General features: G+C 42.9%; 45 protein-coding genes (1 of these 45 running past the window's edge). 12 read left to right on the top strand and 33 right to left on the bottom strand.

Features of this window, described 5'->3' with window-relative positions; translation table 11 throughout:
* From aroK to AACX68_RS18165, 5 genes are all read right to left on the bottom strand, one after another.
* A protein-coding gene (gene aroK / locus AACX68_RS18185; RefSeq protein ID WP_038260059.1) for a shikimate kinase AroK crosses the window boundary here: on the bottom strand, positions 1-317 show its 5' portion. 205 nt of this gene lie to the left of the window's left edge; 317 of the gene's 522 nt are visible here — the first part of the coding sequence; it begins with the start codon at positions 315-317; its stop codon lies off the left edge, out of view.
* 402 nt (positions 318-719) lie between these two features.
* The gene (locus AACX68_RS18180; protein WP_228858201.1) at positions 720-1,805 is read right to left on the bottom strand and encodes a secretin N-terminal domain-containing protein; all 1,086 of its coding nucleotides are present in this window, start codon (positions 1,803-1,805) and stop codon (positions 720-722) included.
* On the bottom strand, positions 1,802-2,368 hold the full coding sequence (locus AACX68_RS18175) for a hypothetical protein (protein ID WP_228858200.1): 567 nt from the start codon (positions 2,366-2,368) through the stop codon (positions 1,802-1,804). The genes AACX68_RS18180 and AACX68_RS18175 overlap by 4 nt, the downstream gene beginning before the upstream one ends.
* A complete protein-coding gene (locus AACX68_RS18170) occupies positions 2,358-2,912 on the bottom strand; it encodes a PilN domain-containing protein (protein WP_228858199.1) in 555 nt (184 codons plus the stop codon). The genes AACX68_RS18175 and AACX68_RS18170 overlap by 11 nt, the downstream gene beginning before the upstream one ends.
* On the bottom strand, positions 2,909-3,829 hold the full coding sequence (locus AACX68_RS18165; RefSeq protein WP_228858198.1) for a hypothetical protein: 921 nt from the start codon (positions 3,827-3,829) through the stop codon (positions 2,909-2,911). The genes AACX68_RS18170 and AACX68_RS18165 overlap by 4 nt, the downstream gene beginning before the upstream one ends.
* A 124-nt stretch (positions 3,830-3,953) precedes the next feature.
* On the opposite strand from AACX68_RS18165, the gene mrcA reads away from it, so the two are divergent.
* Positions 3,954-6,485: a peptidoglycan glycosyltransferase/peptidoglycan DD-transpeptidase MrcA gene (gene mrcA, locus AACX68_RS18160; protein ID WP_228858197.1), complete on the top strand. Its 2,532-nt coding sequence runs from the start codon at positions 3,954-3,956 to the stop codon at positions 6,483-6,485.
* Between the two features lie 111 nt (positions 6,486-6,596).
* On the opposite strand, the gene AACX68_RS18155 is transcribed toward mrcA, so the two are convergent.
* The gene (locus AACX68_RS18155; protein ID WP_228858196.1) at positions 6,597-13,751 is read right to left on the bottom strand and encodes a Tc toxin subunit A-related protein; all 7,155 of its coding nucleotides are present in this window, start codon (positions 13,749-13,751) and stop codon (positions 6,597-6,599) included.
* Between the two features lie 453 nt (positions 13,752-14,204).
* Positions 14,205-14,756: an ADP compounds hydrolase NudE gene (nudE, locus tag AACX68_RS18150; protein ID WP_228858195.1), complete on the bottom strand. Its 552-nt coding sequence runs from the start codon at positions 14,754-14,756 to the stop codon at positions 14,205-14,207.
* Positions 14,757-15,029: 273 nt separating this feature from the next.
* Between nudE and AACX68_RS18145 the strand changes: the two genes are divergently transcribed.
* The 4 genes from AACX68_RS18145 to pckA all read left to right on the top strand — a co-directional run bounded on the left by AACX68_RS18145 (position 15,030) and on the right by pckA (position 20,455).
* Positions 15,030-17,138, top strand: a complete 2,109-nt coding sequence (locus AACX68_RS18145) for an IgaA/UmoB family intracellular growth attenuator (protein ID WP_228858194.1) — start codon at positions 15,030-15,032, stop codon at positions 17,136-17,138.
* A gap of 113 nt (positions 17,139-17,251) precedes the next feature.
* Positions 17,252-17,671 carry a ribosome-associated heat shock protein Hsp15 gene (gene hslR, locus AACX68_RS18140; protein ID WP_099111038.1) on the top strand — a complete coding sequence of 140 codons (420 nt, stop codon included), beginning with the start codon at positions 17,252-17,254 and terminating at the stop codon, positions 17,669-17,671.
* Between the two features lie 86 nt (positions 17,672-17,757).
* Complete coding sequence (gene hslO / locus AACX68_RS18135) at positions 17,758-18,615, top strand: Hsp33 family molecular chaperone HslO (protein ID WP_228858193.1); 858 nt, start codon at positions 17,758-17,760, stop codon at positions 18,613-18,615.
* Between the two features lie 220 nt (positions 18,616-18,835).
* The gene (gene pckA / locus AACX68_RS18130; protein ID WP_228858192.1) at positions 18,836-20,455 is read left to right on the top strand and encodes a phosphoenolpyruvate carboxykinase (ATP); all 1,620 of its coding nucleotides are present in this window, start codon (positions 18,836-18,838) and stop codon (positions 20,453-20,455) included.
* A 123-nt stretch (positions 20,456-20,578) separates the two neighbouring features.
* Here the strand turns inward: pckA and AACX68_RS18125 are convergent, their stop codons facing one another.
* Positions 20,579-21,274: a pirin family protein gene (locus AACX68_RS18125; RefSeq protein WP_228858191.1), complete on the bottom strand. Its 696-nt coding sequence runs from the start codon at positions 21,272-21,274 to the stop codon at positions 20,579-20,581.
* 527 nt (positions 21,275-21,801) lie between these two features.
* Between AACX68_RS18125 and AACX68_RS18120 the strand changes: the two genes are divergently transcribed.
* Entirely contained in the window at positions 21,802-22,578 is a 777-nt protein-coding gene (locus tag AACX68_RS18120) for an APH(3') family aminoglycoside O-phosphotransferase (RefSeq protein WP_228858190.1), read from the top strand.
* Here AACX68_RS18120 and AACX68_RS18115 read toward each other — a convergent pair.
* From AACX68_RS18115 to AACX68_RS18070, 10 genes are all read right to left on the bottom strand, one after another.
* A complete protein-coding gene (locus tag AACX68_RS18115; protein WP_228858189.1) occupies positions 22,575-23,567 on the bottom strand; it encodes a GNAT family N-acetyltransferase in 993 nt (330 codons plus the stop codon). The two genes, AACX68_RS18120 and AACX68_RS18115, sit on opposite strands and share 4 nt — an antisense overlap.
* Positions 23,568-23,579: 12 nt before the next feature.
* The gene (locus AACX68_RS18110; RefSeq protein WP_228858188.1) at positions 23,580-24,821 is read right to left on the bottom strand and encodes a phenylacetate--CoA ligase family protein; all 1,242 of its coding nucleotides are present in this window, start codon (positions 24,819-24,821) and stop codon (positions 23,580-23,582) included.
* Between the two features lie 18 nt (positions 24,822-24,839).
* Entirely contained in the window at positions 24,840-27,269 is a 2,430-nt protein-coding gene (locus AACX68_RS18105) for an acyl-CoA reductase (protein WP_228858187.1), read from the bottom strand.
* A gap of 1 nt (position 27,270) precedes the next feature.
* The gene (locus AACX68_RS18100; RefSeq protein ID WP_228858186.1) at positions 27,271-28,401 is read right to left on the bottom strand and encodes a LuxE/PaaK family acyltransferase; all 1,131 of its coding nucleotides are present in this window, start codon (positions 28,399-28,401) and stop codon (positions 27,271-27,273) included.
* A gap of 884 nt (positions 28,402-29,285) precedes the next feature.
* Positions 29,286-29,768 carry an aromatic-ring-hydroxylating dioxygenase subunit beta gene (locus tag AACX68_RS18095; protein ID WP_228858185.1) on the bottom strand — a complete coding sequence of 161 codons (483 nt, stop codon included), beginning with the start codon at positions 29,766-29,768 and terminating at the stop codon, positions 29,286-29,288.
* The gene (locus tag AACX68_RS18090) at positions 29,758-31,053 is read right to left on the bottom strand and encodes an aromatic ring-hydroxylating dioxygenase subunit alpha (RefSeq protein ID WP_228858184.1); all 1,296 of its coding nucleotides are present in this window, start codon (positions 31,051-31,053) and stop codon (positions 29,758-29,760) included. Before AACX68_RS18090 ends, AACX68_RS18095 begins: the two co-directional genes overlap by 11 nt.
* A gap of 8 nt (positions 31,054-31,061) precedes the next feature.
* A complete protein-coding gene (locus AACX68_RS18085) occupies positions 31,062-32,006 on the bottom strand; it encodes a flavin reductase family protein (protein ID WP_228858183.1) in 945 nt (314 codons plus the stop codon).
* A 144-nt stretch (positions 32,007-32,150) separates the two neighbouring features.
* Entirely contained in the window at positions 32,151-33,137 is a 987-nt protein-coding gene (locus AACX68_RS18080) for a methyltransferase (RefSeq protein ID WP_228858182.1), read from the bottom strand.
* 363 nt (positions 33,138-33,500) lie between these two features.
* Positions 33,501-33,902 carry a hypothetical protein gene (locus tag AACX68_RS18075; protein ID WP_228858181.1) on the bottom strand — a complete coding sequence of 134 codons (402 nt, stop codon included), beginning with the start codon at positions 33,900-33,902 and terminating at the stop codon, positions 33,501-33,503.
* Entirely contained in the window at positions 33,881-35,248 is a 1,368-nt protein-coding gene (locus tag AACX68_RS18070) for an MFS transporter (protein ID WP_228858180.1), read from the bottom strand. Before AACX68_RS18070 ends, AACX68_RS18075 begins: the two co-directional genes overlap by 22 nt.
* Before the next feature lie 90 nt (positions 35,249-35,338).
* On the opposite strand from AACX68_RS18070, the gene AACX68_RS18065 reads away from it, so the two are divergent.
* The 3 genes from AACX68_RS18065 (at position 35,339) to AACX68_RS18055 (ending at position 36,866) form a co-directional block, all read left to right on the top strand.
* A complete protein-coding gene (locus AACX68_RS18065) occupies positions 35,339-36,232 on the top strand; it encodes a LysR family transcriptional regulator (protein ID WP_228858179.1) in 894 nt (297 codons plus the stop codon).
* A gap of 102 nt (positions 36,233-36,334) precedes the next feature.
* On the top strand, positions 36,335-36,562 hold the full coding sequence (locus AACX68_RS18060; RefSeq protein WP_228858178.1) for a ParD-like family protein: 228 nt from the start codon (positions 36,335-36,337) through the stop codon (positions 36,560-36,562).
* A complete protein-coding gene (locus tag AACX68_RS18055) occupies positions 36,540-36,866 on the top strand; it encodes a type II toxin-antitoxin system RelE/ParE family toxin (protein WP_228858177.1) in 327 nt (108 codons plus the stop codon). The genes AACX68_RS18060 and AACX68_RS18055 overlap by 23 nt, the downstream gene beginning before the upstream one ends.
* A 145-nt stretch (positions 36,867-37,011) precedes the next feature.
* On the opposite strand, the gene AACX68_RS18050 is transcribed toward AACX68_RS18055, so the two are convergent.
* Positions 37,012-38,238: an NAD(P)/FAD-dependent oxidoreductase gene (locus AACX68_RS18050; RefSeq protein WP_228858176.1), complete on the bottom strand. Its 1,227-nt coding sequence runs from the start codon at positions 38,236-38,238 to the stop codon at positions 37,012-37,014.
* A gap of 321 nt (positions 38,239-38,559) precedes the next feature.
* On the opposite strand from AACX68_RS18050, the gene pitA reads away from it, so the two are divergent.
* Positions 38,560-40,050 carry an inorganic phosphate transporter PitA gene (gene pitA / locus AACX68_RS18045; protein ID WP_099111019.1) on the top strand — a complete coding sequence of 497 codons (1,491 nt, stop codon included), beginning with the start codon at positions 38,560-38,562 and terminating at the stop codon, positions 40,048-40,050.
* A 97-nt stretch (positions 40,051-40,147) separates the two neighbouring features.
* Here the strand turns inward: pitA and uspB are convergent, their stop codons facing one another.
* The gene (uspB, locus tag AACX68_RS18040) at positions 40,148-40,480 is read right to left on the bottom strand and encodes a universal stress protein UspB (RefSeq protein WP_099111018.1); all 333 of its coding nucleotides are present in this window, start codon (positions 40,478-40,480) and stop codon (positions 40,148-40,150) included.
* Positions 40,481-40,817: 337 nt separating this feature from the next.
* On the opposite strand from uspB, the gene uspA reads away from it, so the two are divergent.
* Both uspA and gdhA read left to right on the top strand, forming a co-directional pair.
* On the top strand, positions 40,818-41,249 hold the full coding sequence (uspA, locus tag AACX68_RS18035) for a universal stress protein UspA (RefSeq protein ID WP_099120419.1): 432 nt from the start codon (positions 40,818-40,820) through the stop codon (positions 41,247-41,249).
* A 267-nt stretch (positions 41,250-41,516) separates the two neighbouring features.
* The gene (gene gdhA / locus AACX68_RS18030; RefSeq protein WP_228858175.1) at positions 41,517-42,860 is read left to right on the top strand and encodes an NADP-specific glutamate dehydrogenase; all 1,344 of its coding nucleotides are present in this window, start codon (positions 41,517-41,519) and stop codon (positions 42,858-42,860) included.
* A 71-nt stretch (positions 42,861-42,931) separates the two neighbouring features.
* On the opposite strand, the gene AACX68_RS18025 is transcribed toward gdhA, so the two are convergent.
* The 13 genes from AACX68_RS18025 to AACX68_RS17965 form a co-directional block, all read right to left on the bottom strand.
* The gene (locus AACX68_RS18025) at positions 42,932-43,822 is read right to left on the bottom strand and encodes a lipase family protein (protein ID WP_228858174.1); all 891 of its coding nucleotides are present in this window, start codon (positions 43,820-43,822) and stop codon (positions 42,932-42,934) included.
* A 509-nt stretch (positions 43,823-44,331) separates the two neighbouring features.
* Complete coding sequence (locus tag AACX68_RS18020; protein WP_228858173.1) at positions 44,332-46,497, bottom strand: peptidase domain-containing ABC transporter; 2,166 nt, start codon at positions 46,495-46,497, stop codon at positions 44,332-44,334.
* Entirely contained in the window at positions 46,469-47,734 is a 1,266-nt protein-coding gene (locus tag AACX68_RS18015) for an HlyD family secretion protein (protein ID WP_228858172.1), read from the bottom strand. The genes AACX68_RS18020 and AACX68_RS18015 overlap by 29 nt, the downstream gene beginning before the upstream one ends.
* Entirely contained in the window at positions 47,715-48,629 is a 915-nt protein-coding gene (locus AACX68_RS18010) for a hypothetical protein (RefSeq protein WP_228858171.1), read from the bottom strand. The genes AACX68_RS18015 and AACX68_RS18010 overlap by 20 nt, the downstream gene beginning before the upstream one ends.
* The gene (gene xyeB, locus AACX68_RS18005) at positions 48,626-49,825 is read right to left on the bottom strand and encodes a cyclophane-forming radical SAM/SPASM peptide maturase XyeB (protein WP_228858170.1); all 1,200 of its coding nucleotides are present in this window, start codon (positions 49,823-49,825) and stop codon (positions 48,626-48,628) included. The genes AACX68_RS18010 and xyeB overlap by 4 nt, the downstream gene beginning before the upstream one ends.
* 63 nt (positions 49,826-49,888) lie before the next feature.
* Positions 49,889-50,044 carry a XyeA family cyclophane-containing RiPP triceptide gene (gene xyeA, locus AACX68_RS18000; RefSeq protein WP_099111011.1) on the bottom strand — a complete coding sequence of 52 codons (156 nt, stop codon included), beginning with the start codon at positions 50,042-50,044 and terminating at the stop codon, positions 49,889-49,891.
* A gap of 208 nt (positions 50,045-50,252) precedes the next feature.
* Positions 50,253-50,996: a 16S rRNA (guanine(1516)-N(2))-methyltransferase RsmJ gene (gene rsmJ, locus AACX68_RS17995; RefSeq protein ID WP_228858169.1), complete on the bottom strand. Its 744-nt coding sequence runs from the start codon at positions 50,994-50,996 to the stop codon at positions 50,253-50,255.
* A 17-nt stretch (positions 50,997-51,013) separates the two neighbouring features.
* A complete protein-coding gene (gene prlC, locus AACX68_RS17990; RefSeq protein WP_228858168.1) occupies positions 51,014-53,056 on the bottom strand; it encodes an oligopeptidase A in 2,043 nt (680 codons plus the stop codon).
* A gap of 116 nt (positions 53,057-53,172) precedes the next feature.
* Positions 53,173-53,448, bottom strand: coding sequence for a helix-turn-helix domain-containing protein (locus tag AACX68_RS17985; RefSeq protein ID WP_228858167.1), 276 nt, complete (start codon positions 53,446-53,448; stop codon positions 53,173-53,175).
* A gap of 270 nt (positions 53,449-53,718) precedes the next feature.
* Complete coding sequence (gene prlC / locus AACX68_RS17980) at positions 53,719-55,761, bottom strand: oligopeptidase A (RefSeq protein WP_228858166.1); 2,043 nt, start codon at positions 55,759-55,761, stop codon at positions 53,719-53,721.
* A gap of 273 nt (positions 55,762-56,034) precedes the next feature.
* Positions 56,035-56,361: a lysozyme inhibitor LprI family protein gene (locus AACX68_RS17975; RefSeq protein ID WP_228858165.1), complete on the bottom strand. Its 327-nt coding sequence runs from the start codon at positions 56,359-56,361 to the stop codon at positions 56,035-56,037.
* Positions 56,361-56,840 (bottom strand): hypothetical protein, encoded by a 480-nt coding sequence (locus AACX68_RS17970; protein WP_228858164.1) that lies wholly within the window; start codon positions 56,838-56,840, stop codon positions 56,361-56,363. Before AACX68_RS17970 ends, AACX68_RS17975 begins: the two co-directional genes overlap by 1 nt.
* Positions 56,841-56,991: 151 nt before the next feature.
* Positions 56,992-57,671: hypothetical protein (locus AACX68_RS17965; RefSeq protein WP_228858163.1), on the bottom strand; the 680-nt coding region annotated here is incomplete at its 5' end.

Genomic DNA, 57,671 nt, shown 5'->3' with positions numbered 1-57,671 from the left:
GTTGTTTCTAAATAGACGACAACACCACGGGCAGACAGACGATTGCGGGTTTCTTTTGACTTAACAGAACCCCCCCCAGTTGCCAATACAATGCCTTGTTTCTCAGTCAGTTCGTTAATTATTTTTTCTTCGCGTTCACGGAAGCCTTCTTCGCCTTCCACATCGAATACCCAGCCCACGTCAGCTCCGGTACGTCGCTCAATTTCTTGATCGGAGTCGTAAAACTCCATATTGAGTTGCTGAGCTAACTGACGACCAATAGTGCTTTTGCCGGCACCCATAGGCCCAACCAGAAAGATATTGCGTTTCTCTGCCATGTTTTTGGTATTACTAAGACTATTTGTTAATGATAACCCGCCCCGCCAATCAGATTAGCCGCGGGACCTAAACTGAAACCTCATGAGTGAAATGTGAGATCAGATGGAAAAATTATCTCAGCACATCAGCCTATATTGCAACTATATAAATCAGCACGAACCGATTGAATCGGGTTCATGCTTTTTTTCTGGCTGACTGTAACCCTACCCATGAATATTTTGGTAGGCTTTTGCTGGTAATGAGAGACCTGCTCACTCAATTAGATAATCCTTGTATGCTAAATTGCTCTCAGCGTCAAATCCATAAACAGGTCAGACCAAGGAAAATGGCTGATAATCGGGCGATAAAATAACATATACCGCATTTAACTAACTGATAAGTATATTCATATTTTTGTGTGATTAAATATCAGTCAATTGAGGTGTAATAAAAATTACGAGCTCCCTTCGGCTATGTCGTTCTCCCTGTTGGTTAAATAATGCTCCCAATATAGGAATTTCTGACAAGTAGGGCACTTTTTGCAGACTGGCGCCTTTTTTCTGTTGAAAAATACCGCCCAGAATAAGTGTTTCACCATTTCTAACGGTAACTTGTGTCATTATTTCTTGTTTATCAATCGCCAGATTTTCATTTCCGCCCTGATTAATGGGAAGGCCGGGCGCATTCTGGCTGATCTTGAGTATTAACCGGATTTTTCCGTTCTTTAAAATGTGTGGAGTGACCTCCATCCCCAATACGGCCTCTTTAAACTGAATCGATGTTTTATCCTTATTCTGTACGATATAAGGAATATCAGAACCCTGTTTAATGCTGGCAGGTTGCTGATGTGAGGCTGTCAGTCGTGGGCTGGCAATGATATCCAGTTGATTTTCTTGTTCTAATGCACTGAGTTCCATTTCCAGCAGAGTGGCATGGATACGGGCTGCGTTCAGCACTAAACGATGGCTCTGGCTACCCGCAGGCTGATGCAGGTTCAGGCGGTTAAACCCCAGAGCCCGATTTAGTGGATCGGCGGTCATACCCCAGTGAATACCTAATTCATGCAGTGCTTCTCTACTGCTGGTGACAATATGCGCTGTAATTTGTACTTGTTGTTGTGGTGTATCCACTTCTTTCAGCCAGTTTTTGATGCGAGTAATAGCATCAAATTTATCTTCTAATATCAGACTGTTTGTTAAAGCATCATGTTCTACTTTTCCCCATTTTGTCAGCAAGGCAGGGGTATTTTTTTGCAATTGTTCTGTTATTTTTCCGGCATCGGCGTATTGCAGGGTAATAACCTGATATTCGATTTCCTGATCATCCTGTTCTGACTGATGGAACTCCGTTGCTTCATCTGCCGTATTTTCATTGATAGGGTCGTGTGGCGGCTGGAAAGGATCTCTTACATTTATGGAAAACGCCGCTTCTTCCGGTTCAGTATCTTCAGCACAACTGAAAAAGGATAAAAACAGGAGTACCAGTAAGGTGTAAACACAATTCTTCATTGCTGCTTTTCCTCATAATTTATATTTTCCTCATGACTCATATCTGCCAGTACCATGCGGACGGTCAGGCTATTATTGTCGGGAGTGATAGTGAGGTGTTTAATCAGCAATAAGGGCCGTAACTGCTGAATTTCACTCAGAAAGCGGAGTAATTGCTCATAGGTCAGTGACAATATGATATGCCATAAAACCTGATGACCTTCTTTGTGGCTTTTCCATTCCATCAGTTGGCTGCCGGAACGGGTTAAAGGCTGGTGGAGCCGTTTAAGTACCGTCGTTTTCGGGGATGATGTTATGTGACTATTTGAGTCGAGATTAGTGGTTATCTGTTGGATCTGCTGGTGAAGTTCGGTTAAGTCCGGTAGTTCGGAAAAACGGGTTTGAGATAATGTAATATCATTTTTCTGCTCTGCTATTTTGGAGCGAAAAGAATGAATGGCATCTTTATTGCTCTGCCAGACAAAAAAATAGAACCCCAAAATAAGAGGAACGATCACCAATTGCTGTAATAAAAATAATTGCCATGCAGGGCGAAATAACCACACCAGATAATTATTTTTCATTATTGTTCCCCATTAACCACTCAGCATCAATGGTAAATACCCGGAGAGAGTCTTCAGGTGTCGTTGTCATTTTTTTCAGTTGGACATTGATAAGTGAAATATTGCCTGTCAGGTTATCCAATAAATCAGAAACATCTTCATAACTCTGGCTACTGGCAGCAAAAACTAATTGGCCGGAATCATCACTGAATGTAGTTAGCCAGCTTTTTTCCGGTAATAAGTGAGGAAGCTGACGAAATAGCTGTAAATATCGCTGATTCTGCTCCATGAATAACTGTTTTTTCCTTAATTGTTGAGCCAGTTGTTGTTGCTGATGAACAGCCTGCTCTGTTTCACTGATAGTTTGTTTTAATTGCGCAAGTTGGTGGCTATTTTCAGTAAATTGGTTCTGATATTGTCCAATTTGTTGTTTTTGCTCTATTGAAATGATTACCAGAGCGGCAATCCACAGAAACAGTTGTAACCCGAGGAACAGCCCCCATTTATGACACCGACGTTTAAGCCTTGCCTGTCGCCAGGGTAGAAAATTCACCTGATGCATCATTGGTCATCCGGTCTTAGTGCTAATCCTGCCGCTATCATAAAAGCACCGATGTTTTCCGGTATTGGGGGCTGGTAATGGCAAAATGCTGACAGTAGGTGCCAGACCTGAACGGATTCTGCTGGCGCGGCCTGCTGCTTTACCGGAGTAAGGCTGGTGGGTTGTTCATTACTGTAATAAATCGGGTAATTTTCCCCATCCGGAGTAATGGGAAGCTGGTTAATGACCTGTGTCAGACTGGCATGTGACTGGGTTGATACAAGCCCATAACTGAAAGGCAGGCTCGCCGGGGCCAGCCATAGCCAGTCAGTTTTTCGTTGATGAACCAGCCAGCTGTTACCGGGTATTCCCGCCAGTTCGGCTACATAGCGTAATGCGCAGGGGGCAATATCGATGGCATCGGGTGATAAACCGATTTCTGCGAGCAGGCTGATCCAGAAATTAAGGTCTTTTTGGCGGGTTGCGCTTATACAGATTTGTTGCCCATGTACCCGATAATCGAGAGCCAGATCAGTGGTGGGAAATTGCTTTTCGGCATTAGCACGGACAAACCAACCGAGTTCCGGCTCCTGTAATGAGATGTGCTGAGGCAGAGGAATTTGTTTCTGTAATGTTTGCTGAACAGGTAGTGCCAGCCTTAATTTAACCTTGTTAGGTAATATTTGCCGCCACTGCGTTAAGATTTTGCGTAATTTTTCTGGATACTGTAACCATCCCCCTGAGATAGGGGTGTTTGGTACCTTATTTAATAAGGAAGTTTCACTAAATGACGATGTTTCATTAAATAAAGATGTTTCATCAAATAAAGAGTAGTGCCAGCAGTGCCGGAATTGCCAGCCATGACGGCGTTTAGTGGCGGCAAGCGCACGAATGTAATGATTATGGATATCCAGGCCGATATACCATTTGGCTGGGTACATATAGTGATTTCCTTATCAGTGATTAGTAATTAATGAAAGGCCATATTCATCGTGTTGTATAGCCTTTATACTACGTACTAATCGTTTATAAACTGCCTCATTAACATGGCGTGAGAAATTTCAGGTGAAGTTCATAAAGTATTTTTTGATCCTTGTCGTTTTTTGCATTTTATTGGGAACTGCCTCGATTTTTGGTTTGTACAAATATATCGAGCCACAGTTACCTGATGTCGCGACGTTAAAGGATGTCCGATTACAGACACCGATGCAGGTGTTCAGTGCTGATGGCGAACTCATCGCTCAATATGGCGAAAAACGCCGCATACCGCTTACCCTATCCGAAATGCCTCCGTTGTTGGTAAAAGCCTTTATTGCCACAGAGGATAGCCGTTTTTATGAACATCACGGTGTTGATCCGATAGGTATTATTCGTGCTGCCTCCATTATGATGACTTCGGGACACGCTTCTCAGGGAGCGAGTACCATCACACAGCAGCTTGCGAGAAACTTTTTTCTTACCCCGGAAAGGACTTTGATACGTAAGGCGAAAGAAGTATTTCTGGCGATTAGAATTGAGCAGATGTTAACCAAGGATGAAATTCTTGAGCTGTATCTCAACAAGATCCATCTCGGTTATCGTGCGTATGGTGTCGGCGCTGCCGCGCACGTTTATTTCGGCAAAAACGTGAATGAATTGACACTAAGTGAAATGGCGATGATTGCCGGATTGCCGAAAGCGCCTTCAACTTTAAACCCGCTGTATTCTTATGAGCGTGCGACCAACCGCCGTAATGTGGTGCTGGGTCGTATGCTGGAAGAGGGCTACATTACTCAGCGGCAGTATTATCAGGCCAGAAGTGAGAAATTAGTTGCCAGTTACCACACTCCGCAGATTGCGTTTTCTGCACCTTATCTGACTGAAATGGTCAGGCAGGATCTGATTAACCGTTATGGCGAAAGTGCGTATACGGATGGTTATAAGGTCTATACCACTGTGACACGTAAAATCCAGCTGGCTGCTGTCGATGCCGTTCGTACTAATGTGATTGACTATGATATGCGTCATGGTTATCGCGGTGCTCAGGAAGTGTTATGGAAGGGAAGTCAGCTTGCATGGAGCCAGTCTAAGATTACCGATAAGCTGAAAACCTTACCGAAATATGGCCCCCTGTTGCCTGCGGTTGTCATGAAATCTAATGCTACTCAGGCTGAAGTGATGCTGACAGATGGCAGCAAAGCTGAACTGACGATGGCAGGAGTCCGCTGGGCACGTCAGTTCAAAACTGACAGCCTGCAAGGGCCGGCACCACAAAGTGTGGATAGCGTAATCCGGGCTGGTGAGCAGATTTGGGTCAGAAAGGTCAATAACGTCTGGTGGCTGGCTCAATTACCGGAAGTGAATGCGGCGTTGATCTCCATTAACCCAATAAATGGTGCGGTAGAAGCGCTGGTTGGTGGTTTCAATTTTGAATTAAGTCAATTTAACCGCGTGACTCAATCATTGCGTCAGGTTGGCTCCAATATCAAGCCATTCCTGTATACCGCTGCGATGGATAAAGGGCTGACGCTGGCATCATTGCTGAACGATGCACCTATCAGCCGTTGGGATGCTGGTGCAGGTACGGACTGGCGCCCGAAAAACTCGCCTCCGACCTATGATGGCCCGGTTCGTTTGCGTCAGGGGCTGGGGCAGTCCAAGAACGTGGTGATGGTACGTGCTATGCGTGCGATGGGGGTCGATTATGCGGCTGACTATCTGAAACGCTTTGGCTTACCGGGAGAGAATGTTGTCCGTACAGAATCACTGGCGCTGGGTTCACCTTCTTTCACACCAATGCAGTTAGTACGCGGCTATGCAGTGATGGCGAACGGTGGCTATCTGGTTGATCCTTACTTCATTAACAAAATTGAAAATGATGCAGGAAAAGTTCTGTACGAAGCGAAGCCTAAGGTTGCCTGCCCACAATGTACTGATATTCCGGTGATCTACGGGGATACAACGCGCTCTATTGAGCTGTCTGAAGATTCGATTGAGAACGTAGCTCATTCCGATGTTTCCCAAAACCCCGTGTTACTACCACAGCCGGATCTGGAAAGTGTCGCGCCTAATCTGTACGTTGATGATCAGCAATATGCTCCGCATGTTATCAGTACACCGCTGGCATTTTTAATCCATGATGCCCTGAAAACCAACATCTTTGGTGAACCGGGCTGGATGGGAACGGGTTGGCGCGCCGCCCGCGATTTAAAGCGTCGTGATATCGGCGGTAAAACCGGGACAACCAATAGTTCGAAAGATGCATGGTTCTCTGGTTACGGGCCGGATATGGTGGCAACAGTCTGGATTGGTTTTGATGAGCACAGCAGAAGTCTGGGACGTACTCCGGCTCTGAAAGGAGAAGGCGGAGCGAAAACGGCTCAGCCAATCTGGGATTACTTCATGAAAATGGCATTAGAAGGAGTGCCTGAAAAACTGATGGAGGTTCCTCAAGGCATTGTGTCTGTCACGATTGATCGGGCTACGGGTAAGCTCTCTAGTGGTGGAAAAAACACCCGTGCAGAATATTTTATTGAGGGCACTCAACCGACAGAATATTCCGTACCAGAGGCGGGTACGACTGTCATCGAGAATGGTGAAAGCCAAGAACTGTTCTGATCAGTTTTAATTGCCTGTATTGCAGGTATTAAACCGAGATAAAAAGGCTCTGTCAGGAAACTGACGGAGCCTTTTATTATAGGTTATTTATCAATTTTTATAGCATAAGGGCTATTTATTCATTTTATCTTTCACAGCTTTTGCGAATGGTTTACCGCCATCTACAGCGGTGTAGTGAATATGAATATTGATATCTTTTAACCGCCACACAGGTACGAGCCCCGGATAATAAAATATGTTATCGATCACATCCTGATCAGGGAACTCCAGTGTCCAGGTGGAAATAGCGCCTGTACCTTCGAACGGCAGGTAACGGTCATCATCAAACATCAGGGTATATAGCCAATTTTCTTTCGCCACACTGCCATCATCCTCACTCAAGGAAGAGAGGGCGATTTGCTGTTGAGCGCGCAGATTATTAACCACATTTTTGCTGTTACCTGCTTTCCTGTTTGGATCATAGAGCCAATTAACTCCGTCCATATCCGGATGGGTTAAGGTAGAACTACTGGTTTGGGTCAGGATCGCACTAATCTCTGATGACAGGACAGAGCCAAGATTCAGAGTATCCAGAGAGATTGAAACGGAAATCCGTTTAATCTGACGCAGATAATGGCCGGGATAATTGTCATCAAACAGTTTTGGATTCAGGGTAAAGCTGATGGATTGTTTATTATCGATCTGTTTTCTTAACCCGCCGCTCGTTAGTAGTGAACTGAGGGAGACCGTTTTCTTAATATTCAAACGGCGCTCATTGCGCTGTAACCATGTGTTTTCCATTTGTAGCAGATCCAGTTGTAATGATTCCCCAGCCAGTAGCCCACGATAAGAGTCGTTCCACGCCGTGGTTTTAATAAAGCCCTGACGTTTGTAATCTCCGACTTCATAGCGCCAGCTACTTTCTGCCATCAGACACATGGATAACACTGCGTCATAAGCCGGAGCATACAGGGCAGCAAGACGCCCCATCAGCCATTGGTAGGTGGGAACGATCAAAAATCCGGTGGTCATAAATTCATACAGCTCGCGGGCTGTGGATTGCTGAGCCTGAGCTTCCTTCAGAGCAATCTGGGCACTCTTAATTAACAGATCCTGCTCTTTCAACTGCATCTCAATGATATTGATTTCACTTTGAGCCTGCTTGTATTCAATTTCCCAATCCTGACGGCGACGTTGGTAATCTGCACCGTCCTGCAACCTTTCGGCGGCGATATCTAATCCTTCCGCAGTGAGTTGTGCGATGATAGCCGCCGTGGTGACAGGGGCTGAATATTTAGCTCCTCCCATTGCCATACCAAAAATGTTGGGGACAACTTCCAGTGCGGCACCAGTAACGTAGAAAGGAGCGGCAGCCAGTTTGGCAACTTCTGACATGGTTTTCATGCTGATGGCGGAGACTTCCAAAGAAGAAAGGTTTTCTTCATACAGGTTGTGATAATGATCATATCTCTCCTGAGCCATTTTCTTGCTTTCTTCCAGTGTTGCCTTACCCATTTGGGCCATCTGGACAGCCTCTTGTTGCAGTTCAATGGCAAATTCAGACAACCTAATCAATTGTGATTGTTCCAGTACCTCTTGCTCTGCATTGACTTCGCTTTCTGTCGCCTGAAGTAATCGGTGCCCCATCTCAGTTAGTTGTTTCACGGCATCACTGGCGCGTTTTAACATGATTGGGAAGCGATATGGCGGAATTTGCTGCTGCATGTTGCTGAGGGTGCTGGTGGCATACCCTGTATTTCTCTGCGCTAAATTATTTGGATTGGCAGCACTGGCATAAAGTGACAACGATGATGCTTTGCCATCAATTGTCAGGCCATGACGCAGGTTATACAGCCTATTTTTCAGTGTTTGCTGGAGTTCGATGAGTTGGGTATTGAAAGGAGATATAAATAAGCTATCAATAGCCCGCACATTCGGTTTAAAGCTCGTTTTTATCTTGTCCAGAGTGACAGGATGCCAGCGCGTTGCATCTATGCCTTCCGGTAATGTCCCGAGCAATTGCTGCGCCTGTTGGTAAAGTAAACCGGCCTCGTTGAGGCTGTCTCTGGTCAGTTGCCGATAAAGGTAATCCCCCTCCTGCATCCAAAGTTTTATGAGGTAATGGAATAGGGATTTCTGGTAATAGACAGGCTGGCTGTAAGCGACTGTATCCGGATCGATCTCGTTGAATGATGATGGAAGATTACTGCCACTTTCAATAATTGGGCGAGAATTCCACATCCGAATGCCGCCATAAGGGTCAAACAGATAGTTGATAAACCAGCGCCGCGAATCGTAGAAACGTTGTTCGTCACCGAGCCGGGCTGAAACCAGATAAGGAAGATGGAAGAACAGTTCCCAGAAATATTGCCCATTAGCCCCGTTAAAATCGACTTTGGTTAGTGATGATTTGTCATCTAAGGCGGGTTCGGGTAATGATTGGGAGTCCCATGCCAGAACTCGTTCTATAGATTGAGTAGCCCTTGCAACCAGCTGCTTGCCAAATAGTGTGTTTAATCTGATGGCGGTGGAATTGAATCCTAATGTTTTGATATCGAGATATTGTGCCTGTTGTTTGCTTCGCTGCAATGTGATGGAGGGAATTTTGTCGCTTTCCCCGATAGTGACCTCGTATACATTCTCGACAAATCTTGAGGTGTCTGCTGGATTATTTTGATCCAACATAAAAATTGAACCTAATATAAAATAATATTTTTTAGTGTCTGGCTGAAGAGAAAATGGTATTTCTCCCGTTGATGCCTGGCCATTAAGATATACTTCTTGGCCAAATAGTGATTTTTCTTGTGGATAAGTTCCCATAACAAAAAAAGATTTTGCAAACTTTTCATTTTTAGTCTGGTATTGCTTACTGGCGATAGAAGTATTGTTTCCCTCAATTGAGATTGAGAGTTTCTTGTCATTTTTAGCATCCCATTGAATACTTTGTTGGAATACTTTTCCGCTAACCCATGAAAGATCACAACTTTTAATAATTTTATTTTCTTTCCACTCATTGGGTAATAACTGGAAAAGTTTTGTTTCGCCATAACTTATAGTGAATACTTCTGTTGGGGTGTTTTGCCCTTTCCATTGAAAATTAAAGGTCTTAAGACCTGTGTCACTGGCCGGTATTTGAGCTTCAATATGAATGTCATCAGTATTGATTACCCATTGGAGTTCTTTGGTAGGGAGTTTATTGGAATTAACTGACGCAGCCTGATTATTAGTGTCAAACTTGATTAGCGAGTTCTTACCCATTAATAGAAGTTTGGTTTTCGTTGGATCTAATCTGACATCTAAAGTCAGTATTGGAGATCTGAATGGCTTAAGATTAAAGAAGTTATGTTTGGTTTTTGCCTCAATTTCTTTAACAGTTACAAATTTCTCTGTACCAGCATAATGATGTTGTAAGGTATCAGGATTGTTAAACAGTTTATACCACGTTTCGACAATCTTCCTTTCACCATCGAGCGTCTTTTTATCTACTAATAATAAATCTCGTAGCTCCAGATAATAATCTTTGTTTTTTACCCATGTGCTGCTGTCTTTTTCTTTGGTGTCGTATAACAGAACTCCCATCCAGGGATCTTCTTCACGTTGTACGTCTACCATTGCAATCAGCGCAGGTTTGTATTTTTCATCTTTTAGGTAATAGTTTTCATTATCAGGGATCCGCTTACCGTCTTTAGTTGGATATTCACCGTTAGCATCGGTGCCATCCAGACGGAATAATTCGTTGGGCGCACTCCATTCCCCATTGCTTTGCTTGAAAGTAAATTTTACGTTGATAGCACGGTAATCTGTGGGTTTTTGATCAGCTCCCATGAGAGGTGTGGCTTCACGTTCAACCCATATAGCATATTGGCGACCAGAAATCACAATGGGCCGGATTGCCAGTAAGGTGCCTGATAAAGACAGAGTGATTTTTTCCCATTCACTCCATGCCAGTGGGCTAATGATGTTATTGCTGTCACGTAAACTGATATCAAGCGTTCGCCAGTAATACTCCACTGGTTCAGAATTGTTTTTGCCAATAAAGTGATAGCGGTCACTCGTGGGATCTGTGCCATCAATATAGCCGCTGATGAGTTGAAGATTACTGATCCGTTCAAATTCGGTGAGATAACGCAGAATAGCTGTTTGCAGCATATCGTTATTTAAACGGGACTGGCCCAAATCATTTTCTAAGTCATTAAATGCCTTTGTTTTACGTAACCTGCGTGTCGGGTCAATAAAGTTTTCCGGGAAGTTTCTTTGCCGTTGCCAGACCTGCCAGTGGCTATATTGACTCAGATAGCGATTCCAGTATTCAATTCTTTCATCAGTGATGGGAATGGCATCATAGCCCATTTCCAGATGAGAAAAGAGGCGGAATAAATAGCGTTGCAAACTGGCGATGGCGAAAGCTACCCGGCTGGTATCAACTTCTGCGGCAACTTGTATATCAGTCAGAAAATAGTTTGAAAGGTCTTCAATGGTGACGATATCTGATAATGAATCATCAGAAGGTGCCCAGCGCTGTAAGAGATAATCTACCAGTGCATTACGCCAGAGTTCATTGAGTAAGCCTTCGGGCTGGGATTGATCTTCGGGGTTAATAGCGGCAAATAAAGCACTACTGACCTGATGCCAGTGATCATAACCGGATGCGGTGCTCAGTTTAGCCACATCTAATAGCGGCTGAACTGACATTTCGCTTTTCTCTGCTAAGGCTTTCAGTCGCATGACGTTACTGATGCCGACAATATTTTGTGCCACTTTCGGCGTAAAGTATTGTGTTACCCGAAGGATTTCTTTATCTGACCAGCCTATCAATTCAGCCAGATTAGCGGCCGCCTGTTCTACGCTCCAGACGTCTGTGGCAGGTGAGTTCTGACCGATTTGGTTGGCCTGACGCAGATAATAAATAACATCGTCTTCTGTTTTATTCTCAGGTAATAAATTCAGCCAGTCGCTATAGCGGCTCAGGCGATGAAGGAAGGTCAGATCAAGAGCGCGGAGTTTGCCATCTTTTTGCAGTTTGAACCAATCCGGATGGTCAATCAGGGTTTCTATGCTTTTTTCTGTTAGTTTGAATATATTACAAATCGTGGAGTAACGGCTGAGATCGTACCAGGCAGCAACAGCTTTATCTTTGTGTTGTTGATCACCTAAATTGCGGGACAATGCTATGGTATTACGCAGAAAATCAGCTTGTTTGTTGTTTGTCCAGCGTAATAGCGGTAGGGAAAGCGTATTATCGATGTCAAATACATGATTAACGGCGTTAATAATCAGATCTTGCTGAGCAACAAACGCATTGATAAGTAATGTAACCAGATTTTGTGTCCAGATATTCCCTTGTTGTTTCCATGCGGCTTCCTGAGCCAGATCTTTGAGTATTTTATTCACTTCATTGAACAGTGCTTTTTCACCACCATCATTGGTTGAAATAACACTGTCCAGAACAATACCGAATTGTGTATCCACCAGTTTGGCGAGCGCTGTCATCCAAATGACGGATGTGTTTTTCGTCTGAAAACCCTGCATGGCAGAAGCGATTTTATCTTCACTCAGTAAGGCATCGTTTGCACTGGGAATAACGGATTTTATTTTTTTAATCCAATCAATATTTTCAATATCAGCAGAAGTATTACTGCCGGCCTGATAAGGCATCAGTAATAGGTTAAGGGACAAGGGGGATAGATTATGTTGCTTAATCCATTGCGTGGCATTCATGACAGCGATAAGTACATCGAGAATATCAATGGCTTTAGCGTCCTTAGCTAATACCGGAATACCTGCCAGTTGTTGCAGATAGTTTGGATTATCGCGGTTCAATAACAACAATAGCCCTAAACTTTCTTTCACCGACATGCGTAGCATGCGAGGTACGGCAACCAGACGGTACAGGGCGGAAACCACATCCAGCGAACGTTTGGGTTTACTCAGGTTCTGTGCCTGCATAACGAAAGAAAGCAATATCTGGCAGGTTGCATCATCAATATTCAATCCCCGGCATAACTGATTGACAGTTAATGCATCAATGCCTTCGGTCGCGGCGGGATCAAATTCTTTATCATCCAGAACCAGCACAAATGAAGAAGATGCCTGTTGTGACAATCCCGGAGCATTGAAAAGCTGATCAAAGAAAGAGAGTTTGTTCTCAAGAGAGTAGGGGGTTACTTGGCCGATAAAAGCGGCAAATTGCTCTGCACTGACGTTATATTCCTGCTGAAAATGCAGAAATACCCCCAATGTGCGCAGAGTTGCTTCTGTTATTAAAAACTCAGTCTGTTTTTCTGCTTTATTTGCTGTTACCAACAATAGATCTAACTCTTCATAGCTGAGTTTTAATGCCTTCTGGATATGAAGGAAACGCTGGATACGGTCAAAGTTATCGTTGCTGGCTCCTTTAATCCGGATAACATTTTTTGCCGTGTCTTTATCTTTTGTTTTTTCCAGATAGAGAGCGGGAGCTTTACCTGCGTTGATGTAGGAAGCGGCATAGTTGGCACCGGAAGGAAATTGTTTATCCGCATTACCCGGTTTAGTGACGTTACCGGAGTAGGTGACGATACTATGAGTCTTGGTTTCTTCGGCGATTCCGTTAACCGCAAACAACGATTCCGCTTCCTGAGAAGTCAGTCCGGTTTGTTGAGTGAATACGGTAAGACGCTCCAGAGATCCTGCGGCTTTGGCTGTATCTCCTTTTAGGCCGTAATATTTTTCGAAGAAATCTTTTTGGCTGCTTTGCGATGTTTCCAGTAATAGCGCCTGAAGTTTCGGTGCCAGTGTGCTGCTTATCATCATGGCTGTTTGCAGCGAGTCAGCACTCAGATTGTCATCAATAAAATTGGGATACTTGCTGTCTGCCCGTTGAATCAAATCCAGTAATGGGATCTCTTTTTTTGCCAATACGGTTGTAGTTTGCTTTAGCGGAAAATGGAATGGTAACGAAAGTGGGTAATACATATCAGCCAGAGAATGCGTCAAGGGCTGATTATTATTGATATGATTTTTGACTTTTTCAGCCAGAGCTTCAATGACGAGTGGTAACAGGCTGCTGGTCTGATTGAGGTTAGTGCTATCAAGCAATAATTTTTCGATATCAGCCCGCCGTTGGCTGAGAAAACGGGCACTCTCTTTGTCTGCATCTTTTTCAAACATCTGAATCTGTTGGTACAGCTCAACCAGATAGGCTAACGGCCCGTCATTGGCTTCGGGTAAACCCGGAAAACAATAAAGATCCTGATTATCGTTAAAGAGTGTCTTATAACTAATCTGTGAATTTATATTATTTGCCATACATGATTACCTTTGAAATAGAAATTCGATTAAAAGAAAACGGCACTTCTATTCTTCGTAACACCTTTTTCATAACATTAAGTTATGTTTCTGGCGCTATTGAAACGGTTACACTATGGCCTGTTATTGTGAGCTATCCAGCCTAAAATATATTTCGGATCTGATCGTTTATTAAAAAGTTATTTTATTTCAATGGGGTTTTAACGGGTTGAGTTTATTGAATGAATCATAAAGGGATTATCAGGAAAATATTGCAATTGCGGGTATTAATTTTTAAATAATAATAATTATGTTTATTTGTTATTTTTAATAAAGTAAATGCTTTTGTGTATGCTCAGTATAGTGAAAAAATGGGTATTAAAGATGGTTGTCTCAAATACCCCCTTTTTCATAAAGTTATATTATTAATTTCTATTATTCAGATAAGCAATCAGCGCTGCTGTAAGCGTGGTCTTAACATGTTTCATTCAGGTATCGCTGTGCAAAAAATAAAGCGCTGACATTTCTGGCTTCGTTGAAATCGGGATGTTCCAGTAGTGACATCATGTCAGCTATAGGCCAGCGGATCTGTACCAGTGGTTCCGGTTCATCTCCTTCCAGATCTTCGGGGTATAAATCCTGTGCAATCACGATGTTCATTTTGCTGGAAAAATAAGAAGGCGCCATCGTCAATTTTGTCAACAACTCCAGTTTTCTGGCACCTAATCCCACCTCTTCCTTTAATTCACGATTAGCCGCTTCAAGAATACTCTCCCCTGCATCAATCGCGCCTTTAGGAAAACCCAATTCATATTGTTCAATACCTACGGCGTACTCACGAATCAGAAGTAAGTCATCACCAATGACCGGAATAATGAGCACCGCTTCATGATTGGCTGGTTTCATTCGTTCATAAATACGTCTGGCACCATTACTGAATTCAAGATCAACGGACTGGATGTTGAATAAACGAGAATGGGCAATATCACTTATATTCAATATTTTAGGCTTTTTCAGTTCAATCATGCTTGCCCCTGATGGTTGTTGCGTATTTAAACTTTGCTTTAATATGGCTGATTATGTTAGTAAATGATAGCGATTATCGCTTGTATGTATTTTTGTTATGGTCCTACTTTGCAGAAAATGCTGTTTTTTGTGAATTGGTGTGAGAAAATTTATATAACATGTTGTAAATAAAATTAAAAATAGAAGTCGAGAATAGGAATAACCTGATTCTGTGGGTTTCTTTCGATTGTTATTTTGTTAGTTTCTTACAGCTGTCATGGGCGTGGAGAACAAATGAGCTCACTGGTCATTATATTGGCTATTTTTCTTATTAGCCTGACTATAATGGCTTCCTTTCTGACTTTCAGATGGAGGCGGTCTGATAACGCGCGTTATATGTCATTGAAGACTAACACAGTCAGTCGTAAGTTGAGTGCAGTCGAATTTCAAGTTATTGAATCTTATTTGAAAAATATCCTACCTCAGACGAAATTAGACAGAAGCTACGTATCTGGCTATCCGGTATTTCCCATCAGGGATAATAACGTTTATACCATTAACCATACTATCAGCCGTTTTTCTGCTGTTTCCGGGGAAACGCAGCACTGGCGTTACTATCTCGATGAAACAGAAATCTATTTTCCAGCCTTACTTGAACCTTTCGTTAATCAGCGAAATACAATCGATATTGTTGAAACATCTTCAATTCCGCTGGTCATTGCGGTAAATGGTCACAGTCTGACAGACTATCAGCAAGACCTGCTGGTGACACCGAGTATCAAAAAAGCAGAGCACGCTTCAATTCAGAAAAACGGTAATTCGAATGCCAATCTGTTGTACCTGCGTAAAGAAACCCGGGAAGAGTATCGCCTGCGCCACTCAACAGGTATTCAGGAAAGTGTGCTGATGTGTGCTGGCTTATCGTTGTGGTTTCTGGCTCTTTTTGTTCCTTCGCCATTATTGCCGTGGCTGATGTTGATTTCTGTGCTGTTTATTCTTGCCAGTTTCTGGCCGTTTTTCAGGTTACCCTCTGCACGTAATTATTTGAATATAAGCTGTTTCAGCGGAATATTGAAACGCTGGGGGGTATTTAGTGAATTTGAGCAGGAAAACAAAAAGAACATCTCTCTTGGAGGCGTTGATCTCATTTATCCTGTTCATTGGGAGCCGTATGTTGCGCATGAACTTGATAAAAATACTGATGTAGAAATGTACTCCAATGGCCATGTTGTCCGTCAGGGGCAGCATCTTTCATTGCATGAGGAGGAAAGGCTCTACCCTTCTCAGCGCTACCAGAAGAATCAGATGCTGGTGGTATTTTCTGTCTTAGCCATGCTTGTATTGTATTTTTATCAGCCGGTTAGTCTATCAATGCGATTAAGTTTCGCGTGGCTGCATGGTAATAACACCACCGTCATTACTGATGCCGGTGAGTTATCAAATATGCCACTGCGGGAAGGGGATGTGCTGAGGGTTAAAGGTACGGGAATGTGTTACATGCCACCAAAATCAGGGACACTTTCTTCCCCGGATGATTTTTCTTTTTTACCGTTTGATTGCTTTGGTATCTATTGGAACAATGGCAGTTCACTACCCATTCCGGAATCGGAGATTATTAATAAAGCTTCGGCGTTACTGACAACAGTGAATGAGCAATTGCGTCCTATGGAGCATGCCCGGAAATATAATCCCGGCCTGAATGAAGTGATTGCTAAGTCGGGAATGATATTACTCGACAATTTTCCTCAGATTATTCTGAAGACGAATGCGCTTTGCTTCAAGGAAGGCGATTGTAACCGGCTGAAAAATGCACTCGTCAATTTAAGTAATGCCAAAAGTTGGGATGATCTCCTAAGTCAGGCTGAAAAAGGGAAACTGAATGGAACTAAGGTTCTACTACGTTCTGTCAGTGCGGATGCATTAGGAAAGTTAGTTGATTCCACTGCAGCTTCATTTGTCCAGCGGGAAACGGATAGATACAGTATTCTCCTGAACAGTCCTCCACCGGGGGGAGTTTTATTGATTAGTGATGAAAATCGTCCATTAGTTGAATATCCTATTTCATCGTTTTCTACTTATGATTCCAATGCATTGCAGCAATGGCATGATTTATTACAGCAGGCGGGAATGTTGATGCATATGCCATTTGAAACGAAAGGTATCGTAACGGAGTTATCGGAAGATGCAAATGGCACCCGCCATATAACGCTGCACAGTGAGCCTGATTCTATAACACTGATTCGTTATTTGGGTAGCTGCCTTTTTCTGGCGGTAATTATGGCGACGCTGATAGTCAATGGAATACTGGTTATCCAGAAAAAACAAAAAAACAGGCAGCGTTTTCTGCGGATAAAACAGCACTACGATAGTTGTTTCAATATGAAACAACCACCAATGAGTTAGCGATAATCCGGTGGGCTATGCTACCCTGAACCTGTTTTTTGTCATCTCCGATCAGGTATTGTTATTACACATTACCCGTTAATATTGAAACAGAACAATCAGAGAGAACCATCATGCCTAATTCAGACAACGATCAAGCTGTTCGCCTTGATAAGTGGCTGTGGGCAGCCCGTTTTTACAAAACCCGTTCCACTGCGCGTGACATGATTGATGGAGGAAAAGTCCATTATAATGGTCAGCGTGGAAAGCCGAGTAAACTGGTTGAGTTGAATGCTGTCATTAAACTGCGTCAGGGTAGTGATGAGAGAACTGTCACCGTTCTGGCCCTAAGTAGCCAAAGGCGTGGTGCTACAGAAGCCCAGCAGCTTTATCAGGAAACGGAAGAAAGCATTATTAAACGGGAAAAAATGGCGTTAGCCCGTAAAATGAATGCACTAACGATGCCACATCCTGATCGTCGCCCGGATAAGAAAGAGCGGCGTACACTGATTAAGTTCAAGAATACAAAATTAAATGAGTCGGGACATTCCTAACTAAATTCGAGTTGCTTCGTGCTGCCAGCAGAGCGGCGGCTCGAACGATAAAGGGAATAACCGCCTCAGTGAAATGAGAGAGATTTATGATCAAGCATGACCAATTACACCGCTTTTTATTTGAAAGTCATTCTGTCAGGGGTGAACTTGTTACCGTCAGTGAGACTTACCAGCGGATGTTGGAAAATCACGATTTTCCTCAACCTGTACAGCAGTTGCTGGGTGAATTGTTGGTCGCAACCAGCCTGTTGACCGCAACCCTGAAATTCAACGGAGATATTACCGTACAAATTCAGGGCGACGGGCCGGTTAAGCTGGCGGTTATCAATGGTAATAACCAGCAACAAATGCGTGGTACTGCCCGTATTGATGGTGATATCAGTGCTGAGAGCAGCCTGCGTGATATGGTTGGTAATGGTTATATGGTCATTACAGTTACGCCAACAGAAGGTGAACGCTATCAGGGTGTTGTTGCGCTGGAAGGAGAGACACTGGCGGAATGTCTGGATGCGTACTTCAGGCAGTCAGAACAGTTACCAACCAGATTGTTTATCCGCACCGGTGTGCAGGATGGCAAAATGGCGGCGGGTGGCATGTTATTGCAGAACTTGCCGAGCGCGCAAACTGGTGATGTTGATATGCTTGACCATCTGGTTCAGCTCACGACAACCATCAAAGGTGAAGAGCTGTTTACACTGGATATCAAAGAAATTCTGTATCGTCTTTACCATGAAGAAGATGTCACCCTGTATGAACCTCAGCAAGTTGAATTCCGTTGTGGCTGTTCTCATCAACGCTGTGCCGATACTCTGGCAACTTTACCAGAAGAGGATCTGCAAGATATTCTGCATAAAGATGGCAAAATTGACATGGAATGTGAGTTCTGTGGAATGCATTATATTTTCGATGAAAAAGCGATTAATAAAATAAAAGAAGTGAAGTAATAATAATTATATTGATTGTATTTATGTATTGATTTTGGAGGGCGTATTTATACGCCCTTTTTATTATTAAAAACTTTTTGTTTCGTGTTCTGTGTCTCATATAACACTAAAAAAAATAATAAGATTTCAATTTTTTGATAACAATCGCGGTTAATTAGTCATAATTATTTATTATTTCCGGCTGAGACAGAGATTAAATCTAACTGATCAGGAGCAATAAATGAGCGTTACAGGCGTTACTGCGCAGGAGCTTGCGGTTTATGGTATTCGTGATATCAGCGAAGTTATCTATAACCCAGGCTATGAATTGTTATTTTCTGAAGAAACTAAATCCTCTTTACAGGGATATGAGAAAGGAACATTGACCAACCTTGGCGCTGTCGCAGTAGATACTGGGATTTTTACAGGGCGTTCTCCTAAAGATAAATACATTGTACGTGATGAAGTGACTCGCGATACAGTGTGGTGGGCAGATCAGGGAAAAGGTAAGAACGATAATAAACCTCTCAGTCAGGAAACCTGGTCTCATCTTAAGGGGTTAGTTACTCAGCAGCTTTCAGGCAAACGTTTGTTTGTGGTCGATGCGTTCTGTGGGGCGAATGCGGATACTCGCCTGAAAGTGCGTTTCATCACGGAAGTGGCGTGGCAGGCTCATTTTGTCAAAAACATGTTTATTCGCCCTTCGGATGAAGAGCTGATCGATTTCACGCCGGACTTCATTGTGATGAACGGTGCTAAGTGCACGAATCCACAATGGAAAGAGCAGGGCCTGAACTCTGAAAACTTTGTTGCTTTTAACCTGACAGAAAGAATGCAACTGATCGGTGGTACTTGGTATGGCGGTGAAATGAAAAAGGGCATGTTCTCAATGATGAACTACCTGCTGCCACTGAAAGGTATTGCTTCCATGCATTGCTCCGCTAACGTGGGTGAGCAGGGTGATGTCGCTGTTTTCTTTGGTCTTTCCGGTACAGGAAAAACCACGCTTTCCACTGATCCGAAACGTAAACTGATCGGTGATGATGAGCATGGCTGGGATGACGACGGCGTGTTTAACTTTGAAGGTGGTTGTTATGCAAAAACCATCAATCTGTCGAAAGAAGCCGAACCGGATATTTATCACGCTATTCGCCGTGATGCCCTGCTGGAAAACGTCACCGTGCTGGCAGATGGCTCGGTTGATTTTAACGATGGTTCTAAAACAGAAAATACCCGTGTTTCCTATCCTATCTACCATATTGAAAATATCGTTAAGCCGGTATCAAAAGCCGGACACGCAACAAAAGTTATTTTCCTGACGGCTGATGCTTTCGGTGTATTACCTCCGGTTTCCCGCCTGACGCCAGAACAGACTCAGTATCACTTCCTGTCTGGTTTTACCGCTAAACTTGCCGGAACAGAGCGTGGCGTAACTGAACCAACGCCGACTTTCTCCGCGTGTTTTGGTGCGGCATTCCTGTCGTTACATCCGACACAGTATGCTGAAGTGCTGGTTAAGCGTATGCAGGCATCCGGTGCAAAAGCCTATTTGGTTAACACTGGCTGGAACGGCACTGGCAAACGAATCTCTATCAAAGATACCCGCGCGATTATTGATGCAATCTTAAATGGCGATATTGAAGATGCAGATACCGTCGAATTGCCGATTTTTGACCTGACTGTCCCAACGACATTGCCGGGTGTTGATAGCGGTATTCTTGATCCACGCAATACTTATGCAGATAAATCGGAGTGGGATGTTAAAGCCAAAGATCTGGCTGAACGTTTCATTAATAACTTCGACAAATACACTGATACCGCCGCTGGTGCTGCATTGGTAAAAGCTGGGCCGAAGTTGTAAGAGTTTCAGACTACCTGCATTAAATAAAGTGGGAGAACGATCCCACTTCAGGTTGTTAACAAACCCCGTTGAAAAACTAGCGGGGTTTATTACTATGACGTTTCTTACTTTTTGGAAGAGTGATCAATTAGGCGGCAGATCAAACAATAAGATTTCACTCTGTTGATTTGCCGTTATCTGAATGTCGGATTCATCCCTGATGGCGATACCGTCGCTAATCCCTGCTTTTACACCGTTGACATCGATTTCGCCGCGAACCACTTGAAGCCAGACCTTTCGCGGTTTTTCTATATGATATTCGTACCTTTCACTACTTTTCAATGTATGACGCCATAACGTCATATCTTGAAATATCTTTAATGAACCATCACGGGCATCAGGTGAAAGTATGAGCTGGTGATTTTTTTCCGACTCAAAGCGGCGTTGTTCATAGCGGGGTGTCAGATTATTTTCTGCTGGCATAATCCAGATTTGGTATAAGTGAAGAGGATTATCCTGATGTGGATTATATTCTGAGTGGCGAATACCAGTACCCGCGCTCATTATCTGAAACTCGCCTGCTGATATTTGTCCCAGATTTCCCATATTATCCTGATGTTCTACTGTACCGGACAGAACATAAGTCAGAATTTCCATATCACGATGAGGATGCATGCCAAATCCTTGACCACCATCAATCAGGTCTTCATTGATGACTCTTAGGGCAGAGAAGCCCATGAAGTTGGCATCATAATAATGTGCAAATGAAAAAGTGTGCCAGCTATCCAGCCAGCCATGATTAGCGTGGCCTCGTTCTGAAGCCTTACGTAGGTAAATCATATTCAAAATCCCTCAACATTTTTTCATAGTCTAGTTGATGGAATTAAATATGAAATATTAGAAATTTAATGTTAAGAATCAAAAATTTTGAATAATAAAAAGAGGATATTAAGCATAAAAAAAAGCCAACATTAAGTTGCTGGCTATAAAGTAAACACTGGAAGCAATGTGAGCAATGTCGTACTTTCACATGACCCTGAAGGTGGTGCACTGAAAGTGTTAATAATGATAATCGTTCTCAATATCATTTGTAAAGTGTTTTTTTGACCAAAATTAGATCCTGATCAGCTTTCTGGTCAGAACATTGACGAATTCAGTTAAGAAAACGGCAGAATAGAATAAGGGAACATAGAGTAGCCCGATAGCAATTGTTTCCTTTTTATTTACTAAGTTATAAATATTTAAAGTCTGTTTCGAGTGGCAACCCGAATATTATCAGATATGCTGTCAAACTGACCTTATTGTTTAATAATTTTTATCTATTTCTGTGTTGTGTTTAGGTCATTCAAATGACAAAAGGAAGATAAATGCTGCCTAAACTGCCCCCATCCATTGACCGTTTTATCGGCAATTTGGCTTTAATCCCTGATGAAATTGGTGAATCTCCTTGTTGTGTTTACAGCTTCATTCGCGGGAATGATCGGTTTTTTCTCAAATACTCGCCTTCTGTTTATGCCAGTACGACTTATAGTGTCATGCGGGAAGCCTCAGTATTGGATTGGCTGGCTGATCGTCTGAATGTCGCGGAAGTTGTCTGTGTGGCAGAAAATTCAGGAGGTGAATTTATGATCTCCCGCGCTGTTCCCGGTAAGCCATTATACGAACGGCTCAATGCTCGGCAGCCGGTACTGGAACTGTTTCACGAAGCTGTTCGTCAGATGCAGTCTGTGCCTATTGTTGATTGTCCGTTTGATTCTGGCGCGGGGTTTCGTCTCAATGAGCTTGAGTATTTTCTGAATCACGGTTTGTGTGCTGAGCAATATGATCTTGAACAGTGGCCGGGAATAACGACTCCACAGAGTTTGCTGAAGCATCTGCATGCTACTTTACCCAGTGAGGAGCGAGTGTTTTCCCACGGTGATCTCTGTGACAGCAATATCTTCGTTGATGAACATGACGATCTGTACTTTATTGATCTTGGGCGGGGAGGTGTGGCTGATCGCTGGCTGGATATCGCATTTGTGCACCGTAACTTGCGTGAAGAGATTTCAGTGGATATAGCAGCGGAGTTTCTTAATACGCTTGGCGACGTTGATAACGCAGCCAAGCGTGAATTCTTCGAGCAGTTAGACGAGCTGTTTTAACCCGGAACCAGTTCACTTACGTAGGGTTGTCGTGAGTGCCCTGCCGTTTCTCCCAATTCCATTTGGTAGAGATGCTGTATGCTGATATCGGAAAACTGATAGAGCGTTGGTTGGTAACCCCGTAGCCAGAGCAAAAACCACCCTTCTTGGGGATCAGGGCACAGTCCGGCAAAGCGGAATCCGCCTCTTTGCAATTGTGAATAGAACTGTAGTGCTTCTTCACTAGCCGGAAGTTTCAGATAGATTAACTGATTAGCCGGGTAATCTATGATCTCAGATAAAAAGTCTGTATCAGCTTCATACAATGTGATTTCCAGACGTCGCCCTTTTATCTGGGAAGTCGCATATGCACCGGAAGTAAAAGGAGTACAGCCTTTTTGTTGTTGATCAGGTGATGACTCACCAACATATTGGCTTATCTGGTTGGCCCAGTTCTGCCAGGATTGCGGCCAATTCAGTTTAGGCAATGGAAACGATTTCAGTGGCAAAATACCCTGAACAATGCTTTCAGGCTCCGGTAACCCGAAGGGAGAATCGACATAATCTAGCATCAGCGCGGTTGAATAAAAGCCCAGATTCTGGGCTAAATACTGACTTTTCATATGCGAACAAACTTGTTTTATCGTCAGCAAACGATATTGCTGTTCTTTCGCATAGTGGCATAAATAATTCCCCAAAGAGGTAGCAATACCTTTGCCCTGAAATTCTGGGTACACCACAACCAGCGCCAGCTCTGCCTGAGCCTGCTGAACCGCATCCTTGACAAGTGATGCATGGCCAATCAGCCGCCCCTGAGAAAAAGCCAGAGCGGAATACCATTTTCCTGTAGTCTGATAATCCTCTATCAATTTGGGTAGATAGATATCAGGATAGACATACGAATCACCGTAAATATCACGGAATAATTTGCTGATATGTTTACTGTCACCCGATTGGTAGCTGCGGATCTGAATAGCAGAATCCAAAATAGCTGAAGGAAAAGTCGTCATAAATTTTATCCTTCAATTATAACTACGCAGATCCACAACCCGCTGTAATTTGCCTGAACGCGGGTGGGTATACATTGCATCAATATTGGTTTGAACGATCTCCAGCATATTTTGCCGGAAATGTGCTGTGTTCAGACCCGGAAATGCCAGTAGCATATTATGGCGTATTTTCTCGATATTAACGGGTTCAGGGCTGGCCACCAATAATCTGATTTTGTCTTCCGACTCTTCCTGAGATAGTACCAATTGCCAGGCGAGTAGTTCGGTTTGCGGTGACAACTGGGTTGCTAAGTCGTCAGGGAATAAGGAAAGATCACCCACTCTGATCCGGTAGCCCTGATTGGCACGCCCCTGAAGTGCAAACTTGCGATGGGGATGCTCAGGTTCACACCAGCAGGCCAGATCGCCGGTAGGATAGCGGAGTACCGGCATTAGTTGCCGTTGTAGGTTGGTGACCACCAGCATTCCCCGGTGCCCCGGTTCCGTGATGGGTTCATGAGTAACCTCATCAATAATTTCAATAATAGTCTCTTCACTGAAAACCCGATGTTCTCCCGGCCCACATTCGGGATCAGCAAAGCCGATTAACCCGCCGTCAACACTGGCACAGCCTACAGAGCCAAAACGAGCCTGCGGGAAAACCTGACGCATTGCTGCAATTTGCCCTTCAAACAGGCTCTCGCCACCGAACAGAATGGTTTCTACCATTGGCAGAGTCTGCCCGTTTTCTTTCAGATATTGAGCAAAGCGGATGAGCTGGACGGGAACGCCCGCCAGCACATTGATATTGTGATGCTGAATGTTGTGAGCCAGCAAATTGTCATCGACTTTACAAGTGAAAGGAAACTCCACAATAGGTAATGATGAGTTAGACAAAGCACCATGAATAAACAGTAAACTGGTATAAAGATCGCCCGCAAAAAACAAATTGGCGACGCGATCTCCCGGCTGGAGCTGACGAGCAACAGCTTTGCCAAAAGACTGGATAAATGCTTTCCACTCTTGCTGGCTGAAAACCGACAGCCGGCCATCACTGGTTGAGCCGCCCGTTTTAAACACATGCCCGCCTTCCAGTGGGGCGGTAAGCACCGGCCACGTTTGTAAATTTTCTGAGCCGACCCAGTAATTACCGGGTTCGACTAAGGGTAAATCTTGTAGCGTCCAGTTATCAGGAACGGACTTGTAGAGCTCCCGATAATAAACAGAATGTTTACGTACATGATTGAACAGATCAATTAACGCTATGCTTTTCATGATATTCGCTTCACTTAATCAGAATTTACGTAAGTCAATGAACAACGGTGCTTTTCCGCTATGAGCATTTCGACGAAACTCTGATACTGGGCAAAATGTAACATCCAGATTCAACATTCCACCGTCGACAACTTCCCTAATTTTTGAATTCTGCTCCAGATCCAATAAATATTGGCGGACTGTGGCAACATCAGGATTTTCAATCAATAACTGGATACCACCGATACCTTCTTCGTTGTGATTGATTATCCATTGAACAGGTGTTTCCAGCTGTTCTGACAATTCAGCCAGATTGATAAAAATACTGCCGACACGTAGTAAAGCACCATTACGTCCAACAAGTCGGAAACGAGGCGTAATTAGGCCGCAGGAACAAGGTTCATTGATCCAGTGCCCGAGATCGCCTAAATCATAGCGCTGGACGGATTGCGCCTCGCGGTGGCGAGAGGTAAATATCAGACGACCGGTTTCCCCTTCTGCTACGGGGTTATCATCATGAATATTCAGGATCTCCAGCCATTGGGTATCAGCCATTAAATGGAAAACGCCATCTTCGCTGGCTGTACATCCGTGGCCTAATGGGCCTGCATCTACTGAACCGTAGGTTGCTGAACGTATCAGGTTGATGCCGAATTCATTCAGAAAATTCCGCTGACCAACATTCAGGTGCTCACCTCCCAAAAACAGTTTACGAACTCCGCCATACTGGCGCAGTTTGTCGGCTTCACTCAGGAATAATCGGTGTATCGTGCTTGGCATACCGACCAGAGTATTAATGCGTTCCTGTATGATTAAGTCCGCTATTTCGCTGAAATCACTGTCAGTGGGGCCGCCCATCGGATATTGAGCGACATCCAGCTTATCCAGGATCGTGAAGAAACTCATCATGCCGCCATATAGCTTTCCGCCGTACAGCAGGTTCATGACCCGGTCTGTAGCAGGCTCAAGCCCGCAAGCGAATATCCCGTCAGCGGCTGACTGCATTTGTGTGTGATAATCGGAATAGCTGTAAGCCGCCAGTTTTGGTGCTCCGCTGCTGCCTCCGCTACGGAAGTACAAACGGCCTTTTTCGTTTGGAGTCAGTGCCTGAAAATCTGCCTTATTCATAACTGGCAGGTTATCCAGCCCGTATGGGCGGGATGGCGGCGTATTCAGATGTGCACAGCCATCCAGCGTACCAGCAGGCAGGCTGACAGAAACCCGTTTGGCAAGGCGTGATAATGCATAAACGCCATCATGCGGCTCACCGCTATAGCCATTATGCATCTGACCGGCGGAGGCTATGCGGCTGACTCCCGCAGCGAACAGAGCATGGCTCATTTCTGCGATATCTTCCTGACGGGTAATCAAAGCGCAGCTTTGGAGGTGATTACGCCACGGGCGCAGAATAGAACATAATTTCTGACGGGGTGCCGGACGTAACTGTAATGAACGGAACAGGGGAGATGCAGCCAGCTCCTGCTCATGTCGCCATACTACCCGCCATCCATCGTTTTGCCAGAGTTTGCCATTTACCGGAGCGAAGGCGAAATCGAGGTGCTGAAATGCCATCTGAGTGGTAATTTCAGCGGATTCCTGTACATCTGCCTGCAATGCAGGATGCAATCCGGAACGACGTTCAAGGGCGGCTGCCATACGTTGCCCGATATTCTGCAAAACGGCCGGATCATCACTATCAACCAGCAGGCATTGCGGACTGGAACAGGCTTGCTGGTCATAACAACAAATATCATCTGCCAGCGCATCCAGTTGAGCATCATTGACTGCTTCAGGACTTAGCCAGGCGAAACTGATACGGTGTCCCCAGTCTATCCAGCGGCAGCCTGCCGGCAGCTGGCTACGAATGGAAGATAATGCAGAGTCTCCGCCCCAGGCAGAAACAGCATCGGCCTGACTTAACAACGCTCCCAGCTGTGTGGCAGGTAACGACAGAACAGCGACGCGATCAGCTAAATCACCGGAAATGTCATGAGCAAGGAACGCATGCAGAAGTTGTTCACTAAAGCCTTTATCACTGCTGCTCGGACGTAGCCAGTTGATATTGCCGACCAGTAAACTTTCCAGCACAGCCATAAAAGGAAGCAGTGCAGCATTGGAAGGTGTGATATGAACGACCAACCCCAGTGGCTTCCATGACTCATAGCGGTTTTGGTTATAATCAAACCGACGCAGGGAAAATGCGTCTTTTCCCAGTTCCCGCTCCAGCTTAGCCTGTAGCGCTTCACGCTGACAGAAAGCAATCAATGCTTCACGTGTTTTGGCATCAAAAAGAGGGTGATCATCCATATCGGCAAGATGATCAGCAAAGCGTTGTGCACACTCAAGCACTTGTTCCGCAGTATGAGGCCGTGCCAGAAGCTCTGGTAAACGTGCACTTAATTTTGCAATTTTTTGTTTTGCCAGCTGTTCTACAGAAAGCTGCTCATTAATATTTTCTATGGAAGACATCTCAGGCCTCTTTTATCAATTCTGAAGCGGCAATAGCACAACTACGACTTTTGCTGGTACCAGCACGACCAAGCAACTCAAACCAATCAGTATCCAGCTCACAGCCACACTGACTTCCGGGATGTAGTACCGCCAGATCACTCATAACGATGCTGTGCGCCGGGCTGGAAGTGATAAAAGGAGAGACGAAGTGCAGAAAACCCGGTTCGCCATAAGGTTGCCGTGACATATTAGCGGTATGACGGATATAGACCCGTGAGTAGACCGGAACATGGAAACGATGGTGAGAACACTCCATATAAGGCACTGGATGTTCAACGGAACCGTAGCCATCGCGACAGCGGACATTCGGGATACCTAATTGTTTTTCCAATCGTTGGTACAGTTCTTGTTTAGAGATCGCTTTATCGGAATGTGTTTTCCAGCCACCACCCAGAGACAGCAGTGAATCCGGATGTAATTTCAGTGGGGGTAGCCCCATTTGCTCCATTCTTTGCAGGGTAAACCACAGGAAAGCCGGAAAGCCGAAAATACGCACTGGCAGCCCTTCTTCAGCAAATTCCTGTAAGGCCTTAATCGTACCGAAAGGATCGAACTCATTACTTTTTCCGTTATGACGCAGGGCATAGTAGGAGCGGTTTACCGGTGCATACTTACACAGAAACTGATCGGTGTAAGCGGTTCCCAAAGAAATGGCTCCGGCAGGTTCATAGCTGAGTAGCAGGTAATTGCAGGGTTGGTCAGGTGTATTCCAGCCATAATAGTTAAAAATACGATCCACCATATTCTGCGCAGCCGTAATACTTCGGTTGTCATAGTGCATACGGCTCTTCTGTCCGGTTGTGCCTGAGGACGTTAACTCCAAAGCATCTACCGAGCTGTTGCTCACGATCAAATTACGTTTGAAATAATTGGCAAAAAGAGGTGGCAGGGCTGACCAGTCATCCATTGCCATTACAGATTGTTTATTTAAACCATTATTTGCCAGCCACTGTTCATAGCCCGGAGTATGCTCACAGTGATATAACGTCAGTTCACGCATGGCATCATTAAATAACGCATCATGATCGGCACAGGCACGATAAGGATCTGCTAAAGCACATAGCGCTTTAACATGGGTTAAGTTTTGCATATTTAAGACTCATTTTTTTGAACAGAACAATCTTGGGAACCATGTCCCAATAAAGGTTAATAAATTTGTCTGCTCATATTTTGGATGTAATGATTTCTAATAGATTTATTTCGTTATCCGATATAAATCATTTGTACTAATAATTAATCCCTGAGGCTTTGTTGAAGAATGATGTTGGAAGGTTCTGACCGTTTTTAAAGTTATTTTTAAACTATCTTAATTGGGTTTTTGACTGGGTAAACGTACTTTATCCAGTTTTATAGTTTGTTGTCAGTCCTAATTTGCCGCGCATTATTCCAAATAGAAATATAATAATCAATCTGTTTTTCTAATGTTTAACTCTGAATTATACAGAATCTTGTATCAATATTTGATATACCTATTTCATTATGTATTCCTGTCCGGGGAAATAGCATTTTTAAATAACAGGAGGAATTTTAGTATTAATTGAAAGGTCAATTTATAATTGAATACATTAATCGCAGAAGTTTATTATTTATATTTTCTGTAGTAACTAATATCCTCTAAATATATTGGTTATATACACAATGGATTTCAAGGTGCATCGCAGCCAACAAAGAGGCAACTTGAAAGACGACGATAAACGCTGCCGTTTTTCTTTGAGTTAGTCTCTATTATTAAGCTCCGATTGAAACCTGTCTCTTGAATTATGATCAAGAGACAGGCCAAAATGCCGGGAGAAATATCAATGAACCAAACCGGATACATCCCATTGTTGATTCTGCTGACAGTCAGGTAAATGCCCAAGAGCTTGCTGTGATTCAACTTGTACCAAAAAAGCCCCATAGTCACATAGCGTGTCGATAAACGGAAATGAGGGGGGTTGGGGCAGATGAGGTATCATTTGTTGTCATGATTGAGTCTCAGATAATCAACTGCAAACTGTCGAAAGGCCGAGCAAGATTAAGTAAGACGGTTTTGCGTCCGCTGATCAGCCATTGTCCTTCACGCCAGTGAAACTGGTGTTCGAGACGTGCGGCGTAATGCCACTCTCTGTCACCACGACTTTCGCTGTAGAGTAATTGACTAACGCCACTGGCACTCTGTTCCCCTTCAGTCCAACTGATGATGGGGTGCTGGAGCAGATGCTGTGAGCGGCTGCGTGGCTGCTGCGAAAAATTACGTGTATTACGAAGTCGATTGATACGCAGTTGTGTGACAAAGCGATCCTCATACAGTAAAGAAGACTCTGTCAGCGGGCTAAGTTGATCGTGTCGTGATGGAATCCACCACGTATATTCCTCCGCCAGCAAAGCGAACCAGTCGTCAAATTTCTGTTCATCAAGTAGCCAGGCTTCGTGATAAATCAAATCAGTCAGGGTCTGTATGACATTGTTATTCTCCATTGCCTCCCTCCATCATGCGTTGCCACATGGAATAAAAGTTTCTCATTGCGCCTTCACTGGTTCCTGACATTTGAGTGGTTCGATCCCAGCGTTCCGCAGGATCATAGAGGCGGGCGATATTGACCCACTCGTTAGCCTGACTTTTTAGTCCTTCGGTAGCACGTTCATACATTTCCACATCGTCATGCGCCACTATTGAACAGGGGGAGTTGATTAAGTTGTTGTACTGTATAGTACGCTCTAGCATCTTTTGTGGTGCCCCTACCAGCTCCAGAATCCAGGATTCGACAACAGTCTCGCTGGCGGAAACCGGACGAATAATGCGTAACGTCTGGATAGGCCCTTTTACGACCAGATTAGGGAAGTACACGGTATTGTGTCGTGTATCGTTCAAGATTTGCTGTGCCCGCTCCTCACCATAACTCTCCACCATACTTTCCCAGTAATCGGGGATTTCTGAATAGTCTTTATGGATGGAATTACTGACACCGGTGTGCCCATGACCATTAGCCCAGATGCGGATCCCCATCTCAGAAAAAAAAGCGTGGGGAGACATAAGAGGAGCCAAAAGTTCCACCGCAGTAGGTTGAGCACCCTGCTGATCAGCCTGAGCCCAGAGATTAATCGCTTCTCCTGCTGAAGATTCATGCGCCACCATAGGGTGACAAGTGTCAGTTTGGTTATCCATCACCATCTTCCAGTTACAATGATGACGATGACGCAGTGGTACACCAACGACTCGTAATGCTCCTTTAGGGGAGCGATCGATCATATTGTCCAGCGTCGAGAGAGCATCGCCGAAGAAGATATCAAATGGCAGACCCTGAGCACTCAGTCGTACAAAGATGAAATCGCGATAACACACTACATTGTCAACAGCTTTCATACCGATGCTGGCTTCGCACTCGGACAGTACACCGGATTCATATTCGGTTTTTACCGGAATGCTGAGTAATTCACCTGAAGGTTTGAATGTCCAGGCATGATAGGGACAGCGCAGAAAACGCCCACTGTTACCGCTGGTTTCGGGTAAGATCTTTACGCCTTTATGTGGGCAGCGATTATAAAGTACTTTTATTTCATTATTTTTCTGGCGAATCGCGACTAATGGCTGTGATGCTAATTCAGTTGTGAAATAATCCCCGATTGCGGGGATCTGGCTGCCGTGGCACAGATAAAGCCAGCTCTGCATAAAGACAGTCTTTTGCTCGGTGAGGAATATATCCTCATCGAGATAAGCAGATTTGTGAATTTCTGTTCCGCGAAATATAAGATTTTTATTCATAAAACGATTCACAATGCTAGTTTAAGGAAGCTTCCCTTTGCTCGGGAAACACAGGGATAAATGGTTCGGGAGGTAGTCGCTTCTTGCGGTGTCATAATGAAATCGTGGTGCTCGACGTCACCTTCGAGCACTTTTAGTGCACATAGACCGCATTCCCCGCGCCGGCAATCATACAGTGGCTCTAATCCTGCCGCTTCCAGGGCATCCAGTAGTGACTGGCCAGCCGCGACCTGTAGCCTGATACCTGATTCTGCTGCTTCTACTTCGTAACCCGCCTCGGCAATATCAGCTTCAATTGATGGTGTGGTGAAAAGTTCAAAGGCAATGTGTTGCCGTGGAAAACGGTGGTTATCACAGTAGTCCAGCACGGCATTGAGCAGGCGCACAGGACCACATACATGCAGTCGATCGTGGTCTTGTAATGCACCCAATAATCCGGAAAGACAGACCTTTTGCTCTTCTGTACTGTGTAGATAAAAATATGAAGCGGCGAGAGTCGCCAATTCGGTTGCGTAGACAGCCTGTGCTTGTGAGGAGATAAGGTAATGACATTCGGGGTGCTTTCCCATTGCAATGAGGCGCACTATGACACCGGTGATGGGGGTTATGCCAATGCCTCCTGCAATCACTATATCCCGACCGCCCTCAGGTGCGGAGAGCTGTGGAAAGTGGTTAAATGGCCCCTCAAGCCTGACACTGTCACCTACTTTCAGGCTCTGTAAATATTGGCTACTGGCAGAAGCTGTATTGAGTTGGATGGCAAATGTCAGTGTGGTTGTTGGTATCGTCAACATCACGCAAGAATAACTACGTGTACCAATATTGTCGGGCATCAGCCAGCGGAAATGACTGCCGGGTGTTAACGCAGCGAGTTCCCATTCTGGTGCCGCCAAAGTAAACTCCCGGATTGTGTCGCTGAGAGTACGAATATTGCAGATCGGATACTGCTGCATTTTCTGCCCCACAATAGCTGTTTCATGCAGGTTGTGTCGGCGGGCTGCCCTGCATGGATATCAATCAATTCGCATAGACTTCGTTTGTGAGTCGGTATTACGCCGTTCAGCCGGATTACACGGATAGTCATAGCGACATAGCTGTTACTTCAGAGTAAATTTATTTTTTTTCATTTCAATAATGTACTGGTTGCCATTTACGGTAGAGAAATTCAGATTGTAGATATTGGTAATAGAAAATCCGGCCTGTTTTGCCACAAATTCAAATTCAGACTGATTCCGTTTCTGGCCTAACAGAAGGGTATCGATATATAAATCAAATGATGCTGTTTCATCTGGTTCTTTGATCATATCGATAACATATAAGACGGAATCTTCCTGCATAGCTTGATGGCAGTTTTTGAGAAGATGGATGACCTGATTATCTGGCCAGTCATGTAAAACACCCTTCATACAATAAACGTCATATCCTGATGGAATAGCAGAAAAGAAATTGCCATTAATTAAAGTCACTCCTTCTGATTCTTGCTCGGTAAAATCATATTGATCCATGACATGACACTGAATATGGGGATAATGCATTTTTATATTTTTTGCAAAAGAACCCACTCCACCACCAATATCAATAAATGAAGAGACGTTATTTAAAGGCAGGTGGTCAATAACATATTCATTCATCATATTGGTCATTTTCGCCATTAAATTATCAAAAGTTATTTTTATTTTTTTATTTTTTCCATTACTGAGATAATCGAAGAATGATTCATTATGGGTAATTTCAAATGCAGATTTATTATTATTTTTTCTTAATGATGCGCTGTATTGTGCCCAAGCGCTCCAGAAAGCGGGGTCTAATTCGAACTTTATATATAATGTTTCAAAGCTGTCCGGCTTACTGAGTGATGCCCACTGTTCGGTGAGATAAAATTTATCGTCTTTCTTTATTAACACATTGAGTGTTTGCATATAGTCTAATAATCGATGGAATCTATCCTGATAAACATTGCATAGCTGAGCAAGTTGTTCCACTGTTTTGCCATCTTGAGTGCTTAAATGTAATGGTGCTTCACTGTCTACAAAAGAAAATAGAGCATTTGATTTACGGTAAGCAGTAACCATTTCTAATGACATCATCATTCTCCTTTCTTAATTTTTAATTACATTGATTTGTCTGTTTATTTAAATGTTGTTCTTTAAAGTTCTTTTATCCAATCAAGTGTCGTTTCATTATCTTATAATAAATGGCAAGATTTTTTTTCGTGTTAAAATGAATGATGTCATTCATCAGTAATACCGTTAATACATCGAACGAAAATGAATTTCAATATATTGAATATTTTATTTTCCTCTGTCTTTAATATTTTATAAGGGCAGGTTCTCATTAAATAATAATAAAAGATAAAAGTAGAATATATACTCTCCGGACTTCAAGTTGCAGCGCATAAAGCTGCAACTTGAAAGGCATAAGTATGGCTTACTGATGTTGATTTACTTTTATTCCTCAATGGCTGTTTCGTGCAGATAGCGCCAGTAGGGTTGCCCCGCATGAATATCTATAATGACGGTGGACCAGCGAACCAGCGTAGTTCCTGCATTATGTTGAGTTTCGCGATAGCGACATATCACGCTTTCTGTAGTTTCCGCTAATGTTTCACAGGCATCGATAACAATGCGTAGTTGAGGCCGGGTGCCTATATTGTGACGAAACAGGTTTTCTACTTCAGTCAGACCGATGCTTTGGCCTTTCATTGTTATCATCCTGAAATCAGCGGGAAAACTGCCCAGTAGTTTCTTCAGCGCGGATGGATGACCTTCCCGGCCAGTAAATACCTCTTCTATCCATTGAGGAAGCTCGATTAGGCTGCGGTGAGCAATTAATTCTTTTTCTGATTGCATACGGACTCCGTTTTTTGACTGAGTTGGATGAGCTTTAGCAGGGGAAGTAGTCCTAACCCGGCGGCAATAAGGAATGTGAAATGGTAAGCAGATGTCGTGGTAGTTTGCTGTTGTAGCAGATTAAAGAGCAGTGTAAAAACCGCAGCACCGATGCTGAATGACATCTGGCGATTGAGGTTCCAGACAGTGCTGGCGCGTGCCAGATGTTCCCCTTCAAAATCCAGCATCGCAGTGGTCTGAGCGGTATTGGCTGAAATACCTCCGCCAATTCCCATCAGCAAGTAAGCAGAAACAAGCAAGAATAACTCATGTTCCGCCCCGACCAGTGTCAGCAAGACGATCCCCCCGGCATGCAGTATCAGGCCAGTACAGAATAGTCGGGCAGCGCCAATGTGATTATAGAGATGACCGCAAGCTACCATCGCACAGAATGATCCACCCGCGAACAATATCATCAAAAGTCCGGTTTCACTGGCAGTCCAGCCAATCACCTGCTGGAGAAAGAAAATATTGAGTAGATTCACACCGGTAAATATGCCCGGTACAGCATAGTAAACTAAGACAGAGAAGAGCATACGGTTATTGCGCAATACATTCAGGTCGAGAATTGGGTGTTCTATGCTGCGAGTATGTCTGACGTAGAGCAGGCTAAATAAAATGCCAATTCCGGCTAAGATGAGGGGAAACCACGGGCTGCTAGAACCCGCATACAGTGACATGCCAAACAGCAGCGCAGTAAGTGCAAGACTCACCAATAATAGCCCTATGAGATCCGGTCGGCGGGCGGTGGTCTTTTCTTCTTTGATCCACAATATTGCCAGTAATGCCGTGATGAGACTGAAAGGAATATTACAGAGAAATACCCAGCGCCAGGAAAAGTGATCCACGATGACTCCGCCTGCACCGGGAGAAATAGCCGGTGCAATTAGTGCGACAGCCATAATCAGCGTCGATACTTTTGCGCGTTCATTTTTTTTAAACAGGCCAAAGGTGAGTGCCTGACCTACCGGGATCAGTAAGCCACCGCCTATCCCCTGAATAAATCGAAACAGGATCAATGACACAAAATCGTTGGATAGCCCTGATAGTAAAGCTCCTACAGAAAATATTGCCATGGAAGCTGCCATGGTTAATCTGGCACCCAGATGACTGGCAAACCAGGTGCTTAGTGGAATAATGAGCGTCAATCCCAGAATATAGCTGTTTGCTACCCAGGCCACGCTAGATTCAGAAATGTTGAGCTCGTGGGAAATATTAGGCAATGCAATCGCTGACATAAAAATATTTATGCAGTCAATGAAAAAGCCAGCTAAAAAAATAAAGGCAATACGATAACGATATGTCATTTTATCCTCCAGTTCGGAGTCTAATTTGGCTTGCTCGGTAGTGTCGATTAGATTAAATTGAACTCAGTGTTTACTAATATTTAACAATCTATGATTTTTAATCACTTAAAACGAATTCAAACGTTTCTTGCGGTAGTAGATTGTGGGTCATTCACTCTTGCTGCAAAACGGCTTTTCATTAGCAAAGCGATGGCGAGTATTCATGTGAAATCGTTGGAGGAAGTGCTGAATGTGCCGCTGCTTATTCGCAATACACGAGGCATCACTCTGACAGAAGCCGGTGAAGTCCTATATAAGGATTTTCGGGAAATATTTTCTAATATTCAGACATCTATTGAAAACATATCTGACATTCATCGTTCTTTATCCGGAACTTTGAGTATTACATCCACTGCGGAATTTGGTGCGCAATTTTTACTGCCCTTAATTGGTGAGTTTTGCAAACTTCATCCAAATTTAGGCATCAGTTATTACGCTGATTCATCATTGAATGATTTAATTTCAGAACGGTTTGATCTGGCAATTCGCTTAGGAACTTTACGTGACTCGACTTTAAGAAGCAGAAAACTGGGTAATTACGCCATTGTTATGGTGACCTCATCAGAGTGGTTAAAAAACAACCCCGTGAAATCCCTTGATGATTTAAATGCTGTGCAGTGGATTGCTAACAGTAACTTACAGACACCAACACAATGGACTTTACGCAACGATAAAAAGGAAGAGTTCGAATTTCGTGCTATGGCCCGGTTTCATTCTAATTCAGCCTCAGCTATTAAGGCGATGGTGTGTTCCGGACTCGGTGTAGCCATTCTGCCGGAGTGGATGGTGAAAGAGGAAATTGCGAAAGGGGAGCTGATCCAGTTGTTTCCCGACTATACATTGCCCAAACAGGACATCACGATTGTGTTTGCCGGTGATCATCGTATTCGCCTCAAATGCCGCGTTTTTATTGATTATCTGATACAGAATTTACGTATTTTATAACACTAGCTTTGGTGGGCATTTATCCGCCAAAAAATTGCAAATTGCGACAAATTGTCGTATTCTGACAGTGCAAGTTAAAAATTCATAAAACTGGAGGTCATCATGGCCATTAGCGTTAGGTTGGATGATGAATTTGTGGATGATGTTAGGATTCATGCTGAAGCATCAAACAGAAGCGTTCCAAAGCAAATAGAGCATTGGGCTAAAATTGGGCGAATTGCCGAGGATAATCCAGATTTAACTTATTCATTTATCCATGAAATTTTACTGGCTCAAAAAGAAGTAGAGCATGGGAGAATAAGTAAATATGTTAGAAGAACAAAAAAATGAGATTGAGGTTTACGAAACAAGGCGTTTTTCTAAAGCGTTAAGTAAACTACCAGAACAGAGTTTGTATCTTGTAGAAGATGAAATTGAAAAAATAATTAAAAACCCCAAAATAGGTGAAAATAAAAAAGGTGATCTTGATTTTTTAAGAGTGCATAAGTTTTCACTAAACAATCAATTGATTATGCTCGGATATCATTGGAAAGAAAATAAATTAGAGTTATATCTACTTGATATCGGGACTCATGAGAATTTTTATCAGGAACAAAAGCAGCACAGAAAATCAGATCTTAAAATTATAAAATGATTTTTTACAATCAAAAATCTCATCGAAAATAATATGTTTTTTTCTTTATCAGTTCGCCCATGTTGGTAACCAGAGTACTCGACCATTAATAAGTTGAAGTGGGATCATGGTCCCACTTTTTTAGATAACAAAGTTCATTGAATTACTAGCAGGTAGTTTGACGCCTAGTGTGATTTATTTCCACAGCCACCAGCGCCTGCGCACAGGCCCAGGCTGAACTCCATGCCCATTGGAAGTTATACCCGCCAAGCCAGCCGGTAACGTCGACAACTTCACCGATAAAATACAATCCCTTCACCTTATGGGACTCCATTGTCTTCGATGACAGCTCATTAGTGTCTACTCCACCAAGAGTCACCTCTGCGGTGCGGTATCCCTCAGTACCATTTGGCTGCACCTGCCAGCATTGCAGGATAGTGACCAGATCTTTTTTCTGTGCGGAATTAAGCTGTTTCAGAGAGAGTTCTGGTAGCTGACCAAGAGATTGCAGGCACTCCACCAGACGTTTTGGCAACAGTTTGGCAAGGGTATTTTTCAGGCTTTGGTTAGGGTGGGATTCACGTTCCTGAGTTAAGAAGTCATCCAAGTCGATATTCGGAAGTAAGTTAATACTCACATATTCACCGGGCTGCCAATAGCTGGAGATCTGTAAAATAGCGGGGCCGGAAAGTCCGCGGTGAGTAAACAGGATATTTTCCCTGAACACCGTTCCGTCCTGTGCGGTAACAACAGAAGGAACCGCCACACCGGAGAGAGTTTGAAGCTGTTCCAGCAATGGTTTGTGTAGGGTAAAAGGAACTAAGGCGGCACGAGTTGGCAGGATATTAAGACCGAATTGTTCTGCAATGCGATAACCGAAAGGAGAGGCACCTAAACCGGGCATAGATAATCCGCCAGAAGCCACTACAAGTGAGTGCGCGCTTACTTTTTTCCCTGATGCAGTAATTTCGAACTCTTGCTCATTTTTCTCGATCTGAGTGACTTCACTATGTAAGCGAATCGTAACCTGACCCGCTTCACACTCTTTCAAAAGCAGGTCGGTAATCTGCTGAGCCGAATCATCACAAAAAAGCTGTCCTAACGTTTTTTCATGGTAGGCAATACCATGACGTTGCACCAAGTCAATAAAATCCCATTGTGTGTAGCGAGCAAGTGCTGACTTACAAAAGTGCGGATTGGCTGAAAGGAAGGCTGCGGGTTCGGCATACATATTGGTAAAATTACAGCGTCCGCCCCCGGACATTAAAATTTTACGGCCTGCTTTTTTACCATTATCCAGTACCAGAACACTTAGCCCTGACTGGCCGGCCTGTGCTGCGCAAAACAAGCCAGCCGCGCCAGCACCGATAATTACTACATCAAATTTTTCCATTCGTTTGCTATCTCTATACTTGCAGAATAACTTTCTTGCCGGATTATTTTTCAGGAAATACACTTCATTGTGGAGGGACTATCTGCGAAATGCAGAGAAAAATAAGTACTTGGTTGAACTTTTATTATGGCAGGTCATTTTTCATCAAAAAAATATAAAAAGATAAAAATCCCATAATTTTTTGATTTTTATGAGAAAAGTAAATCATTCGCTGCCGGTTTATTGTCATTAAATCAAAAAAAGGTCATATTTCTCTTTTCCCGCCAGCGTTTGTCACTGATAATGCGCCGCGTTCATGTCCTACTAACTGGCTTAACGTTTATGCTACATCTGTTTACTGGCCTGGATTTTTATACCGGCCTTATGTTAGTACTTGCTCTGTTGTTTGTGCTTTTTTATGAAGCCATCAATGGGTTTCATGATACCGCAAATGCAGTAGCAACTGTTATTTATACCCGCGCTATGCGCTCGCAATTTGCTGTTGTCATGGCAGGGGTTTTTAACTTTTTTGGTGTTCTACTTGGTGGATTAAGTGTCGCTTATGCGATTGTTCATCTATTACCTACAGATCTCCTACTGAATGTCAGCTCAAGCCATGGTTTGGCGATGGTCTTTTCCATGCTGCTGGCGGCAATTATCTGGAATCTGGGCACATGGTATTTCGGGATCCCGGCATCCAGCTCTCATACGTTGATTGGTTCTATTATCGGGATTGGCCTGACCAATGCGATAGTGACCAGCTCTTCTGTTGTTGATGCGCTGAATATTCCGAAGATGATACAGATTTTTATGTCCTTGATTCTGTCTCCTATGATTGGTTTGGTGATCGCGGGAGCGATGGTCTTTTTACTGCGCCGTTACTGGAGTGGTACTAAAAAGCGCCGTCGTATCCACATGACTCCGGCTGAACGTGAAAAACAGGATGGTAAACGTAAACCACCATTCTGGACACGAACAGCTCTGATCCTTTCTGCTGTTGGTGTGAGTTTTTCTCATGGCGCCAATGATGGCCAGAAAGGGATTGGTCTGATCATGCTGGTACTGATTGGTGTCGCGCCTGCTGGCTTTGTTGTGAATATGAACTCAACAAGCTATGACATTGCCCGTACCCATGATGCTGTTGTGCATTTGCAGCAGTATTATGAGCATCATGAACCTGCGCTTACCCATGCAATTGAGCTGACTCCGGCCATCTCTCCGGTTGAAGATCAACTGGATATGAATTTCCACTGTGATAATTCACGGGCACTCGATGTGCTGAATACTACGGAAACGATGCTGGGAAGTATTCAGAACTATAGTGAGCTGAATCCGGATCAACGTAACAGCATGCGTCGCATGTTGATGTGTATTGCTGATACAGCAAGTGCTGTGGCTAAATTGCCAGAAACCAGCATGGAAGATGCCCGTTTCCTGCATAAATTGCGTAAAGATCTGCTGAATACCGTTGAATATGCACCAATGTGGATAATCATCGCGGTGGCGCTGGCACTGTCTCTGGGCACAATGGTTGGCTGGAAACGTGTTGCTGTCACTATTGGTGAAAAAATCGGTAAAAAAGGCATGACTTATGCTCAGGGGGTTTCCGCTCAGGTGACTGCCGCAGTATCGATTGGAGTTGCTAGTTATACGGGGATGCCGGTATCGACGACACAGGTTCTTTCTTCTGCGGTCGCAGGTACAATGCTGGTTGATGGTGGTGGTGTTCAAAGTAAGACTATCAAAAATATCATGCTGGCGTGGGTACTGACATTGCCGATTTCAATCGCCCTGTCAGGCTGCCTGTATTGGATTGCTCTGCAATTGATCTAAGCTTAAGTTATTTAAAAAGGGTTGGCAGCGATATCAGCAGCTCAACCCTTTTTATTGCCACTTTTTATTTTCAACTCGCTTTCCCTCTCTGTTGTTATCAGACTATCGCTATTCCTACCAGACACAGTAAGACTATCCCACATAACACTTTCGTCAATATAAACTGCTTACGCAGCCTTTCGCAGAAAAAGATGACATCATCATTGTGATGGTTGAGATAGCCTTGTGTGTTAATGTAGCGTACCAGCCGCATTTGTTTACTGAATTGACCATTACCAGTAAAAAAACCATTCCCATCAATAGCTTGATACAGCATCGGATCTGCCTGACGCAGAATAAATAATAAAGCCCGTAGTGAAGAAATGTAACGTAATATATTGATAATACAGATAATGCAAATTGCCCAGAAGAATGCAAGCATACTGAACATATTCCCCCTCCTTAGAGTGGCAACGGGATATTGTGTATGGATTAAGAATTTATCTGAAAAGGTAGCAATGTAAATAGTCACAGTATTAAATTTTAGGAGGAAATGGCTTATTAGAAAAGCCAAATGATATTGAAAAATGGCCTCAGTATCAGAGATAAAATATTGAATACAGTTATGGTATTGAAAGCAGATATCTTTTCTTTCAACTGGTTAACTAAATAAAGTAACAAGTTGTGATCACGACGACACTCAAAAGAGGCGTCAAGCAGTTATAGTATAAGTATAAAATCATGGCGTTTAATGCCGCCAATCCATTTTATGGAAGGAGTTCACTTATATGGCTTATAAACATATTCTTGTAGCAGTTGATCTATCTCCAGAAAGCAGGGTCTTGGTGGATAAAGCGGTTTCTTTGGCAAGGCCATACAATGCTAAGGTTTCCTTGATCCATGTTGATGTAAATTACTCTGATTTATACACCGGCCTGATAGATGTCAATCTTGGTGATATGCAGGCACGTATCGCAGATGAAACCCGTAACTCCCTGAAAGAGTTGTCAGAGAATTCAAGCTATGAAATTCAGGAAACGCTGAGTGGTAGCGGCGATTTAGGGCAAGTGCTTGTTGATGCGATTAAGCAATATGATATGGATCTTGTTGTCTGTGGTCATCATCAGGATTTTTGGAGCAAGCTGATGTCCTCAGCTCGTCAGCTCATTAACACAGTCCATGTTGATATGCTTATCGTTCCGTTACGTGACGAAGATTAATATTCTGCTGAAAACTTATTCTATGGAATCGCCTGCTTATTGCAGGCGATTTTTTTGCTTCCGCAAAGGATAAGGTGCTTTAAAAAGCTTTTTATTCAGAAATTATAAAATTTATTTTCAACAAAATTAATAAAAATAGTTATTGAAATTCAATCATAAAATAGTGGTATATTCAGAAAGCAAACCGTAATTACCTCACATTTTCGACAAAAAATAACAAAGGAAATGGGGAGGGCATCACATCTGAATGTATAAAGGAAGCTATAAATGAATGTACCATCATCTTTAGTCTCATTTCTTGAATCTGTTCAGTATCACAATCCACATCAACCAGAATATTTACAGGCAGTAAGAGAAGTATTGACCTCTCTCTGGCCTTTTCTTGAGCGGAATCCGCAGTATCGTGAACAGGGGTTATTAGAGCGTTTGGTTGAACCAGAAAGAGTCATTCAATTCCGCGTCAGCTGGGTTGATGATCAGGGAAAGATTCAGGTAAACCGCGCATGGCGGGTACAGTTCAATTCGGCCATCGGGCCATTTAAAGGAGGGATGCGTTTTCACCCTTCCGTTAACCTCTCTATTCTGAAGTTTCTGGGTTTTGAGCAAACATTAAAAAATGCGCTGACAACATTACCAATGGGCGGTGGAAAAGGTGGTTCTGATTTCGATCCTAAAGGGAAAAGTCAGGGTGAGATTATGCGGTTCTGTCAGGCATTAATGACTGAGTTGTATCGCCATCTGGGGCCTGATACTGATGTTCCTGCCGGAGATATCGGGGTTGGTGGCCGGGAAGTGGCGTTTATGGCCGGGATGATGAAAAAGTTATCCAACAACACGGCCTGTGTTTTCACAGGTAAAGAGCTTTCTTTTGGTGGCAGTCTGATCCGCCCGGAAGCGACGGGTTATGGTCTGGTTTATTTCATTCATGCGATGCTGAAACGTCATGGTATGGCGCTGGATGGTATGCGGGTATCGGTTTCGGGGGCAGGAAATGTCGCTCAATATACCATCGAAAAATGTCTGGAACTGGGGGCTAAAGTGGTGACGGTATCCGATTCCGGCGGTACTGTTCTGGATGATGAAGGGTTCACTCCAGAGAAACTGGCTCATCTGGAAGAGATTAAAAATAAACGTTATGGGCGTGTTGAGGATTATGCCAAAGAACGTGGGCTGACTTTCCTTGAGGGGCAAAACCCGTGGTCAGTGCCTGTAGATATTGCTCTGCCTTGCGCGACACAGAATGAGCTGCATCTGGAAGATGCGAAAATACTGATTCAGAATGGTGTGAAATTGGTAGCAGAAGGAGCCAACATGCCGGCAACTATCGCAGCTACTGATGCTTTCCTTGAAGCAGGTGTTCTGTTTGCGCCGGGTAAGGCCGCCAATGCGGGAGGTGTAGCCACTTCCGGCCTGGAAATGTCGCAGAATGCGATACGCCAGAACTGGAAAGCAGAAAAAGTGGATATCCGCTTACATCACATCATGCTCGATATTCACCAATCCTGTGTGGAATATGGTGGAGAAGGCAAACAGATCAACTATGTACAGGGTGCGAACATAGCGGGCTTTGTGAAAGTGGCTGATGCCATGCTGGCGCAAGGGATTTTGTAATTCAGTGAGCTTACCAGTAAACAATAAATGATTTTTGATGAATAAACCCCATGCTGAATGGGGCTTATTTTTCAAGCGTCCAGTGTTACTTGCAGACAATCATTCCATGTTTGCTTATCTTCTGGATAATCTCCATCAAGCACTTCGAAAAATTTGTATTTATTTAATAAAGCAAGATAAGTGAGTATAGCATGTTTGCAACCTATGGAATCCTTTACTATTACATCGTCTCTTGGCTGTAGTTCATAAACAGTTGGAAGTTGATAAGAGTTAGGTGGTAATGAAGGAATGATATCTTCTACATAATTAATAACGATATTATCACGAAAGTGTTGATTAACATATGTTACAAATTCATAATTTCCTACATTTGGACTGGCAAATAAGCAAGATCTGCAATTAGGTGCTTTATCATAAATATCCCTCATAAGATAAGTCCCCATTGCAGCACCAAGGCTATGACCGGAGATAGTACAATAACCATTTATTCCGATAAATTGTGTGATGGCATCTGCTAGTGGGAGGCTCTGATAATTAATCCCCGTTGTGTTATCAGGAACAATAAGAAACAAAGATTTATACATTAAATAGAATCCATCAAAAACTGATTGCTCAGGTGTATCAGGCCAAGGTTGTATATATTGTACATCAAGGTCATTTATTATTTCTGCAAAATTCTTGGTTCCGCGGAGAGCAATAACATATTCTCCGGGATTCGTTACTCTTTCTGCCAGATATCCAAAGTTAACTTTTTCCTCCAAAATCATTAATTCTCTTTTATTTGTTTTGGTATTCATGAACGTAGAGTAATCATTACAGGAAATATAGCATTTAAGTTTCCAGCCATCTTTTTCTATGCGTGGATCAGGTGGCGGGGTAATGTTATACGGATCCTGACTATACATTGCTGCTGCATATAGATCTAATGCAGCGAAATAATCGCGATAGTTTATGGTAAACATATCTACTTCCCCTTTATTTAGTTTTATAAAAAATTAAGTGGGTAATATAAATTATATTTCAAATTTTAAAATTTTCCTGAAATTAGTAAGTGTTTTTATTTTATTTATCTATTAATTTATTATTGTTTGGATTGATATTGATCGGTTTTTTTGGGTGGGTTTAATATAATTGTCTAATTAGAAAATTATATTAAAAAATAAATTTCATTATTAATGTATTAATTTAATTTGAATTCTGTTTAAGCTGTCGATACTTCGTCAATTCTTTATCCAGAATTCAAAGTGATGATTAAGATATAAAGTTAACTAATCTTTTGGCGAATATACCCTTCGTCTTTCAAGTTGCCTCTTTGTTGGCTTTGCTCGCTCACCCCGGTCACCGTTTTTATAAACATACGGTTATCTATGCTCCCGGGGATGATTTCCCTTGCCGCCGCGATGCATCTTGAAATTCATTGGGTATAAACCCCATGTTGAATGGGGCTTATTTTTTTGAATCTCAAGTACAATCAGAATAAAACAGTGCCGGCTCTGGAAAATTCCGTAAAAGTTTTGTCTTTTAGATTGTATATTCTATCTGCGGCGGCAATCGTTTCAGGCCGATGTGCTACAAAAATGCGTGTAATGGGCATCTGTTTTATAGCGTTATTGATTTTTCGTTCATTAAATACATCGAGGTCACTCGTTGCTTCATCAAGAAAAAGGATCCGCGGGCGCTTATAAAGAGCTCGGGCCAGAGATACGCGCTGCTTTTGTCCTCCTGAAAGAATACTTCCCATATCACCTATCATTGTTTCGTACTGCATTGGCATAGCTATAATTTCGTTATGTATTGCTGCTGCTTTGGCACACTCATACATCCATTCAAGATCGGGCTGAGGATCAAAAGAGGAAATATTATCCATCAGAGAGGCCGCAAAAAGTTTGTCTTCCTGCATCACAAATGCAGTATGTCGCCGATATTCGTCAATACCAATCTGTCGTATGCTGGTTCCATCAATCAATACACCTCCTGATTGGGGAATGGCTAAGCCCGCCATTATTCTGAGAAGAGTGGATTTACCACAACCCGACGGCCCGATAATTGCGATGTTCTCACCTGCATTAATTTCCAGATTGATATCTTTAAAAATAAAGGGTTCAGCTTCACCGTAACGATAGGAGAGATTATTTAGCGTTATCCGACCTTCTACAGCCTCCAGCGGAACTAAGTTTTTTGAATACCAAGCGTCCTCCGTTTCTGCGGTTGCAACGTCCGTTAGGCGATCTGAATGTATTGATATAAGGCGAAAATTAAAAAGTGAATTGATCACTTTAATAGAGCGGGTAAGGAACATATCAGCGTAGAGCATAAAAGCAAACAGAGTCCCTGTTGTTATTATTCCATGTTCCATTAGCTCGCCACCAAAAAACAAAATTGTTGCTGATGAGAGCCCGGTGAGAAACCCTGACAGGGTTTGGTTTATAAGATCTATCTTGAATAAATGAGCTCTGGCATTAGCTGTGTTAATAACTTTATTAAGCCATGTCATACGCCGATTTTCTGTCAGGGAAAAGACTTTGACACATGCCACATTTCTTACTGTTTCAAGGAAATGTGATGACTGTAATGCTTCATTGTGAATAGCCTCAACACGGGCACTTTTGTATGTGTTATAGAGGGCAAGTTTCACGCTGAGATAAATAAAGATAATGAGCAGGGAATTAAGAGCCAGAAGCGCGCTGTAACAAAACATTAGTGTTATCAGTGTTAGTAGAATGAGTACATCAAGCAAGGAAGTCAGCATTTCTGCGGTGAAGGCTTCTTTAATTTCATTGAGTGATGTCAGCCGGGACGCTATATCTCCTACATGACGCTTTTCAAAGAATGTTAACGGAAGGCTCAGCAACTGATTGAAAAAGCCTATACTCCACTGTATTCCCAAAGAATAGCGCATCGCCATCAGGGTCCAGGCCCGGATAATGCTGAGTGCAGAGCGGAGAATAAGTAGAAAAATAACGCCAATAACAATCAGATTCAGCATTTCGAAGTCACTGGATCGCAAAACAATATCAATAATAAATTGAGAACTGAGGGGAATTGAGAGAGCTAGCCCTTCAATAAAAAGTGATATCAGAATGATTTTTAGCAGCGTGATTTTAAGGTTAGCTACACCCCGGAACATATCTGTGATAGTGATACTTTCACTCACTTTTTCCTTTTTAAAATCAGACCGTGGCCATACTTCCAGAACTATTCCCGTGAATTTATTTGACAATTCTTTTAGGGAAATGATTTTTTTCCCTAAGGCAGGATCATGGATGACGGCGTTTTTCTTTGTGATTTTTTTTAGCACGACGAAATGATTAAAGGACCAGTGCAGAATACATGGAAGCCTGACGTTTCTGAGTTCTTCGAGATCAAGGCGTATGGCTCTGGCATTCATATTTATTCTATCTGCTACTGTGATGAGTTGTCTTAATGACATGCCGTTGTTTGATACATCGAAAATTTTCCTCATGCTGTAAACATCCGTTTCCCGTTCGTGCCAGCTTGCAATCATGGCTAAACAGGCTAATCCGCACTCGGTCACCTCCGTTTGCATGATTACAGGTAGTTTTTTAGTGAAAAACTCGAAAAAGCTACTGATTTTATATTGTGTATCCTTATTGTGTGTTGTCACATATTCTTTCATATACCCTCTTCACTGGCATAAAGAGCCATTCGTAATTCTTTCTGGTTCTTACATATATCTCTGTCTCTACTTTCATACCCGGCAGAAGAGAGAGTGATTTTTGTTGTTCTGTCATAACTGGCCGTACCGTTATGCGGAAAAGTGCTTTACCTTCACTATTGGTCTGAGTTGATGGGGGAATATTGACGGGGGCTTCTGAGATTGTATCGATGACTCCTGCAACCTTTCCATACCACTGATATGGATACGCTGCTATCCTCATCTTTACCTGTTGTCCATCAGCCACTTCGCCGAGAGAATCGGATGAAGAAAGTAGTTCAATTTTTGGCCTTGCAGCCAGAGGAACGATGACGGCGACTTGCTGGCCTGCTTTTACTCTCTCACCTTTATGGGCTGTCACACTGGTTATCTTTCCATTAAATGGTGCGACAATCAGATATTCTCTTTGCCTTTCTATATTCAGAATCTTTTGTTTTATGCCTGCGATTTCAGCTGTAATTAATTTTTTTGCTGAATCCGACTCCCTGTCAGTGGCTGATATTTTATTTTTCAAATCCAGCAACTCTCCTTGCAGGGTAATTATTTTTACCCTTGCAGACGAGAGATTTACTATGGCTGAATAATAATCCTTCTTCCTGTCAATAAATTCAGAATCACGTGCAAGGCCTTTTTTACGTAACTGCTCATATAAGCCGGATTTTTTTTCGAACCATTTCCTCTGTTCTTCCGAATTTTTTATCAGGATATTTAAACCATTTATTTCCTGTTCTTTATTTTTTATTCTCTCAATAAAGTAAGTTTTATTTTCATCAGCTTCGGTGGTGATAATATTCATTTTTTTCAACAGAATATTCTGTTGTTTTTTCAAACTCTCTTCTATTTCAAATTTGGTAGCACCGAGATTAGTTTCAGTTTCATCACTCACAGAAAAAATAACTTCACCTTGCTTAATGAGTTTCTTTTCTGAAGCGACTGAATTAATAATTATGCCATTGCTTTGCGCAATGAGTGACACAGCCGGAGGATCATAAATGACATTACCGGTGGCATTAACTCTTTCGCTATAAGAGCCGAATATGATGATTGAAACAATAAAAGCAACAGTCAGCATGCCTGTCAGAATACAAATGGAGAGGCTGGATGGAATATCCAGATAAGATACGCCAAGCCATCCCTCCTGTTTATGTTGCAGAGCTTCGGCACGATAGATGGAGTTTTCATGCTTTTCTGTGCTCATCGGAAAAAAAGACCCTTTTATTTTTAAAATCTATGATTAATTTTCGGTTTCGGAGAAAACTGTTTCCGATAAGGCCATCAACTTTTTCCATATGCTGAAAATGTCCGTCAACAATTACAGCCCCGAACTGTTCTGCTTTTCCGGTTACTGATTTAACTGTAAGCATTGCGGCTTCACATCCTTTATTATCCATTTCCGGATTAACCATGAGGCAACTTGTTGGCGTATAGGTTTTAAGTCTTTCACGCCATATCATAGATACGGTGGCACCGGTATCCAGGATCAGGTGGTATTTATGACCAGATAGCTCGACATCAAAAACCATTCCACTGGAAGATCTCTGGAAAGGAAGTTCTTTAAACCCTTTTGGTGGCTTGTTTTTATCGGTAACGCTATTTGTTATTGTGAGTGAATTAGAGATGTAATCTAATATTATCTGTTTATCTTTGAAAGCATCAAGACCCACAACAGGTTTATCGGGTAAATTTCCTTTTTTGTAAACTAGCAGTCCCCACGGTTTAAATGGAGTAATGCTCACGTTTTTAAATTCTATATTGTTTACGTTTAAGGAGCTGACTGAATATTTTATATTTTTCTGAACCTTACCGGTTAAATCTGTACTGTAATAAATACTTTCTTTTTTGAGTCCTTTAATTTTCTTTATCTGAGATTCGTAAAGATAAAACCCCATAGAAGAGCCTGTATCAATCATTGCATATACTGGTTGTCCATCAATAATAAATGTTGAATAGGGAACGGAATATTTATCAAAGTTCAGCTTTAGAGTTATAGGTTTTTCTAAATTATCAATGGAATTATTAGCGACGGAATTATTTGATAAAATGGCTAAGGCAAAAAATGACAGAATAGATAACCAAGAGTTAAATCTTATCATTGTTGGAATTCGCTATTTTTATTTTGGATATTTTCTATTATTGTTTCTTCACTAACACCAGCCTCAATCAGGTGTGATGCAGCGCGACTGAGAAAAACCCGCATGGATGGACAGAAAACGGTTTTATTATGAAAGCGATTGGTTGGTGAAAAACGGTTAACCAGACGACCACCATGACAGATTTTACTCCATATACAGTCATTGCAATCTTCAGGTAATTCGCTATTCAGTGAAGAATATTCTTTAGCATTAGTTGATTCGAGCACGCTTGAGAGAGTTAATTCTCTGACATGACCAATGGGATTAAATATTTTATCTGAGGTTGATCGCAGGGTGTCATCAATACGTAGCAGACCATCAGACGTTACAGTGAAAGCATAAACCGATTCAACATTGGCACTTATGCCTATAACACGGTGAAACTGGCTATTAAGCATTGTACCGAGGTATGTGTTAAAGATCCTGACAAAAATATTTGGTTGACCGTCAGCAAACCAAGCGTCAAGCGCCTCATTGAGGAATCGGCCAATACCCTCGGCGTCAGTGCTATCAGCATGTTGATCATCAGGTATGAGGAAATCGAAACGCTGGCATTTGAGCTCTTTTGAGAAGTGATGATAAATTTCTCCTCCATTTGCGTTAGCATTTGCCACAGAGAGAATTCCTGGTTCTGCCGGAATACGTCCTTGTGCCCACGCATTTTGCAGCATACGTAAGCCATTAACTGTTCCTTCGTAAGTGCTTTTTCCTTTTCGATCTAATCGGTGCCTATCATTAATGTGTTTTGGTCCGTCTATAGATATGCTTGCATGAACCTGATGTTTTTCAAAAAGAGCAATCCATTCATCATCAATCAGAATACCATTGGTCTGTAATGCCAGAACTAGCTGAGAATTACCATAGTTACCCTCGCGGAGAATCTCACACATTTGATTGAAACGTTCTTTTTTCATCATCAGTGGTTCGCCACCGTGAAAATCGACCTGAATCACCTCAATATGGTTTTCTATTACAGAGCGTTCAAAGAATCCTCTCAGTGCCGCTATATTATCAAGAGATATAATTGGAGCACTGTCAGCAGCCAATGTATTTCCCATATTAAATACATAGCAGTAAGTACAATTAATATTGCATCGTTCACTGACTTTTAGAATTATTTCAAGATGTTTAATCTTCTCATTTTTTATTAGCGCCATCGTCACATCTCCATGAATAAAATAGGAGAGATAAACGCATCTCTCCTATTTGTTTTAGGCTTATTATAGAGACTTGCTCCAATTTCCAAAGGCATTCACCCAGCCACCGGAAACTGTATCTAATAGACTATCAACGAGTTCTTTTCGCTGAGTTTTATTTTTATCTGAATTGATTATTTGAGATTTATTTTCTGCTATTTCACGTTGTAATTTGCTCATGGTATCTCCTTATTTTTCAAATGAGATGTCATATCTAAACGAGTGATGACTTCCGGAGTATAGAGTTAGTTATTTATACGAATGCTAAACAACAGTCATAACGATTGATATACAGTTTTGTTACTTGTTTTAAATATCACTGTTACGTATTTATTTTTCAGGTATGAATACCTGAAAAATAAATATATTTAATGAGGGCGGTGTGTCATCAACAAGGATAAATATCAAACCGATGATTTTTGGTAGTGATAGCTGCGGATGCTTTAATTCCGGCCATTGGTTCGGCGTAATCAGGCCGTTTCACTACAACACGGCGCTTTGCCAGAGCGCGGGCTGGTTCTAACAGCGCATCAGCATCTTCATCAGCACCCACGAGAGACTGGAATACACGCATTTCTTTTTTGACCAGAGCACTTTTTTGTCGATGCGGATACATCGGGTCAAGATAAACCACATCCGGTTGCGGAGTGATATCTGTCAAGGCGGTAATACTTGAAGCGTGGATTAAGGTCATGCGTTCCTTCAGCCATCCACCGATTTCTTCATCCTGATAACCACGTTGTAGCCCGTCATCCAGCAATGCTGCGACGACCGGATTGCGCTCCAGCATTCTGACATGGCAACCGATTGAGGCCAGAACAAAAGCATCCCTTCCTAGCCCTGCTGTGGCATCAACAACTGTGGGTAAATAATCTTTCTTGATGCCGACTGCTTTCGCAACGGCTTCACCGCGCCCGCCACCAAAGCGGCGGCGATGCGCCATTGTTCCGGTCACGAAATCAACATAAATTCCGCCCAGCTTCGGCTCATCGCGTTTACGCAATTCCAGCCGTTCGGGGGTCAGAACCAAGGCCATAACGGAATCTTCATCGTGTACCAGATCCCAGCGTTCCGCCAAATGAGATAAGGCGCTGCTATCAGCGCCCTGTTCGCAAATCAAACAAATTTTCACGCGAGTTTCCACACAAATTATCCCGTGATCCCAGCGCTTTTCAGCATGGCATCCAGTTTGGGTTCGCGGCCACGGAAGCGGACGAACAGCGTCATTGGATCTTCAGAACCGCCACGGGACAGGATATTGTCGAGGAATGACTGACCGGTTGTACGGTTGAAAATACCTTCCTCAGAGAAACGGGAGTAGGAATCTGCTGCCAGTACGTCAGCCCACAAATAGCTGTAATAGCCTGCGGCATAACCACCATTAAAAATATGGCTGAAAGAGTTAGGGAAACGGTTCCATTCTGGTGATGGTACAACAGAAACCTGTTCTTTCACGGAGTACAGCGTTGGCAGTATTTGAGCGCCTTTTTCCGGATCATATTCAGCATGCAGGCGGAAATCGAACAGACCAAACTCCAGCTGACGCAGGATAAACATCGCGGACTGATAATTCTTCGCTGCCAGCATGTTATCCAGCATTTCCTGTGGCAGAGGCTCATTCGTCTCGTAGTGACCGGAGATAAACGCCAGTGCTTCCGGCTCCCAGCACCAGTTTTCCATAAACTGACTTGGTTGTTCTACCGCATCCCACGGAACACCGTTAATGCCGGCAACATCCAGTGTTTCGATTTCAGTCAGCATATGGTGCAGGCCGTGACCAAATTCATGGAACAGCGTTATCACTTCATCGTGAGTAAACAGAGCCGGTTTGTCACCCACTGGTTTATTGAAATTACAGGTCAGGTAAGCAACTGGTTTTTGCAATTCGCCGGAAGCAAAACGCATTCTGCCAGCACAGTCATCCATCCATGCCCCGCCACGCTTATGCTCACGGGCATAGAGATCCAGATAGAAGCTACCGCGCAGTTCTCCTTTTTCATCATACAGTTCGAAGAAACGAACATCAGAATGCCAGGTTTCTACATCGTTGCGCTCTTTGGCGGTGATGCCATAAATGCGGCGAACAACTTCGAACAACCCTTCAACGGCACGTTGTTCAGGGAAATAAGGGCGCAGTTGCTCATCATCAATGGAAAAATGATGCTGTTTCTGTTTTTCGCTATAGTAGGTCACATCCCAGGCTTCCAGCTTATCAACACCGTAATGTGAACGGGCAAAGTTTGTCAGTTCTTCCAGCTCTTTCTTGCCCTGACCATGCGCACGGTTAGCCAGATCATTCAGGAAATCGAGTACCTGCTGAGGATTTTTTGCCATTTTGGTGGCAAGGGATTTTTCTGCATAGCTTGCGAAACCCAGCAATTGAGCGAGTTCATGACGTAATGCCAGCATTTCCGCCATAATCGCGTTATTGTCCCATTTCCCGGCATCTGGTCCTTGATCGGATGCTCGAGTCGTGTAGGCGTAATACATTTCCTGACGCAGTTCACGGTTATCAGCATAAGCCATGACAGGAAGATAGCTTGGCATATTCAGCGTCAGTAACCAGCCTTCCTTCTCTTTGGCTTCTGCGGCGGCTTTGGCAGCAGCTTTGGCACTTTCAGGTAAACCAGCCAGATCGTTTTCATCGGTAATGAGTTTCGTCCAGCCCATCGTGGCATCCAGTACGTTATTGCCGAACTGGGAACCCAGCTCTGACATACGGGCTGCAATTTCACCGTAGCGTTTCTGTTTTTCTTCCGGTAAACCAATGCCGGATAACTCAAAATCGCGCAGAGTATCTTCGATAGACTTGCGTTGTGGCTGGGACAGTGAATTAAAAATTTCACTCTCTTTTAGTGACTTATAAGCCTGATATAGACCTTTATGCTGCCCAAGCCAGGTACTGAATTCGGAGAGCAGAGGCAGGCTTTGTTCATAGGCTTCACGAAGCTCTGGGCTATTTTTGACAGAATTCAGGTGCCCGACTGGCGACCACATACGGGAAAGTTTATCTTGCTCTTCAGAAAGCGGCTGGCACAGACTATCCCAGGTAAAAGCGGAGTTCTCAGTTAAAATTTTCTCAATAACCTGACGGTAGTTTGCCAGCGTTTCTTTTACGGCAGGAACGACATGTTCAGGTTTAATGTCAGCGAACTTAGGCAATACTGAAGATGTCAGTAACGGGTTAGTCATAATGAGCGCCTTATCTTTGTATAGGGGTATAAGCTGTTCTCAGCCTGATATCCCATTATGGGGTATTGAGGATAGATGGGGATAAAATAGCGTGAGTTCAATGCCTGATGTTATGGCTACTGCATTTTCAGTACCTCAGCAATGGTGGTTGGTTCACGCGGACGTTCTTTGGTGAGTTCATGCAGGGGATGCAGTCCGTCCACTGCTTCCAATAACATGAGGAATTGTCGTAATGAAATATTACCGGTACGCTCAAATTTTCTGATAGTGCTATACGGTACGCCGGAACGGCTGGCTAACTCTTCAACAGATGATTTTTGTTGTTTCCGTTGCCGCTTGATAAAATCTTTTAATTCATGTTGCACATCATAGGCGGTGTAGAGAGAAAACATACGAATACCTCTATTGCTATTTTTGCTACTATTGTAGCAAAAATATGGATTATTTCGTATTTTTTGTCACAATAGTAACATTTTATTGATGAAGTCAATTCGACCTGTTTTTGGTTACAACACAGGTAAAATAGTCATCATAAAAAAAGCCAGCAGATGACTGTACTGGCTCATTGATAATAGTGATCTGAATATAGGGTGTGGATCATATTTATTCATAACTGAAATAAGGCACTATTATCAGTGCCTTATTATTGATTAAACAAATAATTATCCGGTAATGCCTAGCCTTTTCAGCAGTGCATCCAGTTTTGGTTCGCGACCACGGAAGCGGATAAACAGTGTCAGAGGGTCTTCTGAACCACCGCGTCCCAGATAATCATCAAGGAATGACTGACCAGTTGTGCGGTTGAAAATACCTTCTTCAGAGAAGCGTGAATAAGCATCTGCTGCCAGTACATCAGCCCACATATAGCTGTAATAGCCCGCTGCATAGCCACCGTTAAAGATATGGCTGAAAGAGTTCGGGAAGCGTTCCCAGTCTGATGACGGAACGACGGAAACATGTTCTTTCACTGACTCCAGTATTGGCAGGATCTGATCCTCTTCTTCCGGGTCATATTCAACATGTAAACGGAAATCAAACAGACCAAACTCCAACTGACGCAGCATCTTCATGGCCGCCTGATAATTTTTCGCTTCCAGCATATTATCCAGCATTTCTTTCGGCAGAGGTGCATTTGTCTCGTAATGACCTGAGATAAATTCCAGTGCTTCCGCTTCCCAACACCAGTTCTCCATAATCTGGCTCGGACATTCTACGGTATCCCACGGTACGCCGTTAGTACCGGCAACATCCAGAGTTTCAATCGTAGTCAGCAGTGTTTGCAGGCCGTGTCCAAATTCGTGGAACAGCGTTGAAACTTCAGAATGTGTAAACAGCGCGGGTTTACCGCCTGCAGGCCCACTGAAGTTACAGTTAATGAAAGCAACGGGTTTCTGCAACTCGCCGGAAGCAAGGCGCATTCTGTCAACATAACTGCTTTGCCATGCTCCGCCATTTTTACCTGCGCGGGCATAGAGGTCCATATAGAAACTACCAAGCAGTTCCCCTTTATCATTATAAAGCTCAAAGAAACGGACATCAGAATTCCAGGTTTCTACATCGTTGCGCTCTTTGGTGGTGATGCCATAAATGCGGCGAACAACTTCGAACAGCCCTTCAATGGCGCGTTTTTCCGGGAAGTAAGCACGCAGTTGCTCTTCATCAAAAGAGAAATCGTGCTGTTTTTGTTTTTCGCTGTAATACCTTACATCCCAGCTTTCCAGCTCATCAACACAGTAGTGGGATTGGGCAAACTCGCAAAGTTCTTCCATCTCCCTTTCACCCTGTCCATGGGCACGGTCAACCAGACCGTTTAAGAAATCGAGCACTTCTTTTGTTGTCTTTGCCATTTTGGGTGCGAGAGAATTTTCAGCGTAGTTTTTAAAACCTAACAGCAGAGCAAGTTCATGACGCAGCGCGAGAATTTCTTCCATAATCGGGTTATTGTCCCACTTACAGGCATTCATACCCTGATCAGAAGCACGGGTCATATAAGCGGTATAGACTTCTTCACGCAGTTCACAGTCATCGGCATAGTTCATCACTGCACTGTAGACTGGCGGATCCAGCGTCAGTAACCAGCCTTTTAAGTCTTTCGCTTTAGCGGCAGCTTTGGCTGAACTTTTTATGTTTTCAGGTAAACCAGACAGATCGCAGACATCGGTGACGAGCTTTGTCCATCCCATTGTGGCATCCAGCACATTGTTGCCGAAGCGGGCGCTCAGCTCAGACAAGCGAGCCGTGATTTCACCGTAGCGTTTTTGTTTCTCTTCCGGTAATGCAATGCCGGATAGAGTGAAATCAAGCAGCTTATCTTCTACAGCCTTACGCTGTGGCTGAGACAGTTTTTCAAACTCAGGACTTTCTTTCAGTGATTTATAAGCCTGATATAGCCCTTTGTGTTGACCCATCCAGGTCGAGAACTCAGAATTCATTGGCAGGCATTGTTCATAAGCCACCCGGAATTCCGGTGTATTTTTGACGGAATTGAGATGAGATACAGGAGACCAGACGCGCTCAAACTGATTCCTTGCCTCAGAGATTGGCTGACATAAATTATCCCAGGTAAATTGACTATTTTCGTTCACCACTTTCTCAATGACCTGACGATATTTAGCCAGTATTTCTTTCACCGCGGGCACAACATGTTCTGCTTTAATAGAAGCGAATTTTGGTAGTCCAGAAAAATCTAATAATGGATTAGTCATAATGAGCACCTTATTAGTATTAGTGTAATTGGGTAATACCGATGTCCCAAGGAGTTGTTGTTGAAAGACGGGAATAAGATATCGTGAGTTAAATTTAAAAGCCGCATTTTTCTTTGAATAATAATGCTCTTTTTATATCAGTGATCTGCGAAGTGATGTTATAAGAATAAAAAATAAAATTAAATGACAGAATAAATTAAGTGGCAGGGGAAATAAAAAGCCAGCAAATTTAAATGCTGGCTTAATAAAAAGTTTTAAATAATAAATTTGATTTTAGATAGGTTTCTCTATTGAGTTATAAAGCGTATCCAATTGGTTAATTCGTTGGCGATAACTATTAGTCAGGCAGGATATATTAGCTCCACATTGCTGACGCTGTTTCAGCCATGCCTGCTGGCTATTATACATCTCTCCTGATACACCCATTGCAAATAATCCGTGTAGGAAGTGATACTTCACACTCATCTCTACATCCAAATCATTCAGCTTCTGGCTGGCACAAATTGCCTTTTCATCAGGGGCTTTGGCTTTTGCACAATCAAAGCTGGCTGCGAGGCTGATTGGCGACAGCAGGAATAATAAAAACAGCACATACCGCATTATTTTTCCTTATCCGGAGGAACGACAGGCCCCGGCCCCATTGGTAATTTGGGTACTTTAGCGTCTTCATAATTGAAGGATTGTGGTTTACCGGTTGCATCGAGTTTGCAGGAGAACTGAATATTTTTCCAGCCATTATCGGTCCGATACATACCAGCCCCGACTAATTCTGAGGAACTCACTAATTTGATGCTATCTGGTGATACATCACCAAGGAAAACTTTATCGGCATCTTTGTGAAGTTGTTGAATAATCGGTAAAGCAAAAGGACGGCAAATAAATTCAGCGATTTTTTTAGCATCTGACCACTTATTTATATCTTTTAGGGCTGATTTATCGATAACTTGTTTATCAATTTGTTGTTGAAGGTATTTTTGCTGATTCTGAGATAATTGAAATGTGGGGGATTCGGCTTGTATGGCAGAAGAGAAAACCAGACAACTGATACCAAGACAGGTTAAATATTTTGCATAACACATAGCAAGATACTCCGACGAATAGGTAATCGGAATAAGTATGGCACAGGTTTTCAGGCTGTGCCATCATCGTTTTGTGTTCATCATCGTCGAGTTTAGATATATAGAATGTGCTAACTCAATTCTATATAAATTATCTTAATTCATATATAAATCATTCGGTTATAACCAGATCGTTTACAGACGAATCATGACTGATATAACCATCACGACAATTTGACTCACTATCATCACAAACAAAGTTAACCGGAACCTGACAGTTTGTCCCCGGTGTTGGATAAAAATAAGTTCTCCATCCATCTTCCATATCGATATAGTCAGTCAGCAATTTTACATTACAATATTTTTGTTCTCCGTTTGGTGCATCATATTCAATATTCCATGTCACCCATTTAGCTGATGCATTGCAATTATGAAATATATTATCATCATCTTCTAAATTGAAATGTTTTTCCTCATAACGAGATAAAGTAAACTCATCTTTTGGCCCGGCACCATACATACATTCATATTGATCACGTTTAATTTTAACTACAGCAGTCTTACTGGCATTTAACATGTACATGTTATAATATGCAGAATATACAGATGGTTTACCTGTGTGCTTTCTCATCACTTTTTTGTGAGTATATAAAAATGTATTGTCTTTGGTTAATGAACAGCCTGCAATAAGCATTATGCTTAAATATAGAATATATGAGATATATTTTTTTAATGATTTCATTTTTATTTCCTTTTTATTATTTGTGTCGTATTTTAAAATCACACTTTCGGCGAGATTATTAATATGGTGAAAAAATCCACCAACAAAATTGTAATTTTTAAAATAAATAC

The organism is Xenorhabdus sp. PB61.4 (genome assembly GCF_963894935.1).
Classification (GTDB): Bacteria; Pseudomonadota; Gammaproteobacteria; order Enterobacterales; family Enterobacteriaceae; genus Xenorhabdus; species Xenorhabdus stockiae.
Note: the sequence above shows the minus strand (reverse complement) of the source record. Positions and strands in the feature narration are given on the sequence as shown.

What these genes read in the sequence shown, in the direction of transcription:
- AACX68_RS18180 (WP_228858201.1), bottom strand. Translation starts at nt 1,805, where the DNA reads ATGAAGAATTGTGTTTACACCTTACTGGTACTCCTGTTTTTATCCTTT.
- AACX68_RS18175 (WP_228858200.1), bottom strand. Translation starts at nt 2,368, where the DNA reads ATGAAAAATAATTATCTGGTGTGGTTATTTCGCCCTGCATGGCAATTA.
- AACX68_RS18170 (WP_228858199.1), bottom strand. Translation starts at nt 2,912, where the DNA reads ATGATGCATCAGGTGAATTTTCTACCCTGGCGACAGGCAAGGCTTAAA.
- AACX68_RS18165 (WP_228858198.1), bottom strand. Translation starts at nt 3,829, where the DNA reads ATGTACCCAGCCAAATGGTATATCGGCCTGGATATCCATAATCATTAC.
- AACX68_RS18155 (WP_228858196.1), bottom strand. Translation starts at nt 13,751, where the DNA reads ATGGCAAATAATATAAATTCACAGATTAGTTATAAGACACTCTTTAAC.
- nudE (WP_228858195.1), bottom strand. Translation starts at nt 14,756, where the DNA reads ATGATTGAACTGAAAAAGCCTAAAATATTGAATATAAGTGATATTGCC.
- AACX68_RS18145 (WP_228858194.1), top strand. Translation starts at nt 15,030, where the DNA reads ATGAGCTCACTGGTCATTATATTGGCTATTTTTCTTATTAGCCTGACT.
- hslR (WP_099111038.1), top strand. Translation starts at nt 17,252, where the DNA reads ATGCCTAATTCAGACAACGATCAAGCTGTTCGCCTTGATAAGTGGCTG.
- hslO (WP_228858193.1), top strand. Translation starts at nt 17,758, where the DNA reads ATGATCAAGCATGACCAATTACACCGCTTTTTATTTGAAAGTCATTCT.
- pckA (WP_228858192.1), top strand. Translation starts at nt 18,836, where the DNA reads ATGAGCGTTACAGGCGTTACTGCGCAGGAGCTTGCGGTTTATGGTATT.
- AACX68_RS18125 (WP_228858191.1), bottom strand. Translation starts at nt 21,274, where the DNA reads ATGATTTACCTACGTAAGGCTTCAGAACGAGGCCACGCTAATCATGGC.
- AACX68_RS18120 (WP_228858190.1), top strand. Translation starts at nt 21,802, where the DNA reads ATGCTGCCTAAACTGCCCCCATCCATTGACCGTTTTATCGGCAATTTG.
- AACX68_RS18115 (WP_228858189.1), bottom strand. Translation starts at nt 23,567, where the DNA reads ATGACGACTTTTCCTTCAGCTATTTTGGATTCTGCTATTCAGATCCGC.
- AACX68_RS18110 (WP_228858188.1), bottom strand. Translation starts at nt 24,821, where the DNA reads ATGAAAAGCATAGCGTTAATTGATCTGTTCAATCATGTACGTAAACAT.
- AACX68_RS18105 (WP_228858187.1), bottom strand. Translation starts at nt 27,269, where the DNA reads ATGTCTTCCATAGAAAATATTAATGAGCAGCTTTCTGTAGAACAGCTG.
- AACX68_RS18100 (WP_228858186.1), bottom strand. Translation starts at nt 28,401, where the DNA reads ATGCAAAACTTAACCCATGTTAAAGCGCTATGTGCTTTAGCAGATCCT.
- AACX68_RS18095 (WP_228858185.1), bottom strand. Translation starts at nt 29,768, where the DNA reads ATGGAGAATAACAATGTCATACAGACCCTGACTGATTTGATTTATCAC.
- AACX68_RS18090 (WP_228858184.1), bottom strand. Translation starts at nt 31,053, where the DNA reads ATGAATAAAAATCTTATATTTCGCGGAACAGAAATTCACAAATCTGCT.
- AACX68_RS18085 (WP_228858183.1), bottom strand. Translation starts at nt 32,006, where the DNA reads ATGCAGCAGTATCCGATCTGCAATATTCGTACTCTCAGCGACACAATC.
- AACX68_RS18080 (WP_228858182.1), bottom strand. Translation starts at nt 33,137, where the DNA reads ATGTCATTAGAAATGGTTACTGCTTACCGTAAATCAAATGCTCTATTT.
- AACX68_RS18075 (WP_228858181.1), bottom strand. Translation starts at nt 33,902, where the DNA reads ATGCAATCAGAAAAAGAATTAATTGCTCACCGCAGCCTAATCGAGCTT.
- AACX68_RS18070 (WP_228858180.1), bottom strand. Translation starts at nt 35,248, where the DNA reads ATGACATATCGTTATCGTATTGCCTTTATTTTTTTAGCTGGCTTTTTC.
- AACX68_RS18065 (WP_228858179.1), top strand. Translation starts at nt 35,339, where the DNA reads ATGATTTTTAATCACTTAAAACGAATTCAAACGTTTCTTGCGGTAGTA.
- AACX68_RS18060 (WP_228858178.1), top strand. Translation starts at nt 36,335, where the DNA reads ATGGCCATTAGCGTTAGGTTGGATGATGAATTTGTGGATGATGTTAGG.
- AACX68_RS18055 (WP_228858177.1), top strand. Translation starts at nt 36,540, where the DNA reads ATGTTAGAAGAACAAAAAAATGAGATTGAGGTTTACGAAACAAGGCGT.
- AACX68_RS18050 (WP_228858176.1), bottom strand. Translation starts at nt 38,238, where the DNA reads ATGGAAAAATTTGATGTAGTAATTATCGGTGCTGGCGCGGCTGGCTTG.
- pitA (WP_099111019.1), top strand. Translation starts at nt 38,560, where the DNA reads ATGCTACATCTGTTTACTGGCCTGGATTTTTATACCGGCCTTATGTTA.
- uspB (WP_099111018.1), bottom strand. Translation starts at nt 40,480, where the DNA reads ATGTTCAGTATGCTTGCATTCTTCTGGGCAATTTGCATTATCTGTATT.
- uspA (WP_099120419.1), top strand. Translation starts at nt 40,818, where the DNA reads ATGGCTTATAAACATATTCTTGTAGCAGTTGATCTATCTCCAGAAAGC.
- gdhA (WP_228858175.1), top strand. Translation starts at nt 41,517, where the DNA reads ATGAATGTACCATCATCTTTAGTCTCATTTCTTGAATCTGTTCAGTAT.
- AACX68_RS18025 (WP_228858174.1), bottom strand. Translation starts at nt 43,822, where the DNA reads ATGTTTACCATAAACTATCGCGATTATTTCGCTGCATTAGATCTATAT.
- AACX68_RS18020 (WP_228858173.1), bottom strand. Translation starts at nt 46,497, where the DNA reads ATGAAAGAATATGTGACAACACACAATAAGGATACACAATATAAAATC.
- AACX68_RS18015 (WP_228858172.1), bottom strand. Translation starts at nt 47,734, where the DNA reads ATGAGCACAGAAAAGCATGAAAACTCCATCTATCGTGCCGAAGCTCTG.
- AACX68_RS18010 (WP_228858171.1), bottom strand. Translation starts at nt 48,629, where the DNA reads ATGATAAGATTTAACTCTTGGTTATCTATTCTGTCATTTTTTGCCTTA.
- xyeB (WP_228858170.1), bottom strand. Translation starts at nt 49,825, where the DNA reads ATGGCGCTAATAAAAAATGAGAAGATTAAACATCTTGAAATAATTCTA.
- xyeA (WP_099111011.1), bottom strand. Translation starts at nt 50,044, where the DNA reads ATGAGCAAATTACAACGTGAAATAGCAGAAAATAAATCTCAAATAATC.
- prlC (WP_228858168.1), bottom strand. Translation starts at nt 53,056, where the DNA reads ATGACTAACCCGTTACTGACATCTTCAGTATTGCCTAAGTTCGCTGAC.
- AACX68_RS17985 (WP_228858167.1), bottom strand. Translation starts at nt 53,448, where the DNA reads ATGTTTTCTCTCTACACCGCCTATGATGTGCAACATGAATTAAAAGAT.
- prlC (WP_228858166.1), bottom strand. Translation starts at nt 55,761, where the DNA reads ATGACTAATCCATTATTAGATTTTTCTGGACTACCAAAATTCGCTTCT.
- AACX68_RS17975 (WP_228858165.1), bottom strand. Translation starts at nt 56,361, where the DNA reads ATGCGGTATGTGCTGTTTTTATTATTCCTGCTGTCGCCAATCAGCCTC.
- AACX68_RS17970 (WP_228858164.1), bottom strand. Translation starts at nt 56,840, where the DNA reads ATGTGTTATGCAAAATATTTAACCTGTCTTGGTATCAGTTGTCTGGTT.